Raw genomic sequence first — 56,447 nt, 5'->3', positions numbered from 1 at the left:
TCGGGTTCTGCCGTAGGACACCTAGGTTATCGAAAATACCGCGCCCATGCATGGTCTTGCCACCCAACAGACGTGGACGTAGGGCCGCCCGGTAGCGGCCGTACCCAGCCAGCATCTCGTCACCGCCCTCACCTGTCAGTACCACTTTTACATCGTGCGCCGCCGTTTCCGCCAAGAGGTAGCTCGGCACGATGGCATAGTCGGCGCAGGCATCGTCCACGGCTGCGGCAATGCGCGGCAGGGTCCGCCAGAAATCCGCCGCGGTGACTTCTACCGTGCGGTGTTCTGCACCGGCTGCCACAGCAACGTTTGCGGCTCTGACGCGCTCATCCGTAGCACTCGTGTCAGGGAAGCTGGCGGTATAGGCCAGTACCGGCTTCGAATCGAGGCGCGCCATCATGGCCAGCACGGCACTTGAATCTAGTCCTCCCGAAAGGAACATCCCGTAGGGTACGTCGGCTCGGCGGTGGCAGCGGACGGTATCCTCCAACGCCGCGTTGAAGGCGTGCATCGCCTCTTCCTCGCTAGCGAAGTTGTGCCGGCCCCGCGGTAATGGCTGAATGCGTTGGCGCGTGATGATTTTCCCGTTCGAGATTTCCAAAGTCTCGCCTGGCATAACGCGCTCTATGCCGTCGAAAAGAGTCCGTTTGCCGCTGGAAAACTGCAATTGCAGAAAAATATCTCGTGCCTGTTCATCGATGGCTGGTGCCACCAGACCCGCAGCTAGAAGCGCCTGCGGCTCTGACGCAAATGCTACACCGAACGCCCCTTCGGTGACATATAGCGGTTTGATGCCGAAGGGATCCCGCGCCAGTATCAGGCGGGCCGTGTTTCGGTCATGGATTGCCATGGCATACATGCCACGTAAATGGTTTGCAAAGGAATCTGCATGCCGGCGCCAGAGGTGCAAAGGGGGCTCACAGTCCGATTTTGTTGCAAACGCGACATCGTCGAGCCGGCTGCGTAGTTCAGGATCATTGTAGATCTCACCGTTCGCGACCAGCACCGCGCCGCCATCATGCTGCCATTCACCAATGGGCTGGTCGCCGCTTTCCAAATCGACGATGGCAAGGCGCGTATGGACCATGCCGACCGGCCCGGAGACATGTCTCCCACCACCATCTGGCCCACGATGCGCCAGCGCCTTCGCCATGGCATCGAGCACGGCTATATCCGGCGCGCCGTCGGTGGCGTATATGCCCCCGATGCCACACATCAGGCCACTCGCTCCAGAAACTCCAGGTAACGTGCGACCACTGCATCTTCGGTGAAAGTCGCCTCATAGCTGGCCAGCCCCGCGACCGTCAAAGCTTTGGCGAGATTGGGCGCGCTCGCCCGCCGAATAGCCGCCGCCAACGCTGAGCTGTCTTCCTTGGGCACTAACAAGCCGTTGTGGTCGTGGTCGATCAGTTGCGATGGGCCTTCCGCAGCAGAAGAGACCACTGGTACCCCATGCGCCCAAGCCTCTATGATGACATTGCCAAGCGGCTCTATGCGCGACGCACAGACAAAGACGTCTGCCGCCGCCAGCAACGCAGCAATATCATCGCGCCAACCAAGAAAACGCACCCGGCGCGCGATGCCATTTGCGTCTACCTGGTTCTCCAGCGCCCCACGCAAAGGCCCCTCGCCCGCCAACCAAAGTATATGTCCCGGGAGATCTGCCAGTGCTTGAAGCAGAACATCGAAACCCTTATTCTCGTGCAATCGACCCATAGCAACAATAAGAGTAGTATCGTCCGGTGTGTCGAAGGTGTCGCGTGGAATGGCGGGTAAGGCAGTCGCATCAATAAAATTCGGTAGGTAATGGACGCGCGTCTCTGGCCAACCTTCGCGCACGAGATAGTCAACTATATCGGGTGTATTGCCTATCAGGTGGTCACAGTCGGCATAGTAGGCGATATCGTAATAGCCGCCGAGCCTGGCCACGTGGATAAAGGGCGCGGAACATCCACGTCGCGCTCGGCGCGTCGCTCGCGTCGCCCGATTCATCCAACTGAGCACGATGTCAGGCTGTCTTGTCTCGATCAGACGCCGCAGGCCGCGGGCGGTGGCGAAATCGAAATAGCCGCCGAAGGGTAGCGTCTCGATTGTCGCGCCTTCGCCTGCCAGGACGGTCTCGCGCGTGGGCTCGGGCCTAATCACCACGGTCTGCTCGACACCGCGCCGCGCGAAGGCGCCAGCAAGGCGGGTGAAGAACACTTCGGCGCCGCCATGGCGCGCGCCGGCCATGGTCTGCATCAGCTTCACAACAGAGTATTCTCGTCGCCTTCCAACGACGCCTTGAAGTGCGACAGCAGGGGATAAAGCGCCGCCATCACCGCAATCAGCAGGCCGTAGCCACCTTCGCGATAGCCCTTGCGCAGGACATAGCACTTGAAAAGGCGCCCGATGCTGCGCCTTACGATCCACCACGTCGCTGGCGAGGGCTTCCCACTCGCCCTGAGATCTGCTGCGCTGGCATCCGTATAGCGCTTGAGGCGGTCCATCATGTCGTTCAGATCGCGGTCGACATAGTGGGCGATTGGCGTGGTCAACCAGCGCTTCGGTCCCTTGAGCGCGAGACTAGGGTGTATCCGTTGCTGCCCCCAGCGCTTCGCACCCGGGCTCGACAGGCGCGGCGCCGCGCCGACGCCCCACGAGCCGCCCCAACCGTGTTTGACCAGGCGATCGCCGATATAGTTATCTAATGGAACGAGAAAGTAGCCTGGCGCCGCCGATGCCACAGTCTTGCGTATCTCGCGGAACAAGGCTTCGGGCACGCGCTCGTCGGCATCGACTTCTAGGATCCAATCGCCTTTCGCGGCCTCGAGTCCAACATTGCGCCGCGCGCCCTCGATCGGCCACGCCCCCTCGATAACTGTCTGCGCAAACCGCTCGGCAATGGTTCTTGAGTCATCGCTGCAACGGTCGAGTACCACGACAATGTCATCCGCTAGGCAAAGGCATTCTAGGCATTGCGAAAGTTGGTGTGCTTCGTTGTGAGCCACCACCACAGCCGATAGAGATAGCGCCTCGCTGCTCACGGCTCCGAGACCTGGCAGCGTTCACATAGGGACAGGGCCGCCGCCTCTACGGCATCGACGCTGAGAGAGCCCATCAGGCTGTCCGTGGTGCAGTGGTCGTAATCCGGTGCCTCGATTAGCGATTGGAAGCTTTCGGGTGTCCTCACATTTGCGCTACGCACGCCCCAGGGCGCGTAATTCTCCTCACGGCTGGGGCCGAAAAGGCCGAGGGTCGGAATGCCAGTGGCCGCGGCGATATGCATCAGCCCGGAATCGTTTCCGACGTAGAGATTACAGCGGGCGATGACTGCCGCTGCTGTTAACAAATCTAGCTGGCCAACCAGGTTTATGGCACCATTCGTCGTTACCTTGGCCGCGACGGCTTCCTCGCCCGGACCGCCCAGAAGGACGACCCTTGCGCCAGAAAGCGGTCCCATCGACCCAGTCAAGCGGCTGGCTAGTTCACGGTAGCGCTCGGCTGACCATTCCTTGCCTCGCCAGTTCGCCGTGGGCCCCAGCGCCAGCAAGGGCTGATCTTCACCCAGGCACTGCAGCGCCGCCTTGCGATGGTGCTCGCCGATCCACATGCGTGGCGCGGGCGGTGGCTCAAGACCCAACACTTCCGCAAGACGTTCAACCTGATGGCGGCCGTCAGGCCGGCTGCGCAGGACGCGCCTGCGCCTTGCCCACAACAGAAACGGCATGACAGAATTGCGCAAATCTACGAGCAGGTCCCAGCGTCGGCCGACGCTGGCACGCCACAGGGAGCGCCAATGGCCAGCCCAGCGTCGCTTGCCGAACGCCCAAACTTGTTCGACTTGCGGCACAGCCTCGAACAGCCCTGCTGCGGCGGGCCCACAGGCAACGGTTATGCGCGCATCCGCGTGATCGTCTATCAAGGCGCCCAGCAACCCGCACGACAGCACGGCGTCGCCGATGCGGGTCGAGGTGATGAAGAGAATTTTCACACCATGACCTGCGTCAGTTGGCGAACAGCATGGTCCCAATTTCCATTCGCCTGGCTCGCCCGGGCCTGCTCGCTGAAGCTATTGAAGATGTCCGTGTCCAGCAGAAGCGCCTTTGCCGCAGCGGCAAAGGCATCGCCATCTTCAGCCAGATAACCGCTCTCGCCATCTCGCATTCTCTCTTTCGTGGCGCCGAGTGGGCGTACCACGCAAGGCAGACCGACCGACTGGGTTTCGGCCAGTGTGCTGCACAGCATGTCGCGTTCGCTGCCCGGATACAGATGTACGCGCGCCTGACGATAGGCGTCGATCATCTCGGCATCGCCAAGCGGGCGCTTGAGTCTCACCCCTTGTGCCTCCGCAGCACGCGCCTTGTTGAAAACCGGTACCAGACGCTCCGGAATGGTTGCGCCTAGGGCACCACGTTCAAGCACCGTGGAATAGATGTGGAGCTCGGCCCAGGGGATCTCGGGAAAGATCTTCTCGCACCAGACATCAAGCAACCAATCAAGGCCGCGCCCGGGATGGGTAGTGACAAGGGCCCGCGGTGGATTGACCGGGGCCATCGGCGCGGCCTTGCGATAAAACTCAGAGACACCCAGTTCCAAGCTCACCGAAGCCATCGATTGTAGGGCGGCCGGCAAGGAGCAGCTGTGTGCCTTGCCGAAAAAGATCAGTGTGGGCTCAAAATCTTTGACCAATGCCTCGAGGCGTACATCGCCCAAGGCTTCCGCTGAGCCGGACAGTAGCAGCGCCCGCCGCTCAGCATCGGCAATGCGGCCCAGCATGCGCGGATCTTTGTGCACGATCAACCAGTCGGATTGGGCCGCACGACAGTCATCAAGGGGCTGCCAACTGACACCGTCGATAACGATGGGAAAGGCACAGCGGTTGAATACACGTACGGTATGACCCGCCCGCGCCAATGCCGCAGCCAGGCCCGCCAAAGCTTTTTCGCCGCCGCCAAGCGGCTGACTGTTTGGGCTGTGGCCGTCATAGGGAATCGACTCGTCGATGAAGGAGACAAGCATGGTGTGGTTATACGACCGCGCACCATCCCTTGCCAAGCAGCCCGCGGGCTTGCGCTGCCCGTGCGTGCGCCTTAAGTAACATCTAGAAAATGTGTGAATCGATGTGTGACGAGGCCTATGTCGTCCTTGGGGACCGCGGCGTGGTTCTGCTGGAAGGTGTTGGGGCCCATGGTTTTCTGCAAGACTTGGTGTCGAACGACGTCACCAAGGTCTCAGTGAATACTGCTGTCTATGCGGCTCTGCTGAACCCGCAAGGCAAGTACCTGCACGATTTTTTCGTCTTCCTCTTCGGCGATGGACTGGCGCTCGATTGCGAACGCGACCGTCTGCCTGATCTTGTTCGGCGCCTGAGTATCTATCGCCTGCGGGCCGAAGTGACGATCAGCGATGTCACGGATCGCTTCGAGGTCGTCGCTTTGCCTGGCGTTCGCTCGGCGCCTATTTTCGACCATGGCGGTGGCGCATTGTTCGCGGACCCGCGGCTGAGGGATCTTGGCTGGCGGGTCGTTCTACCCAGGTCTGAGGTGGAGAACACGCTCTCCTCGGCGGGCTATGTCCGTTGCGAGGTGGACGCCTTCGACGACTTGCGGCTGTCGCTCGGTATCCCAGACGGCAGCCGTGATATGCTCGTGGATAAGGCATTCCTACTGGAAAGCAATTTCGAGGAGCTCAATGGCGTTGACTTTGATAAAGGCTGTTACGTAGGCCAGGAGAACACGGCCCGGCAGAAGCACCGCGGCACCATCCGCCGCCGCCTCATGCCAGTCGATATAGAAGGGCCCGTGCCGGCACCGGACACGCCTATTCGATTTGGCTCGATCGACGTCGGCAGCATGTGCTCCGGCCATGCTGGCAAGGGCATGGCGATGCTGCGCCTCGAATATGCAAAAAAGGCCTCCGAAACTGGCCAGCCCCTAACCGCCGGCGACGCTCTGTTGACCCCAATCAAGCCGGACTGGGCGCAGTATTAAGCGAACAAGCGCGCTGCGGCTGGGCAGCCAGCGACCTTACTTACAAGTCTATCACTCGTTGCGTGGGGGTCCTATCGCAGCTTGGGCGGCTGCCAAGCGTGCCACGGGCACACGATAGGGGGAGCACGAGACATAGTCGAGACCGACCTCGTGACAAAAGGCAACGGACGCCGGGTCGCCTCCATGCTCTCCGCAAATGCCGAGCTTGATGGACTCGCGTGTGGCCCGGCCGCGCTCCGCCGCCATGCGCACTAGCTCACCGACCCCATCCTGATCGAGAGTAACGAACGGATCGTGCGTCAGAATGCCAAGTTCCTGATAGGTGGCAAGGAACTGTACCGAATCGTCGCGGCTAATACCGAAAGTGGTCTGCGTCAGATCGTTGGTCCCAAAACTGAAGAATTCGGCGGTCTCAGCGATTTCTCCCGCGCACAAGCAGGCGCGCGGCAATTCGATCATCGTGCCGACGAGATAGTTCAGTTCCTTTCCGCTGTCCTTCGCAACCTCGTCGGCGACGGTGACGATACGGGCCTTGAGGAGATCGAATTCGCGACGGGTCGCGGCCAGCGGGATCATCACCTCCGGCACGACCGCTTCGCCCTTCTCAGAACCGGCTTCAAGTGCAGCCTCGAAGATTGCTTGCGCCTGCATCTCGTACACTTCCGGATAGCTCAGTCCTAGCCGGCAGCCGCGATGACCGAGCATGGGATTTAGCTCGTGAAGTTGACTGGCGCGCGTGCGCACCTCGGCCTCGCTGCGTCCCGTCGCCCGTGCTAAATCGGCCACTTCGTCGTCGGTGCGCGGCAGGAACTCGTGCAGCGGTGGATCGAGCAGCCTGATGGTTACTGGCAGGCCGGCCATGATACGGAAGAGCACAACGAAATCTGCCTTCTGCATGGGTAGGATTTCCGCTAGCGCTGCCCGCCGCTCTTTTTCACTCTCCGCCATGATCATGCGGCGGATGGCGATTATTCTGGCCTCGTCGAAGAACATATGCTCCGTGCGGCAGAGCCCGATGCCCTCAGCCCCAAAGGCGAGCGCGGTGCGTGCATCTTCTGGTGTCTCGGCATTAGCCCGCACCGTGAGCGCTCGCGCCTCATCGACCCACGACATCAAGGTGGTAAATTCGCTACCGAGTTTGGGCTCGATGGTTGGCACACGTCCGAGCATCACGTCGCCCGTCGAGCCGTCGATCGTAATTACTTTACCTGCCTTGACGGTCGTGACGCCGGCCGAAAACGTTTGTGCATCGTGGTCGATTGTCAGCTCGCCGGCACCTGACACGCAAGGTCGCCCCATGCCGCGGGCAACCACAGCGGCGTGGCTTGTCATGCCGCCGCGTGCGGTGAGAATGCCGCGCGCCGCATGCATGCCGTGGATATCTTCAGGACTGGTCTCAAGGCGGACCAAGATCACGTCCTCGCCGGCACGGGAACGGTGCTCGGCCTCGTCGGCGTTGAGAACCACCACGCCGCAGGCGGCGCCCGGCGAAGCGGCGAGACCTCGTGTCAGCACGTTGCGTGGCGCATCAGGGTCGAGAGTCGGATGCAGCAGTCGCTCAAGGGCGTCGGAATCAACCCGCCTGATAGCCTGGACCTTGTCGATCAGGCCCTCTTCCGCCATCTCCACGGCGATCTTAAGTGCCGCCGCGGCAGTGCGCTTTCCCGCCCGCGTCTGCAATATATAGAGGCGCCCCTTTTGCACGGTAAACTCGATGTCCTGCATATCGGAAAAATGGCCTTCCAGGAGTTCGAAGACAGCGTTGAGTTCGGAATAGACCTCGGGCATGGTCGCCTCCATGGCGACGCTCTTGCCGCCGTCTCCTGCGGCCATTGTCAGTGGCTGCGGCGTGCGGATACCAGCGACCACGTCTTCACCCTGGGCGTTGACGAGATACTCGCCGAACACCGTTTTCTCACCAGTGGCAGGATTGCGGGTGAAGGCAACTCCTGTGGCGCAGTCGTTGCCCATATTGCCGAACACCATGCCCTGGATGTTGACGGCAGTGCCCCAATGCCCAGGGATATCGTGCAGGCGCCGATAGGTGATGGCACGCTGGTTCATCCAGCTGCCGAAGACTGCGACGATGGCGCCCCAGAGCTGATCCTCTGGCCCCTGCGGGAAAGGCTCACCGAGCTCTGACGCGATCTTGTCTTTGAAGGCCTTCGTCACGGCCTGCCAGTCCTCGGCAACGAGATCGATATCGAGTGTATAGCCATGGTCTTCCTTATAGACCTCCAGAATGTCCTCGAAATTGTGGTGTGCCACGCCGAGCACCACGTCGCTATACATCTGAATGAAGCGGCGATAACTGTCATAGGCAAAACGGGCGTCTCCACTGATCTGCGCGAGCCCGGCAACGGTCTCGTCGTTGAGACCGAGATTGAGCACCGTGTCCATCATGCCCGGCATAGAAGCGCGACTACCCGACCGAACCGACAGCAGTAGGGGCTTAGCGGGGGCACCGAAGCACATACCCGTCTCGGCCTCTATTTTTTTCAAAGCCCCCGCTACGGCATCTTTCATGCCGTCCGGATAACGTTTGTCGTTGTCGTAATAGCTATTGCATGCCTCAGTGGTAATGGTGAAACCTGGCGGTACTGGCAGACCGAGATTGCTCATCTCGGCAAGGTTTGCCCCCTTGCCACCGAGAAGCTTTCGCATCTCTGCGTTGCCTTCGGCAGAGCCGCTGCCGAATCCATAGACCCACTTATTCATCGTGCTTCTCAGCCCTCGATCTGCGTAAAATCGGCAACAGTGGCTAGCGCTGCGCCGATGCCCGACAACAGGCGAAGACGATTCTGCCTCAGTTCCGCATCATCAGCATTGACCGTGACCGCATCGAAGAAGTTGTCGACCGGTGTACGCAGAGCTGCTAACGCGCGCATCGCTACGGCGAAATTCTCTTCCGACAGGGCAGTCGCGATCGTTGCGCCCGCCTCGTTTAACTTGGAGTGCAGGACACGCTCCTCGTTCTCTGCCAGAGTCGCCTCATCTACGTCGCCATCATGACTGATACCGTCTCGCTTCTCCTCGATGCGGACAATGTTCGCGGCGCGGCGGTAAGCGGTGAGTAGATTCGCGCCGTCGTCGCTTTCGAGAAAACCACGCAGCGCGTCCGCCCTCGCTATGAGCAGCGTCAAGTCGTCGTCTTCGGTGACCGCTAAGACGGCACTTACGACATCGTGGCGCAGCCCTTGCTCGCGCATGTGCACGCGCAAGCGATCGGCAAAAAAACTGAGAATAGAGTTTGCGACGCTGGCCGTATCGCTCTCCTGACTGTACGCTTCGACGGCACCTTCGAACAAGGATCGCAACGGCACGTGCAGGCCGTTATCGAGAATCAGGCGAATGACGCCGAGGGCGGCGCGCCTCAGCGCGAAAGGATCTTTGGAACCCGTCGGCCGTTCGTCGATGAGGAAGAAGCCAGCAAGCGTGTCGACCCGGTCGGCCAGCGCCAGCGCCACCGAGAGCGGTGCGTTGGGGCAGCGGTCGGACGGGCCGGCCGGTAAGTATTGTTCGGCGATCGCCTCTGCCACCGCGGCATTTTCGCCATCGTTCTGAGCGTAGTAACGGCCCATGACGCCTTGCAGTGATGCGAATTCGCCGACCATGCCGCTGAGCAAATCGTTTTTGCACAATTTTGCAGCCCGCACCGCCAGAGCGACGTGGGCACCCGGTATGACCTCTGCCAGGCTCGGCATCAACCCTTCGAGCCGCGTCACCTTCGTGCCAAGGCTACCTAGTTTGGCATGGAAGACTATGCCTTCAAGATCGTTTGTGCGGCTCTCCAGACTGCGTTGTCGATCCTGCTCCCAGAAAAAGCGGGCATCGTGCAGGCGTGCCCGCAACACCCGTTCGTTGCCAGCGCAAATCGCTGTGCCGCCGTCATCTGTCTCCATATTAGAAACCACGACGAAGCGGTTCGTGAGTGCGCCGTTGGCATCGCGTAGAGGGAAATATTTCTGATGGCTCTTCATTGAGGTGATTAGCACCTCCGGCGGCATGGTGAGGAATGCCTTGTCGAACATCCCCAGCAGGCAGACCGGCCATTCGACGAGTCCAGCTACCTCGGTCAGCAACGCGTCGTCCCGCTCCAGGCTGAGGTTGACATCCGCCGCGAGCGCATCGGCCTGATGGAGTATGCTTTTCCGCCGTTCCTCGGTATCGAGAATGACCTTGGCCGCAGTGAGTTTCGTGCAATAGTCGTCAAACGATCGCACCACTATGGGCTCCGGCGCCAGCCAGCGATGGCCGCGGGTCTGGTCGGAGAAAGCGATGTTGTTAGCTGAACCGCCTAGCGCCAGGCTGCCTGACACCACGGTTCCATCAAAAAGACACAACACGCTGTGCAGAGGACGCACCCAGCGCTGGCTGCCTCCACCCCAGCGCATGGATTTCGGCCAGGATAAGTTCGCGATTAGGCCCGGGATCTCCTCGGCTAGAATCTCCGCCGTTGGCCGGCCTTGGCGGCGCGTAACCGCGTAATAGAACGTGCCTTTCTTGTCCTCGCGCCGCTCGCACTGATCCAGGGAATCGAGGCCAACCGAGCGCAGAAAGCCTCGCGTCGCCTTCTCAGGCGCGCCAACACGCGGGCCGCGGCGCTCCTCTGTCACGTCAGGCTGTACCGTTGGCAGGCCGTCGCCGACCGCCACCAGCCGCCGCGGCGTGACGTAGGTCCACACATCCTCGACGCCAGTCAGCTCTACCACCGCCTTGTGCAGCTGCTCAGCCGCCGGCTCCTGCATACGCGCCGGTATCTCTTCTGAAAAAATTTCTAGCAGCAGCTCAGCCATCGTCACTGTCCTGGACGGTGAGCCATTTCTCACAGCAACGCTTGGCCAGCACCCGCACGCGCCCGATATAAGCAGCGCGCTCGGTCACACTAATAACGCCGCGTGCATCGAGCATATTGAACAGGTGGCTCGCAGCGATGCATTGGTCATAAGCCGGCAGCGGTAGGTCTTGGGCCAACAGCGCCTCGCACTCGGTCTCGGCATCGCCGAAGTGGCGGAACAGGATATCGACATCGGCGGCACTGAAGTTCTGTTTTGAGTACTGCTTCTCGTTCTCCAGGAACACATCGCCATAGCTCACACCGGCGCCGTTCCAATCGAGCTCGTAGACGTTCTCGATGCCCTGAACATACATGGCCAGCCGCTCAAGCCCATAGGTGAGCTCACCTGAGACCGGCGAGCAATCAATGCCGCCGACCTGTTGAAAATAAGTGAACTGAGAGACCTCCATGCCATCGCACCAGACCTCCCAGCCTAGACCCCAGGCGCCCAGCGTCGGGCTCTCCCAATCGTCCTCAACGAAGCGAATGTCGTGGCGCGCGCCATCGATGCCAAGCGCCTCGAGGCTTTCGAGATAGCGCGCCTGGATGTCGTCAGGAGACGGCTTGAGGATGACTTGAAACTGGTAGTAGTGCTGCAGTCGGTTGGGGTTTTCGCCATAGCGTCCATCGGTGGGCCGGCGCGATGGCTGCACGTAGGCGGCGTTCCAAGGCTCGGGTCCCAAGCTGCGCAGCAGGGTTGCCGGATGGAAGGTGCCCGCACCAACCATCATGTCATAGGGCTGAAGCAGCACGCAGCCATGCTCGGCCCAATAGGACTGAAGTGTCAGTATCAGGCTCTGAAAGCTCGTTGGATGCCTGTGGGAAGCGGCCATCACGGTGAGGTCAGAGGGCTGTGAGAAAGCGGCGCGGGCAGACCATAGGACCGCCAGTGAGGCCGGTCAAGCGCCTCACGATCAGGCCGGATAGGGGCAGTCGCCACGACCGCAGGAGCGGGCGCTGCGGGCCGGAACAAAGGTGCCGCAGGTGGTGCAGGCTACCATGTCCTCGACACCGGCCGAGCGCTTTGTCGTCGCGTCGGTACCTCGTGCACTAGCACGGTTCGCAACTCGCTTTTCGCGGCGTTCCTGCAACTGGGAAATCGCCTTGAAGCCATAGAACACGACCACGACGACGAGAACCGTGAAGACAAGCTTAGGCAGGCTGAATCCGAACATCGGGAGCGACTCGCTATTGGCATCGTCCGCGCAGTCTTAGCTCAAAGTGCGGCGGACTACTAGCGCTGCGCATCAGAGTCCGAATCGTGCCCAGAGCGCGCGCTCCTCCACGGCGGCAAACACTCCACTGATCACCGAGTACGGGTCGAGGTCGAAAGTCGGTGGCCGGCTCATGCCGAGACGGCGGCGAAACCAATTTCTTTGCGGGCCCATCAGGCGCAGCTTAACCTTCTTGCCGAATCGATCACGCATGACGGTGCGCATGTCGCCGATACCATCGATCAGTCCCAGGGCCAGCGCGCCCTCACCGGTCCAAACATCGCCCTCGAAAATTCCATCGTCTTTACTTTTCAGGCGTTTGCCGCGGCGATCGCGCACATGATCTTTGAAGGCCTGATGAATCTCCTTTTGCAGGCTTTCCAGTCGCGCTACGTCATCGGCGTTTTCGGGGAGAAACGGGTCGAGCATCGCCTTGTGCCGGCCCTGGGCGTACACGCGCCGCTCGATGCCGTATCGCTCGATTGCCTCGGTAAAGCCGAAGCCCGACGAAACTACGCCGATAGAGCCGATCAACGACGAGCGCTCGGCGTATATCTCATCAGCGGCACAGGCGAGCCAATAGCCACCAGAAGCGGCAATGTCCTCGACGAAAGCAAATAGCGGTAGATCGGATTCGCGCGCAACCGTGCGCAGGCGCTTGGCAATCAACTCGGACTGTACCGGCGAGCCGCCTGGCGAGTTTACCTGCAGGGCAATGGCGCGTACGCCCCGTGTGTGACCGGCGCGCTCGATTTGTTGCACCAATCCGGCAAGATTGAGGTTGCTGCGAAAAGCCTGCGGCGTTGGCGATATCATGCCGGTCAGGCGAATCACCGCCACGATCGGTGGTTTCGGTATGAAGGGCAAAAAGCCAAGGCCCATCATTCATCTCCGTCATTTAGCGGGGCATCCAACGACAGCGCCTTGCCACGGCGTAACACTGCCTCTGCCGCATCCGTATAGGAGCCATCAGCCCGGTGCAAGACAAGCCCAGGTAAGAGCCTAAGCGGGTTTCGCACACTGCGCCGAGCGGACACGATAACACGTCGCGCCGGCGCTCCGGCCTTTGGCCACAGGGGCAGCACCGCAATGTCGCCGGCACGGCCATGCAAAGCCGCCAAAATTTCATTGAGGCGGTCGGCGCGATGGATCACGGTCACGCAGCCCTTTTCGCGTACGGCATCCAATGCTGCTCCGAGCCATATGGCGAGCGGCACCGTCTCGACAAACGCCACATCGCCCTTCTTGTCGGGTGCCGCCAGCACCTGTGGCAAATAGGGCGGATTGCTGATCACGTGGTCGACGTGGCCCAAAGTCGCGCGATCCAGCACCGCCACATCGCCATGGATTGCTGAAAATCGGTTCTCCAGCCCGTTCACGGACGCATTCTTCTTTGCTAGTGCCACAAGGTCAGCCTGCAGTTCGACACCGATCACTTGGCAGTCTGCAACCCGCCACAGCAGGCAAAGGGCCGCCGCCCCCGGCCCGCAACCTAGGTCCACCACCGACTGACCGGGCCGCACGGGTGCTGCCGCCGCCAGCAACACCGGATCGATAGCGGCGCGGTAGCCGTGTGCCGGTTGGTGCAGCCTTACGCAGCCCCCGAGAAGCGTGTCATTAGACCTCGTCGGCATCTTCCAGCACTTGGCGCGCCTCTTGCCAATGGTCGTCAAACACCATTATGCGGCGTTGGATGGCATTGACGGAGCCTTCGACAACGCTGGTGTGGCCATCCAGAACAATCGCATCTATTCCGGCGTCTTTGAGAAGTGCTGACAGCCAAGACAGCCGTATCATGTCATTCGTTCGCAAGAGTTCCTTCACCGCTCCCGTCCTGCTGCATTGGCGGTGCTTGACCGCTAAGGCCCGCCGCTTCTATGCTCCAGAGCGCCACGGCGGACGTCAAGTGGCAACTGTGGCCGGTGGCCGCAAAGGGGATATCAGCCGTGGCGCTAGCCGTCAGTATCGAGCACCAGGGCGACACTTGCGCACCTCAGGCGGTGGACCGGCTTGCTGCCATGCAGGCCCTTGTCCATGACGACCTGGCGGCGGTTAACTGTCTCATAATCGAGCGTATGCAAAGCCCGGTCTCCCTGATTCCGCACCTCGCGGGGCATATTACGGCCTCCGGTGGCAAGCGCCTGCGTCCCATAGTCACTCTACTGGCGTCGCGCCTTTGCGGCTATGAAGGCGAGCGACACCAGACACTGGCCGCCTGTGTCGAGTTCATTCACACCGCCACCCTGTTGCATGACGACGTGGTGGATGCGAGCGATTTGCGCCGCGGCACCGCCACCGCTAACGCGATCTGGGGCAACGAGGCCAGCGTGCTGGTTGGCGACTTTCTGTTTAGCCGCGCTTTTCAACTCATGGTCGAGGATGGCTCGCTCGAAGTGCTGGCAATCCTCTCTGGCGCCAGCGCCGTGATCGCCGAGGGCGAAGTGATGCAATTGCTGACCAGTAACGATACTAGCACTAGCGAGACCGACTACCTGGCTGTCATCACCGCCAAGACGGCGCGGCTGTTCGCTGCTGCCGCCGAGATCGGTGCCGTGGTATGCGAAAGCACGGCCGAGCAGCGGCAGGCTTTGTACGACTACGGTGAGGCGCTCGGCATGAGCTTCCAGTTGGTCGACGATGCGCTCGACTACACCGCGGCCCAGGCGACGCTCGGTAAGACCATCGGCGACGACTTCCGCCAAGGCAAGATCACCCTGCCTGTTGTGCTCGCCTTTGCCCGCGGCAATGAGCGCGAGCGCAGCTTCTGGCGCCGCACGCTCGAAGATGGTGGGTATCGTAACAGCGATCTATCACAGGCTATCGACTTGCTCGATAAGTACAATGCTGTGGCCGACACTCTGACCCGCGCCAAGAAATATGCCGAACGCGCTCGCGCGGCGCTGGATGGCTTTCCGGATAATGCTTATCGCAGTGCCCTGGGGGATGCGGCGGATTTCGCCGTTGAGCGCGCCTACTGACCCTTGCTGCGCCGTGGCGCAAGCGTTATATAACCGCCCGACCCACTATAAGCGGGCCCGGTCGGAGTGTAGCTCAGCCTGGTAGAGCACTGCCTTCGGGAGGCAGGGGCCGGAGGTTCAAATCCTCTCACTCCGACCATTGATTTCCAGCACTTGGCAAATAAAGCGGCAAAATGGTGACGATCGTCACTGATTGCCGGGCGGATATATCGTCCTCTTGCGGCATTGGGGAATGTCAACGTAGCGAGGAGCACGATCATGACACGCTATCTGAGCACCGTTCTGATCTCCGCCGTCCTGTTAGTGTCTTTCATTGGGGCAGTGCAAGCTGATCAGCCGAACCTTTGCCTGCCGCATGATGCAGCCATCGCCGAGCTCGCGAAGGGCTATCAGGAACAGTCGGTCGGTCTTGGGCTCGGCAATGCCAAGGAAGCCGTGTACGAGTTGTTCGTCTCTGAGGGTGGAACCTGGACCATCCTCATTACCCAGCCAGACGGTATTAGCTGCATCGCGGCTCATGGCGACAGCTGGACCTCGCAGCCGCTGCTGGTCGGAAATCCCACCTAAATTTGCATTGGCTTCGTTCCGTGGCAGACTGCGGCCACACAATGGGATGAAGGACATGACCAGCTTTTGGTCGGAAAGTGACGCATAATTGCGTTGGGAATCACGATGCTGGCGCCAATTTCGGCTATCCGTACTGGCGCCCGAGAAAAGCTGATATCCCTTCTGAGTTTTGCCGAGGAGCCGCAGGATGGAGGACCAGAAGTTCGAGATCAGACAGATTTACGTCCCTGTCGCCAAGCGTAAGACTCTTGACGCGGCCAAAGTTGCGAAAATCGCCGAGAGCATGCTCGATGATGGTCAAAAGACGCCCATCCTGGTCCGCGAAGGCGACGGGCGGCTGGTACTCGTCGAGGGCCTGCACCGCCTCGAAGCCAGCAAGTCGCTCGGCGAGGACACCATCGTCGGTCTGCTGGTACGACCACCGCGGCGCTGAGGCAGAGCCATGTCCCGGCATCTGGTCTGCCTGACATTCGATTTCGACGCTCTATCGGGCTGGATCGCGCGCGGCCTGACCACGCCGACGCCGATCTCGCGCGGCGAGTTCGGGGTTGTGGGCACACGCCGTATCCTGGGTCTCTTGCAGCAGTACGACATAAAGGCCACTTGGTTTATTCCCGGCATTACCATCGAAACTTATCGCCAAGCCTGTGAAGCGATCGTCGCCGCCGGCCATGAGATTGGCAATCACGGCTGGACACATGTGCCACCAGCACAGCTCGGCTGCGATGCAGAAAAAGCTAGTTTGCAACGCGCTAACGCAGCCATCGAGGCGCTGTGCGGCAAAACCCCGCGCGGCTATCGCTCGCCGTCCTGGGATTTGTCGCCAGACACCGTATCGCTTCTGCTCGCCAACGGCTTCGCCTACGAAAGCAGCATGATGGGCCATGACTGCCTGCCCTATTACGCGCGCCAAGGTGACGTCATCGAGCAGGAAGATGCCAGCCGCTTCGGGCGCGAGACAACGCTGGTCGAGATGCCGGTTAGCTGGACCCTAGATGACTATCCTCACTTCGAGTTTGTGCGCACCGAAAGCTCCATTCTGCCCGGCCTGATGAACGCCAGCGCCGTGCTGGAAAACTGGATCGAGGACTTCCTCTACATGTGCGACCATACTGACTGGGGTGTGCTGACCTATACCTGCCACCCCATGGTAATCGGTCGCGGCCACCGCATGCGCATGCTGGAACACCTCATCGCCCGCCTCGCTCAAGCCGGTGCGGTTTTCCTCACCATGGAGCAGGCGCTGGAGGAATGGCGGGCTGCCGGCTGCCCGAACGACGCGGAGGTGCTGCGCTGAGGCACGTCTGCTCAGTCGTCAACTAATGAATACCAGGACGTTATTCCCTCACATTTTAACGCCCGCCTGACAGCGGGCCTCTGCGCCACAGTCTCGAAGAATTTTGCCAAATTCGACCGTTCTCGGATCATGCTTTTTTTCAGTCTGGTCTGCCAGCATGTGAGAAAAAAGAGATAGGCGTCGCAGGCGCTGTAGCTCTCTCCCAGAAGGTAAGGTGATCCCGATAAGGTGTCGTCAAGATTGGTCCACAACGTTTCGAGCCGTTTCTCGGCATTTCTCTTGAACGCTTTCTCTACACAAGCGCCACTGACAAAGTGGTCCGGGTGGAACCACTGGTTTAATGCTTCCTGCACCGAATTGGTCAGATGTGTCATCCACTGATAGTACCTCCCCCGGCTTTTGGTTTCCGGTGCAGGCGCCAATCTGGCTTTGCCATATTTGTCGGCGAGGTACATGGTAATGGCGGCGGCTTCGTAAATGACAAAGTCATCATCAACCAGAGTAGGCACGCGTCCGTTCGGGTTTAGGGTCAGATATTCTGAGCCACGCTGGGCCTCCGTTTCGAAATCGACCAGCGCAAGACGGTAAGGGACACCCGTCTCCTGGAGAAGTATATGCGGCGCAAGGTTCGCCCGGCCGGGCATGTAATAGAGCGTGTGCAGGAGGTCTCTCCCTATGCCTCGGTGCCGCCGCGCGATCTCAACTAACGACCACGAGTCAGGCGGTATTCCCAGCAAGTGTTGGATTCTGAATGTCGGGCTCTAGATGTGCAAGGGATTTGGGGTCAAGAAACCCCGACTAACGCAATAGATCAAAATGCCGCTCTATCTCGTAACCACCCGCCTTCAAAAGACTTGGCGACACCTGCGGGCTTGATGACGTTGGCTTTGGCCGGCGTGATCCTATGCATCAGTCCGCCGAAGGTCTTGTTGGCGAGGTCGAACCGTAAACAAACTCGCAATCGCAAAATTTATGCTCGGCGCCGACTTATCCGTTTATTCGCTCAAAGCGCTCGCTCGACAGCTTCCACGATCTTCGTGTCCAGCGGCGCCACCTGTGACGGCCAGGCGCCGATTGCGGCCCCGTTGCGATCGAGCAGGTATTTGTGGAAGTTCCAGCGCGGCGCCGCGCTGGCCCCGAGTCGCTCGGCGATCCAACGATAGAGCGGATGTGCACCCTCACCCTTCACCACTTGCTTAGTTGTCATGGGAAAGTCGACCTGATAGTTGGCGTCGCAGAAGTCTTTGATCGCAGCTTCGCCGTGAGGTTCCTGGTCGCCGAAATCGTTCGACGGCACGCCGAGCACGATCAAACCACGATCGCGATAGGTTTCCCACAGGGCCTGCAAAGCCTCGTATTGATGTGTGAAGCCGCAAAACGACGCCGTATTGACGAGCAACACCGGTCGCCCACGATATTGCGACATCGGCATGGGTTCGCCTTCGATCGAGGTAAAATTGAAGTCAAACCCGGACCCCTCTGCATTCGCCGAGCCCAACGTCAGCAGGCCCAGGCAGATCGCCATGATCCACCTCGTCATGATTACCCTCTCTCACGCATCAGGCGCCCTTTTTCGCGCTGCCAGCTCCGCTCTTTTTCACGCTCGCGCTTGTCATGTTGCTTGCGACCGCGCGCAATACCAATCTCTACCTTGGCACGACCGCGGTCGTTGAAATAGAGCTTGAGCGGCACCAGCGTATAGCCCTGACGCTGCACGAGGCCTGATAACCGCGCGATCTCGCGCCGGTGCAGGAGCAGTTTGCGAGGCCGCATCGGCTCGTGATTTTGGCGATTGGCCGCCGGATAGCGGGAGATGTTAGCGTTGAGTAGAAACATCTCACCGTCGCGTGCCTCGGCATAGGAATCACCAAGACTGGCACGCCCAGCACGCATCGACTTGACCTCGGTGCCGACCAGCACCAGGCCCGCTTCGAGGCTGTCCTCGATGAAATAGTCGTGCCGCGCCTTGCGATTCTGGGCGACCGCCCTGTGAGTTACGTCGCTACCCGCCACCGGGTAACACCCTCGCCAAGCAGACCCGCTGACTTCAACGCCGCCGCCACGCCGTCAGCGGTGGCCTCGCCGATATTGACCATCGGCAGTCTGAGCTCGGGCGAGCAAAGGCCAAGTAAACCTGCAGCATGCTTCACCGGTGCCGGGCTGGTTTCCACGAACAAGGCATCATGCAGGGGCATGAGCGTATCATGGAGGGACAGCGCCTTTGCGGGATCGCCCGCCTGCCAAGCCTCGTGCACCGCTGCGCACAAGGCCGGTGCGATGTTAGCCGTCACTGAGATACAGCCATGGCCGCCATGAGAGAGATAAGCGAGCGCCGTGCCATCCTCACCAGAAAGCAGGCAGAAGGCGTCACCGATCGCCAGGCGCTCCAGCATCGGTCGTGTGAGATCTGCGGTGGCGTCCTTGACGCCTATGATGTTGGGAATCTCGGCCAACCTAGCCATAGTCTCGATGCTCATGTTGACCACAGAGCGGCCGGGAATGTTGTAAATGATGATTGGGATGTCGGCACTCGCGGCTACGTTCTCGAAATGCGCGTACAGTCCAGCTTGTGTGGGCTTGTTGTAATAGGGCGTGACTACCAGCGCCGCGTCAGCCCCCATCTGATGGGCGTGCTTCGTCAGGCTGGCTGATTCCTCGGTTGAGTTTGAGCCGGTGCCGGCAATCACCGGCACACGCCCAGCTACTGTCTCGATGCAAAGCTCGGTAACGCGCCGGTGCTCGGTATGGCTCAAGGTCGGCGATTCGCCCGTCGTCCCGCACGGCACGACGCCATGAGCACCCTGCTGGATCTGCCAGTCGACGAATTTCTGAAACGCTTTCTCCGCTACCTTCCCGTTTGCGAACGGGGTAATGAGCGCAGTAATCGATCCTTTGAACATGGCCGTCTCCTGTCCCGCAGAGGCGGAGTAGCGGTAAAAATCTTGCAAGAAGAGCGAATCATACGCCCCCTCAAGCGCATTTGAAACCCTGCCGTGCTGGGGGTTCCGCTATACTGCGAAGACAACAGGCGAGGTGAAGCATGGCGAGATTACGGGGTGGGTGGCTAGGCATGCTTGCCGTGATGGCTGTGATAGTGGTGCCAGATGTGGTCGCCCATCCACCGGACCCCGTCGATGGCGCAGACTTGACTATTGCCCACCGGGCCATGCAGGCCATTAACAGGGGCAACTGGGAAACCGCCCGTGCTGAGGCGGCGACGGCATCCGATCCGCTTGTTGCTAAGCTTGTGGTCTGGCGCACGCTGCGCCTGAGGGAGAAGCCCTCGACTTTTGCGGAAGTGACCGGTTTTCTGGCTGCCAATTCGGATTGGCCCGGACTGGCGCCCATTCGCCGGCGCGGCGAGGACGCCATGCCTGCCGACCTCGCGCCGTCCGTAGTGGTCGCCTGGTTCTCACAACTGCCGCCGCTCACCGGCCATGGCAAATACCGCCTCGGCAGCGCGCTCATTGCCAGCGGTGATGGCGTAGGTGGCGCGGCGCTGCTGCGCGAGGCTTGGGCCAGACACAATTTCGATAGCGCTATCGAAAGCAAACTCATCCGCGAGCATGCCGCTCTATTACGCCCCGCCGATCATTGGGCGCGTATCGATCGGCTGCTTTGGCGCCAGCAGGTCACAGTGGCGCGACGGGTCTTGCCCTATCTTGACGAGGACCATCGCCTGCTGGCCAAGGCCCGTATCGCCTTGATCAGGGGCGTCTTCGGGGTTGACGCTGCCGTGAGACAGGTGCCGCCGACTCTCCTCACGGATCCAGGCCTGCTCTACGAGCGCATACGTTGGCGCCAGAACCACGGCAATGACAGTGGTGCGATGGCACTGCTGTCCAGCCCCCCTGCTGAACTTGGTGATGAGCGCCAATGGCTCAAGCAACGCATGACTCTGACGCGCAAGGCGATGACCGGTGGGCGCTATGCGGAGGCCTACCGCATCATCGCAGCCCATAGGCAGACGCGAGCCGCCGGCGTGGCGGAGGCGGAGTGGCTAGCTGGTTGGTTGGCACTGCGCCACCTGAGTCAACCAAAAACTGCGTTCGGGCACTTCGTTGCCATGCACAATGTGGTTAAACTTCCGATCAGTGTCGGCCGTGCCGCATATTGGGCGGCCCGCGCTGCCTCTGCGGACGGAAACAGCTCTGATGCGGCCATCTGGTATCAAAGGGCTGCCTCGCGTCCGACGAGCTATTACGGCCAACTCGCCACCATCGCCCTTAGCCGTAGCGTGCTTCGCTTGCCGGCGACCATACGCCCGCAAACTGCGGCCGACTTCGAGGCCCGCGAGCAGATTCGCCTGGCGCGCCTACTAGGCGAGCTCGGTGAGGATAAGCTTGTAAGCCTTGTGCTGGCGCATACACTCGATCAGGCGTCGACGCCGCTGGAGCGCATACGAATTGCCAGAATCCCACTCGATTACGACCAGTCACATATCGCGATTCGCGCTGCTAAGCGGGCCCAACGCGACGGCGTCATGGTGCTGGATGCTGCCTATCCCGTGCCCAAGGTCTTCACCCAATGGGCGTCCGAGGCGGGGGCGCCCAAACTCGCGGTGATGTTGGCGCTGGCGCGCCAGGAAAGCGAGATGAATCCTGGGGCCGTCAGCCGCGTCGGCGCACGCGGCCTTTTTCAGCTCATGCCCGCCACTGCCAAGCTGGTGGCGGGAAAATTGGGCATCGCATACGAGCCGCACCGCCTGCTCGACGATCCAGCGTACAGTCTGAAGCTTGGCAGCACGTATCTGGCAGAGCAACTAACGAGATTCAGCGGGTCTTACGTGCTTGCCTTTGCCGCCTACAATGCCGGTCCCAGCCGTGTCCGTCAGTGGCTTCGTCGCAATGGTGATCCCCGCTCGCCCAGTATCGATGTCATCGATTGGATAGAGGAAATTCCCTTTAGAGAAACCCACAACTATGTTCAGCGCGTCCTTGAGAGTACACAAGTATACAGTGTCTTGCTTGCCGGACGCGGGGACAGGCCGAAGCTTACTCTGATGGCAGAGATGCTCGGCCATACCACCCAGTGACCATGTTGAATGGTCTGCCTCAGATCGATGATATAGTCGATGCTGCGCGGCGTTTGCGCGGCCACGCCGTGGCCACGCCGCTACTCAATGCACCAGCCATCGATGCGATGGTCGGCGGTTGCCTGCTTTTGAAGGCTGAGCCGTTGCAGCGCACTGGCTCGTTCAAGTTCCGTGGCGCCTACAACTGCATCAGCCGCATTCCCGAGGCCGAGCGCGGCAATGGCGTGGTGGCCTGGTCGTCGGGTAATCACGCACAGGGCGTGGCTGCTGCAGCGACCTTGCTAGGTGTCCCCGCGACGATCGTCATGCCTTCGGACGCACCACCGCCGAAAGTTGAGAATACGCGTGCGCTTGGCGCGGAGGTTGTCTCGTACGACCGCTACAACGAAAGCCGCGAGGATATCGGTGCGGCGCTGGCCAAGGACCGCGGCGCTACCATTGTTCGCCCCTATGACGATCCCTGGATCATAGCCGGCCAGGGGACCGTAGGCCTGGAAGTCGCGGCGCAAGCTACCGCGCTCGGGCTTAGGCCGGACGCCGCATTGGTCAGTTGCGGGGGCGGTGGGCTGATCGCCGGCACGTCGCTTGCGCTCATTGACCATCTGCCGGGCATTGCCGTCCATCCGGTTGAGCCGCAAGGGTTCGACGATACGGCTCGCTCGCTGGTGGTGGGCGAGCGTAAGGCTAATGATCTGGAAGCCCGCTCCATCTGCGATGCGCTGCTGGCGCCGGAGCCAGGTGAGCTTACCTTCGCCATCAATCGGAATACGCTATCGGAGGGTATTATGGTCAATGACGAGGAAGCACTTGCCGCTATCGCCGTGGCGTTCCGCCATCTCAAGATCGTTCTCGAGCCGGGTGGTGCGGTGGCGCTGGCGGCTGCGCTCAGCGGTAAGCTGGATTGCCGGGACAGGACCGTGGTCGTGGTGCTGTCAGGCGGCAATGTGGCGCCCGAGGTCTTCTTCCGGGCGCTCGTCTGATGCGCTATTCGTTGTCACAACGCCTGATCGCCGAGTTTGTCGGCACGGCGTTTCTGCTCGCAACCGTGGTCGGCTCTGGCATCATGGGGGAAAGCCTGGCAGGCGGTAATGTGGCTATAGCCCTGCTCGGCAATACGATCGCGACAGGCGCCATCCTGGCGGTGCTAATTCTGGTCTTCGGGCCCATATCGGGCGCTCATTTCAATCCAGCCGTCACCCTCTCCTTCGCCGTGCAAAAGGCGATCCCACCAGGCGATGCGGCCGCCTATGTGCTGTGCCAGGCTGTTGCCGCTGTGCTCGGTGTCGCGCTGGCCCATTTCATGTTCTCCGAGCCGATTCTCAGCCTTGGCATCAAAGAGCGTGCGGGCTCGGGCCAGGTGGTGGCCGAGATGGTGGCTGCCTTCGGACTCGTGGCAACGATTCTCGGTTGTCTGCGGGCGCGACCCGAGGCCGTACCCTATGCCGTCGGCCTGTTCATCACGGCCGGCTATTGGTTCACCTCCTCGACCTCGTTTGCCAATCCGGCCGTGACCTTCGCACGTTCCTTCACAACTACTTTTACAGGGATCCGCCCGACCGATACCCCGGCCTTTATCGTGGCGCAGATCGTGGGCGCCTTGTTGGCAACTGCACTGTTCGTTTGGGTGCTTAAGCCCACTGCGGAGAACAGCTAGAAGTAGCCATGACCGATCATCCCGCCGGCTTTTGCCGACTATGGGAATGCGCCCACCTTCTCCGACACGTTGGTCGAGGTGGCTATCACCGGCCAGGCAGCGGAGTAATCTCTTCGCCGCCTATGTAGAGCAAGTTCCGTTGGAGGCCAGCTGGAACGCTGGCCTCTAATTCTTTTGAGTCAACGATTCCCCACCTGTCCCAGTCGACTGCGTCAACGACGGGAAAAAGGTCCGAGGTGGGCCAATACTCGGCTCCAGTGCCTTTTCGCCAAGTCTTCATTTTAATTGGTGAGCCCGGTTGGTTTCGAACCAACGACAACCTGATTAAAAGTCAGGTGCTCTACCAACTGAGCTACGGGCTCAAGCGAGCGGACAATAGGGAGTGGCTGGAGGGCGGTCAACCGCTGTCGGCGGGGAGGCGCTCTTGGGCGCGGCAGACCCAGAGATAGATCCCCTCGGGGTCAGGCCGGCAACGATCAGCTTGCGGGACCAGCAGGGTGGCAGCAGTGCCGCCTTGCAAGCTGGTGTCTTGGGGCCAGTGTGTAGATCTGATGGTCGATCGGGGTGCAGACCGCGACGCCTAAAAAACTGCACGCATGTTGCGCGAGACGGGTGCCGGTGTCCTTCAGGTCCGTGATGGTCTTGCTGACAAACATTTTAAACTTCCATGCGATCCGGTTTTGCTTCTTCCGTTGGAAAGAATGCAGGGGGTACGAGCGCCGACGACAGTGGTGCGGGTCACATAGTGGTCCGGATTCGCTTCGAATTCCTGACCGGTGTCACGAGAAACCCATCAATTCTTGGTTTCCGGCTGTGTTCGGACCCAAGAATCACGCTACGATATGCTAACTGTCGCGAAGGCGCGGGGAGCCTGAAAATGAGTTTTGTGTGCCTGAGAATCACTCTTCTGTCTGCCATTTGCGCCAATGTCGAGGATGAGCGTCTGACCCGCTTACAGAAGCACTGCGCCGAATACGGTTTCGGGTCGAGAACGACCGAGATGGCGGGCTGTGTACAGAACGAAAAGGAGAACTATCGCAGTGTAACGCCGGAAGAGCGTGCAAGCCGGCTCGAGGACTGAGGGGTGCGCATCGCCACCTGGAACGTCAATTCGGTCAGGGCGCGCTTACCAAACCTGCTTGCCTGGCTCGATGAAGCGGTTCCCGACGTGCTGCTGTTGCAGGAAATCAAAACGGTGGCGGAGAGCTTTCCGGCGCTGGAGATCGAGGAGCGCGGCTACGTCTGCGCCGTGGTCGGGCAGAAATCATACAACGGAGTCGCCATCCTCTCGCGCTTTCCCCTGCAAGATATTGTCGAGCGCCTGCCCGGCGACGAGACGGACAAGCAGGCACGCTATGTCGAGGCCTGGGTCGATGCTGGCGCTGACGGGGTCCGAGTCGCCTCTATCTACCTGCCAAACGGCAATCCGGTCGACAGCGAGAAATATCCTTACAAGCTGGCTTGGATGGTACGGCTTCGCGAGTATGCGGCGAGCCTGCTGACATCGGAAGAGCCGGTGGTGCTGGCCGGTGATTACAACGTTATCCCTGCGCCGGGCGATGTCTATGATCCCGCTGGCTGGGCCGAGGATGCCTTGTTCCGCCTCGATACGCGCCGGGCCTTCCGGAAAATTCTCAACCTCGGTTATACGGAGGCCTTCCGTGCCCTGCATGCCGAGACCGGGCGCTACAGCTTCTGGGACTACCAGCGTCGTGCCTTCGAGAGCGACCGGGGTTTGCGCATTGACCATCTGCTGCTATCGCCTCAAGCGGCTGATCGCCTGAACGCTTGCGATATAGACATGGTACCACGCGGCAAGAGCAAGGCTTCTGACCATACCCCGGTGTGGTGTGAGCTAGAGAGCGCGACATGAGCGACATCGCTAGGATCGGCGCCGACCGCAGCGCCATGTTCCCACATCTGATGCCGCTCTTCACGACGGTTCTTGGCATGGTTTTTTTGGCGAGGCGCCACGGCCCTATCACGCCCTCGGCATGGTTTAATCTTCGCCGGGCTGTTGCTCGTTAACCGTTGTATGCCGGCCCAAGTGGCACTAGACGCAGGCCTGGCCGCAGACGCCGATAGTCAAGTGCCAGATGATCGACCGGGTTAGGCCCGGGACTGGCCACGACGATGATCTCGCCTGCGATCGGCGTGAAGTCGGCGCGAAAATGCACCGAGCTCTTGAGCACCAGCGCGGTATGATCGGCGGGCTCGATGCCGAGATGACGGAACATGGCCTGATCCGCCGCTTGCATGCGCTGCGAGGAGACCACGACCGTCAAACCACCAATTTGCAGCGCCGCCATCGGCCCGAGCCGCATCCGCGAGCCGACGAACATCGGCCCCGTGGCTTTGAAGTCGCCGTCGCCGAGGGCGACCACCTCGGCCTTGCCGACAAAAGGTACCTCGCCTTCCCAGGCGCTTCCGGCACCGAGCTTGACCCGGATGATGCCGCTGAGGCCTGCAGCGTGGGCCTGGGCCGCCGTTTGAGGGTCGTAGAGCAGTCCTAACACCACATCGGTGACCTCGGCGGTAAGCAGCGCTCGCACCATGCCGACGGTGTCGGATGCTGCACCGGCACCCGGATTGTCCTGGGTATCCGCCATGATCAGCGGGCGCCTGGTAGGGGCGCGGGCGAGCGCTGCGGCCTCGACCGGCGCGTAGATATGTCCAGCAAAGCCGGGTTCCGCCACAGTAATAGCTTCAGCCAGCGCATCGGCGACGGCGTCGGCCGTTGTCTGGTCATCGGCATAGGCCAGCACGGCCGGACCACAATCGTGTATGTCGGCAGGCGGAAAGCCGTAAGCCAGGGACATCGACCGGACGCCCTCGCCCACCGCTAGCTCGCGACATCGCGCCGCCAGCCCGCGCGCAGGCTCCATGTCAGTGCACTGCCAGACGAGTGGCATCAGGTAGTCCGCCTGGCGCATGGTCTTGGCCGGCCGATTGCCTTCACCCAAGCGCGTGAGCAGCGTGTGCGTGCGGGCACCGGTCTCTGCCATATCAACATGGGGATAGGTTTGATAACTGACCAACGCGTCGCTTTCGGTCAGCATGCGCGGGCTAACATTGGCATGCAAGTCAAGGCTCGCCACCAGGGGGGTGTTAGCCCCGACGGCCTGTCGCAAGCGGGCCAAAAGCTCGCCCTCGCCATCTTCCAGGTGCTCGGTGACCATAGCACCGTGCAAGTCGAGATAGACTGCATCCACGGGCCCCGCCGCCTCCAGCGCTGCCAGGAGCATGGCGGTGATGCGCTCGAAGGCGTCTTTCTTGACCTGGGCGGAGGGCACAGCGGCGCACCAAAGCAACGGCGCCAAGCTGTCTCCGGCGGCATAGGCAGTTTCGAGGAATCCGGCTACCGCCAGGTTCATCCCGGCAACGGCTTTCGGCAACGCCTCACCTTGCGTCAGGGCGGGCCAGCCATCGGCCGCTTCGAAATCGGCGAAGCTCGCTTTGTTAGGAGCGAAAGTGTTGGTTTCGTGCAGAAATCCGCCAACCGCGATGCGCATGGGACGGCGCTATTCGACCACGGTCTTGAGCATCCAGCCCTGGCCCAGTGCTTGGTTCGGGTAAAGTCCATTGAGCACCAGGAAGCGAGCCAGCGCATAACGGTCGCTGGGCATGCGCGACGCGATCTGCGCCGAGGTCTCTCCGCCTCGCACCCAGTGCAACACCAAGCGGTGTGGTCGGATGGCGTCGGCTTCTGACGCGCTCAAGCCGCGGAAACTGTAGACGGTCTCGCGGAATAAAGGATAGAAGTGCGCGGTCACGGTGGTTGGCGTCAGGAAGACGAAGCGGTAGATCACCGTCGAGTCGAAGCCAATAGCGATCAAGCGCGCATCGGCAGGCTGGCCATTGAGATCGAGCCGTACCATCGCGGTCGCTGCCTCGCGGTTGTCCACATAGAAGCGCTGCAGCTCGCGCACCGGCGTTCCCTCTGCCCAGATATCCTGTAGGTAACCAGTCATCGGGCGCCCGTCAGGGCGTGAATCGGCATCAAAGACGAGTATCGCACCGTCGGGCCCGCGCCCTAATACTTGGGTTTGACCATTGAGGAGAGAAAAATCCGGTGGCGCCTCGAAGCGGAAACCGAGATCTGGGTGCAAAAACTGGCGACCACGCACCACGCCCTGGCCCGGGTCGTCGCCGAACAACATGCCATTGATCTTGTTGAGATAGATCTCGCGCCCGACGATCGGTTGTGCCACACGGCTGACGTTGGCTGCCTGAACGGCGCGGCGGACCCGCTCCGCCGTACGCGGGTGGGTGGCAAATATGTCGAACTGATCGCCACTGCCGCTGTGCCCGGCAATACGCCCTTCGACTTCGCTGTGGGCGCGCATCTTGGCTAAGAACGAGGCCATGGCTTCGGTATCGAATCCAGCGCGCTCGAGATAGTGCACGCCCAGCATATCGGCCTCGAACTCCTGGTCGCGTGAGTAGCCCTGAATCGCCGCCATGGCGCCAAGCTGCGCGATACCGGAAAGCTCCGGGCTGTCGGTCAGTATGCTTAGCAGGCCCAAACCGAGCTGGGCCATGATCCCACTAGACATGCGTTGCGCCCCGTGGCGCGCTGCTACATGGCCGATCTCGTGCGCGATCACTCCAGCCAATTCAGCCTCGTCGCCCGCCAGGGCCAGCAAGCCGCGACTGACATAGATATAGCCGCCAGGCAAAGCGAAAGCGTTGACGATCGGGCTGTTGAGGACTGTGAAGGTGAACTTAACGTTGGGTCGCTCTGAGGTCAGGGCGAGAAATTGACCGATACTGTCGACATAGGCAGCAATCTTGGGATCGTCATAGGCGCCACCGAACTCGGCCAGGATCTGGTCGTGCTGCTCCGCACCGATGCGTGCTTCGTCGACCTCGGATATCAAATCGGGAAGATAGTCGTTGGCGACCAGCTGCCCGTCACCTGTGGCGCATATGGACAAAGCGACAAGCGCCACCGCCATGTATCTTCGACCCGTCACCTCGCAAGCCCCATTCCGAGTAGCCAATCCTGTGCGCCGATACCGTCTATGACGACCTACACTACATGGTACCGTGTGTCGCCCGGTTCCTGTTGACACCAACTCAGACCCGACCGGACAAACTTAAGACCCTACTAAATAGTTACCAATTGGTCACACTGTGACATGAATTAGGTAAATCTTTGATCTTGAGCGGATTTGCTCAATCTGGGAGCCTCTACGCTTGTTCAGATCGAAAGCTTTAGATTATGTTTGTAACGTATGTACCAGAGAAATCGGCGGCGTGAGCAGCGCGATCGCTAGGTGGTGGTTACCGTCGTGGAATAGGCGACAACAGCGCGATCGGTCCTTATGGGGTCGAAAGGCGCGAGGACCATGCTTTTCTGGGCCCTTTCTGTTTCGGACGATGCGTAAACAGGCGCCAAATCCTAGCCCTGGCACGTGGACGGAACGCAAATCTCGGCTATTCTGTCACCCTTGCTGTACGCTGGCGGAGTTGACGTGTCTGCTGAAACACAATTGAGCGAGGCAATGGAGGGGAGCAAATGAGAGCCCGACGGGCACTCGACGGCGTGTTCGTCCTTGCCCTTCTCAGCATTACCACTCCTGCCCAGACGAGTGATCAGCCGATCCTGCCTTTCGAGGAGTTCGTTGAAATTTCGATCGACCACTCGAAATTGTTGCGGTTCGACGATTCCGTTGGGCGGATTCTAGAACCTCGCATCGAGCGCCTGTTGCGATCGGGAGACATCCTGGGCGATCGCGTGCTGCTGAAGAACCAAGTAGCAGTCTACTTTCCCAATGGCTCCATCGTTTCGTCAAAAGCGGAGTTCCATACATACCGACCGATCGACGGATTGATGCCTTGGAACGTCTACTACCGTAATCAAATCGAACCTAATCCCCAGTACGAGCGTATCAAGGAATTCGATCGCTTACTTGGCACGGCCTGCGCGGAAATTCCGTATCTCATGGCGCGTGGCCGCCAGCGGGGGAATAGTTTTGCTCGCCTCCGAGTCAACCGCCACGGCGTGCTGTCGTTGGTTTTGGATTCGCCTGGCCGTTACGACTATCTAACCCATGAGACTAGTAATTCGTACGCCGTGACCAGCGCAGTCGATAGCTACTATCTGGGTGATCCGCGCATTGTCGCGAATTTGATCAAGGACTGCCAGCGTGCCGGCACGTCAATTCATGTCGGCCAGAGATAAAGAAAAAAATGGGAAAAGTCTTAATTTTGCCCCGTTCTGCACAAATTCTCGTCGTACTCGGTCGCTTCAGTGGCAACCGTGATCCGAAGCTCCATAATACAGAGTGCTAAGGGCGCGGAACATGATGCAACAGCGCCGGAGGTAAGCATGCCATGGTCGCTGTGAAGCACCCAATGCTCTCTTCGAAAGATGGTTTGGCCCGCTATCTCGAGGAAAGATGATGCCCCTGGCAGTCGCACTACGTTGGAACACGACCCGGACCTTATGTGTGCCATGCTTTGCTGCCGGCATGCAGCCTCAACCTCGGCAAGGGGGAATATCATGCTTCGGCTAGCACTTGTGGCTTTGGTGGCAACGACACTGATCGGTTGCGTGCCGATTCGACAGGGCAACGACCTGGAATACGATTTCGCCGTCTTCGTGGATCGGGCCGAAGCCCCCGACCAGTCTTGTGCAGTCTATATTGGGCTGCACAACAACTTGGATAGCGACGCCACCAACTTCGAATACGGCCTCAGCTTTTTTGACGACCAAGGGCGTTTGACCGCAAGTCCTCTCGCCCAAGGGGATTACCTGCCCTCAGGCGGCGTGGCGAAACGCTACTACATCTTTCCGGTGGACTGCGAGCGTCTGACCAATGCCCAGGTGACGCACAAACTGTCCCTCGATATCGAGGGTTGGTGGGGAAGGCGCGATTGCTACCACATCAGCAAGATCGTGATCAGCAATACAGTGCCACTGCCTGAGCCTGCCGCACAGGCACCTGCCGTGGAACCGCCTGCCGCGCAGGCACCTGCCGTGGAGCCACCTGCCGTACAGGCACCTGTGGTGGAGGCGCCGCCGCCGACCATGCCACGCTTCTACACCTTGTTTTTTGATTGGGATAAGTCGAACATCACGCCGATAGCACAGTTGGTGATCGACAATATCGTTGCCGATTGGCTGGGCGCAGTGGATGAGTTGATCCTGGTTGGGCATGCTGATCGCTCTGGCTCGGAGCGCTACAACCAACGCCTCTCGGAACGCCGTACGGCGGCCGTGACCGAAGCCCTGGTTAGTCAGGGCCTAGCCGCCAATCGCATTCGGGGTAGCGCCGTCGGAGAATCTGACCCGTTGGTGGCGACCGCGGACGGCGTTCGAGAAGCGCGCAACCGTCGCGTGGTGGTGACAATCAACGGGCGTTAGCCAGATCTTTTCCGACCGCGGGGAGATCCTGGTGGCGTCTATGGTGCCTTTCTGGAGCAGGCAGCGCGCTGGCGGCACATGGGGAATGCCCTGCCCGCCACGACTCTAAACCCCTGCCAGGCGCGCCATTGCGCGGTCGAGTTTGAGACGCGACTGTTCGGCCTCGTTGCGGCGCTCGCGTTGCTCGAAGACGATAGCCTCGGGCGCCCGCGCGAGAAAGTTTTCGTTTCCTAACTTCTTGTCCAGTTTAGCGATTTCGTCCTCGATTTTCGTTATTTCGCGCGCCAGGCGGTCATGCTGCTCGGCAAGGTCGACGACATCGGCCACGTGCAGAAACAGACTAGCATCCTCGAATACTGCTTGCACCGTGCCTGACGGAGCCATTTCGTCACCCTCCGCGATTGCCAACTCAACCTTCGCCAAGGATTCTATCACATCCCGCTGCCTGGCTAGAAGACCGCGTGCCTCTGCGCTTGTTTCGATAACGGTTAGCGCTACCGTAGCCGACGGCGGCACCGTCATCTCGGCGCGTACCGAGCGGACCTCACCGACCAGACGCACGACCCAGGCTATCTCGTCGCGCGCGGTCTGATCGACCGGCACATCTGATAGTACTGGCCAGGGCGACGTTGTCAGCAGCGCTGAGCCGCCGAGGTTAGCATGCAGTTCCTCGCTGACAAACGGCATCAACGGGTGCAAAGCTTCGAGTATGCGGCCGAGAACCCAGCCGGCAGTGGCACGGGTCTCGTCCTTCGCCGGGCAGTTGTCGCCGTAGAGAACGGGCTTGGCGATTTCCAGGTACCAGTCGCAGAAGCCGTGCCAGACGAAAGCATAAAGGCCTTGTGCCGCCTCGTTAAAGCGGTAGGCTTCGATGGCCTCGGCTGCGGCGCCGACGGCCGCTACCGTCTCGCCTACAATCCAGCGGTTGGTCCGCGCTTCGCAAGTGCCGGGGTCAAAGCTGCCGTCCACGCGACAGCCATTCATTTCGCAGAAGCGTGCCGCGTTCCACAGTTTGGTGACGAAGTTGCGATAGCCGGCAACGCGGTCCTCAGCAAGCTTTATATCGCGTCCCTGGGCCGCCATGGCGACCAGGGTGAAGCGCACTGCGTCGGTGCCATAGTTGTCCATCAACGACAACGGATCGATGACGTTGCCTTTGGTTTTCGACATCTTCTGACCCTTGGCGTCACGCACCAGGGCATGGATGTAGACCTCGCGGAAGGGCACCTCGCCCATCATATGCAAGCCCATCATGATCATGCGGGCGACCCAGAAGAAGATGATGTCGAAGCCAGTGATCAGGACGTCTCCGGGGTACCAGGTCTTCAGGTCTGGAGTCTTCCCGGGCCAGCCGAGTGTCGAGAAGGGCCAGAGACCGGATGAGAACCAGGTGTCGAGGACATCGGACTCTCGCCTCATCTCGACTGCTTGGCCGTAATGCGCCTCGGCTGCAGCAAGAGCCTCGGCCTCGTCCATGGCAACGAAAATCTCGTCGTCAGGACCGTACCAGGCCGGTATGCGATGGCCCCACCAGAGCTGGCGCGATATGCACCAGGGCTGGATGTTGCGCATCCACTCGAAATAGGTCTTCTCCCAGGTTTTGGGTACGAAGCGGACTCTGCCGTCCTCGACCGCCGCGATGGCAGGCTTGGCCAGGGTCTCCGCATCGACGTACCACTGGTCCGTTAGCCAGGGCTCAATGATCGTACCGGAACGGTCGCCATAAGGTACCACATGCTGGTGGTCCTCGATCTTGTCGAGCAGACCGGCGGACTCGAAGGCCGAAACGATGCGGTGGCGCGCTTCAGCGCGGTCGAGGCCGCGGTATTTCTCGGGCACGGCGTCGTTCAGAATGCCATGTTCGTCGAAGACATTGATCGCCTCAAGCCCATGTCGACGGCCGACCTCAAAATCGTTGAAATCGTGGGCCGGTGTGATCTTGACCGCACCGGTGCCTTTCTCTGGATCGGAATAGGTATCGCCTATGATCGGAATCAGGCGCCCGACCAGCGGTAGAAGGACATTTTTGCCGATCATATCCTGATAACGTGGATCCTCAGGATGCACCGCCACGGCGGTATCGCCTAGCATTGTTTCTGGACGAGTTGTAGCAACAATAATATACGTATTATCAGTAGATTCTACCGGATATTTAAGGTGCCATAGATGGCCGTCTGTCGACCGCTGTTCCACTTCGAGGTCGCTAATAGCGGTCAGCAACTTGCAGTCCCAGTTGACCAACCGCTTATCCCGATAGATCAGCCCTTCGCGATACAGCCGCACGAAGACCGTGCGCACGGCTTTGCTCAGCCCTTCGTCGAGCGTGAAGCGCTCGCGGTGCCAGTCTGGCGAGGCGCCAAGGCGTTCGAGTTGCTTGAAGATGGCGCCACCGGACTCAGCCTTCCAGGCCCAGACCTTCTCCAGGAAAGCCTCGCGGCCCATCTCGCGACGATCTAACCCTTCTTGCTGCAACTGCCGCTCGACGACCATCTGCGTGGCGATGCCGGCATGGTCCATGCCCGGTTGCCACAGGGCGTTGCGGCCCTTCATGCGCCAGTAGCGCGTCAGGACGTCCTGCAAGGTCATGTTGAGGGCATGGCCGATATGCAGGCTGCCGGTCACGTTCGGCGGTGGCATCATGACGGAGAACGGGGTTGCGGGCGCGGCCGGATCGGCATCAAAGGCGCCGGTCTCACGCCAACGCGCGGCGATACGGCCTTCCACCTTTTCCGGGTGATAGGTTTTGTCGAGCATCGTCGGTCGGGACCCCCGAACAGTAAGACCGTGCCCGTGCCCGTGGCACGGCCTGGCGTGATAGTGTGGCGGTGGGACCCAGGCGGTCCCTGCCAAAATCGACCTTAGCGCTTGACCTTATCGCTAATACAACGGATCTCAGCACGCACTAGGTTTTGAACCATGTCCGGCAGGTTACGGTCAAGCCAGTCACGCAACATGGGCCGCATGATCTTGGTCGCTAAGCGCTCGACCGTGATGTCGCTGATATCTCGTAGATGCGGTTCCAGGCCTTCGCCGAGTAAACTCATGGATTCCTCTTCCGTATCGGATGAGCGCTCTTCCAATATCAGATCCGGATTTGGCTCTTCTTCGACGATTTCGGTCAACTCCAGGACGTCGTCGTCTTCTGGTTCCTGCTTCAATCTTGGTCCCGATTCGGCTGCTATCTCGGCAGGCGCATCTTCCCCTTCCCTCTCGCCATCATCGGATATAACTCGACGGATCGTAGACAGGATTTCCTCCATCGAGGGTTCCTGTTGCCCTTTGTCCTCAGTCATAGCTATAGGACATTCCTTCGCATCGCTTACGGTAGCCTATACTAGAGAACCACAATATCGAAGTCGCCGATGCCTGCGAGCTTCTGGCATCATCGCCTGCTCTCAACAGCACCATCGAAGGCCCGGGTTAATAGCGCCTTAATGACGACGGCTCAAAGGGAGTTAGATAATAGCCTCTTACAGGGTCATATTCAGGTGCCAAAATCAATTTCCAGTTAATCCCACCCGAAATCGAAGATATCGACGCCGTCGAAATCACCGTCAAAGCCGATCCATTTGTCCACGACATCGTCGTAGTGCACTAACGGATCGTACAGCGTCACAGGCAACCTCAACGCAGCCGCCGTCATGCCGCCAATGACCTCGGTCAGGAGAAAAGCGGATACAGTTGCCTCTGTTTTTGCCCGTACCAGGGCCACACGAGCTTCGAACAGCTCTTGCTCGGCATCAAGCACATCGAGCACAGTGCGGGCGCCAACATCGGCCTCCTGGCGCACGCCTTCGAGAGCGATCTCATTGGCATTGACGGAGGATTCTAGGGCGCGGATGCCAGCTTTAGCCGCATTAAGCTCTTCCCAGGCCTGCCCAACCCTCTTGCGCACCGTGCGCCGGGCATCGTCCAGCTGCCGGCGGCGTTGAACCGCCGTCTGCTGCAGCTCGCGAACCCGCGCATATTCTGCACCCGATTGATATAGGGGCACCGTCACATTGGCCATGATCTCCGCCGTATCGGTCTCCGAGAAAAACGAGTTGGGATCCCAGTTCCGCCGCAGGGCGCTATCCAGACTCAGCTGCGGCATCAGGGCCGCCGCCGCCGCACTTATATCGAATAGCGCCGCGCGGTAATTAAAGCCGGCGCTGATGATGGCCGGATTGCGTTGCGTTGCGTAGGCTAACGCTTCGTCTTCTGTGCCGGGCAGAGGCAAGAACGCCTCGACGTTCGGAAAGGTCAACTCGCCCGGCAAAGAGCCGACGCTGCGCCGATAGTCGGCGCGCGAGACCTCTAGATTTCCTTCTGCACGAATGCGCTCGGCCACGGTGTTGGCGAGGCGCGCCTCTGCCTGTGCCACATCGGTGCGCGTCACTTCGCCAACCTCGAAGCGATCGCGGGTGGCCTGCAGTTGGCGCTCGAAAACCTGCTCGTTGTTGATACTGAGGCCGACTACGGATTGATCCCGTACAACGGTGATATAGGCGGTAGCAGACTCCAACAGCACCTCCTGCTCCACGGCCACCAGATTAGCGCGTGCAGCGAAAACCCGGTTCTCCGCTACCTCAACCTCAGCCGCTGTGGCGCCGCCGCGCCAAAGCGGCTGTGACAGGGTCAGGTCGGCAGAGGCAGGCGAAGTCCAGTCGTTGGTAGAAACGCCTGTACCCAAGGTGTTGTTCTGATAGCGCCTACCGACGCTGCCATTGATGCTGACGGTCGGCCGCCAGCCAGATTGGGCGCTAGGTACGCCCTCGTCGACAGCGCGCAGCGCTGCCCGTTCGGCCAGCAGCCGAGGATCACCGGCATACGCGCTGGCCAGAGACTCCTGCAAGCTTTGTGCGCATGCGGCACCCGATACCACCGTCAACGCTAATACCGATACGACCGCCCTGGCCAATCCATGCCTACTCACGACTGCATCCTCCCAGATCGGTAATGCCGTCTCATAATACAAATTCATGGGACGCCCTAAATCCCGGTAACATTGGTAATGCCGCATCGAACAGCGCCCGCGACGAGACCACTCCGCCGATGCGCGTGTACAATGTGACCTGCCCCAAATGTCCGTGTCCCCCAGTAAGTGGCTGCGAGATCACAGTGGCCAGTCGGCCGCCTTCGGCCAGCTGCTCAAGGATCACCTCCGGTACCTTTTCGACACCGCCGCCAATCAGAATGACATCGTAAGGTGCTTGGTCGGCATAGCCTTGGGTTAAGTCGCCCTCTATAAAGAGCACGTTATCGATATCCAATGTTGGCAACACGTTTGCGCCGATGGTGCTCAGCTCAACATCGCTTTCGAGTGCTATCACGGTTCCCGCCAGCCGACCCAGAATGGCACTCGAATAGCCACTCGCGCAGCCAATATCGAGAGCCGTGTTGTCATGGCCCGGGTCGAGCATCTGGATCATGCGCGCAAGCACCGCTGGCTCTGTAAGGTAACGGCCGTTGCCGATCGCCAAGTCCTCGTCGACGTAGGGCACCGCCTGGAGCGGGCCTGTCACGAAGCACTCCCGCGGCACTATCGCCATGGCCTCGACGATTCGTGGATCGGTAACCTTGTTCGGAAGTATTTGGCCCTCGACCATGTGGGCGCGCATGGTGGCGAAGTCGGGCATCCATAATCCTGTATTTAAAGGTGCGGCAATCGAAGCAACCGCTCACGCCGCTTCCATCCGCGCCAAGACGGGTGGAGATTATAGCGCCGCGCTTCAGGAAACAATGCCCGGCTGCGCTCCTTGACCGCACCAATGCTCGCCCCTATACCAAGCGCGCGCTTGGCCGGGTGGCAGAGTGGCTATGCAGCGGACTGCAAATCCGCCTACATCGGTTCGATTCCGGTCCCGGCCTCCAGACGCAACTTATTGACATTGCGCCTAATTTTATATTTCTGCGACGATGAATTCGCAGTGCCTCTTCGATGCCTATGCAATCGTGGTGTATCGGTAATAGCGTTTTGTTTCTCGATCAATTCTGCAATTTGGTGCCCGATCACTTTGATCGTCCAGCAGATCTGCTTTCCGTACACGTGCGCGCATCTCAAAATTATGGCAAGTGTTTTGTCGTCACTGATGCGTTGTATCATAGGGTGATTAACGCCACCCTGGATTAGCCTCGTAATCGCCGTGTGGCGCGCGACATACGGCGTGACTATTATCGGTTCCAATCCCATCCGAGTGACCGCTCTGCGACATAGCTCTGCCGACACCGTCGTGATCGATTGCTCTCGCTGCCGGGCCTCAGCCTATGGCACTAATAGGCGGGGGTGTTGGGGTCGAGACGATCGAAGCGGTTGGTCAAGATATCCAAACGCCGTGTGGCGACACAGATACCAAAGGCCGCTCACAAACCAACAATCAACATGGATTAGTATATGGGAGCGGATCAGACCCACCTCGTAAATGAGTAAGCTGACGGGCGCAGATCACCGCTCTACTTGTGGTTGGCATAGCCAGCGCCCGCACGTTCGCCGCTAGCTGCTGTCCTTATTCTTTCTAGAAGAAGACGAAAGAGCGGACCACAACGTTCTTGCGGGAGGGCGCATCCAGGGGCACGGTTGGGTCGATGCAGGCGGTGTGGAACGACCAACGCGAGACCGAACCGTCGGTGACGGAGTCGTAGCATTTAAGCATCGAGACTTCGGTCTCTGTCTGCCGGGGAAACCAGTACCATTCGTGGTCTGGGCGGTAGGTGAAGCGCGTGGTCTCGCCGACGCGGTCATCGTAGATGCGATAGTTGGTGATGTAGGGCTGGTTTGCAAACGAGGGCCAGGCGCAAAGCACGAAGGGAAATTGTTCTACGGTTTCCATCGGCTTGGCGAGATTGATCGACATGAAGCGCCGCGACATTTTCGCGTCCGCCTCGGTCTCGGTGTAGTGCTGCTCGCGCCCGAAGTTGCGCAGGTTTTTCGTGAGCAGTTCCCGACAACGCACGCGACCGCTGTTATCGTTCAAATCGTTATGGACGATGGTAGCGTACCTCGCGTTCACGCCCGGATTCTTATTGTCTTGATCTTCCGTGCGGTCGCCCTGGTAGTCCTTGTCGAATACATCGTGGTTATAGACGAGTGCATCCGTCGCATCGGGGAAGAATTTCAGAAGTAGCTTCTCGATCTCTAAGTAGAACACACGCTCCACTTCGGCCGCGTCGTAGAAGTTCTCGCACTTGGAGTCGAGGTGCGCCAGCGAGACACCGATCTTGTCCATGCATTTGGGGGTGTCGGGCGCGAGGCCGGGGTAATATTCTCCGATGCGCCGTGCATCGCGCATCACCTGCGGGAAGAAGAGGGTCCGCCGTCTCATGTTCTCCTCCTCCTTGCGCAACAGATCAGCCTCGGTCGTGCGCGCCGGGTCCCGCCAGACGGCATTGGACGGTACGATGGAGTAGGTCGGCTGCTCATAGACGGTGTAGGGCAACGGCAGTGCCAACCCGCCGGAGAGCGCTTCTACGCCCTTTTCGTGAATGTAGGCCACGCATTCCGAGAACTTGCGAAAGCCGATACCCCACTTGGTTTCGATGGGCCCCGGGGGCGCGTTGTCTATCATATCAACAACCCGTTGCCCCTCGCCCCCGGCGATCATTGCCAAAGCCGCTTCGAACGCCGCGGCGGTTCCCGCATCTCCGTTGCGGTCGAACGACATGTAGGAAAGTCCGCCATTGGCGGCGACGGGTGCGGCTTGGCCGTCTGTGATCTGGAGGGACGGTACGTAGACAGGGGAACCTGTCATCGAGTTTGCCGCAACGTGATTATCCGTGACTTTGAGCCGATCCATAGGGCACTCCAAGTGAAATACGCCCCATCGTGGCACACGTGGTTTGTGCATTCTAGCCGTTTAGGTTCTGGATCAACGGTTGTTATTGCGACGCTTAGGCAGTCGCCTCGTCAATCTCGGCGATGGCTTCGGCATCAAGCACGAGCTCGGCAGCCAATGCCGAGTCCTCAATGCTCGCGGAGCGGGCGGCGCCGACGATGACGATCACCTGTGGTCCCTTGCTCAGCAACCAGGCTACGGCTAATCGCTGCGGGCTTACACCCAGCTTTTGGGCCAGACTAGCAACGGCGGGGTGGCGGCGGGCGAGATCGCGTGCTCCGTGCGGCGGGGCAGCAATGCCGCCCAGCGGGCTCCAGGGGATGAAGGCCAGCCCTCGCGATCGGGTTGCTGTAAGAGTTCCGTCGTACTCGGGTTGCCTATGCCCCAGAGAATATTGATTTTGCGTGCTCGCGATCGCGGTAACGGCCTGGGCCTCGTCTAGCTGCGCCAGCGAGTACTCGCTGACACCGATGAAGCGTACCTTCCCTTCGTCGCGCAGACGGGCAAAGGTGCCGATACTCTCGGCCACCGGCACGTCCGGGTCCGGCCGGTGGTGCTGCAGTAGGTCGATGTGCTCGACGTTGAGATTACGGAGCGAGGCCTCGCATTGATGCCGCAAATAGTCCGGGCGACCATTGGGAACCCAGGCCCCGCCCGGGCGCATGAAGCCCGCTTTGGTCGCCACCACTACCCGCGCTCGTACGCCTGCAGGCAGCGCTGTCAATGCACGACGAAAGAGGCGCTCGTTATGCCCCATGTCGGATTCGCCCAGACTGTAGCTGTCCGCCGTATCGATAAAACTGATGCCCTGATCGATGGCATGATGAATGACCTTGATGGCGGTTACTTCGTCGGGCCGTGTCTCAGGTAAAGACAGCGGCACGCCGCCGAGACCGACGGCGCTCACGGGCAGGCCTGTATTCCCCAGTTCACGAGTCTTCATGGTGGAAGTGTGGCATGACCCCCGCCGCATGTATAGGCGGCAACGCTGGGACCTCAACCGGCGATTTGGTTTCAAAAACGTATGCGTCCGCTCAATCGCGATAGGGATGATCGCGCAACAACTCGGGCTTGAAGTTGAGGCCGTGGCCGGGCCTCTTAGGCGGTGTTATGAAGCCGTTCTCGACAGGCACTGGCTCGACCCAGAGGTGGTCGTGCCAGCCCATATATTCGAGCCAGGAGGGGTTGGGGATGGCGGCATTGAGTTGCACGCTCAGCTCGGGGAAGACGTGTGGTGCAATAGTCAGGCCGGCGCGCTGGGCGTGCTCAGCAATCACCCGTAGCTCGGTGTAACCCCCGCGCATAACATCGGGCTGCAGGATGGAGATCTTGCCGCTGGTGAAGAACGGCTTGAGGTCGTGGTGGGTGAAATGATTTTCGCCACCAACAACGGGCGTGGCGATGGCGTTTGCAACGCGGTGGTAGCCCTCGAAGTCATCGGCCATGACGGGTTCTTCAAGCCAGGCGAGGCGGTAGTCGTCGAGGCGGCGGCCAACGCTGATGGCCTCGTCCACGGTCCAGCCTTGGTTGACGTCGACCATGATCTCGATGTCGTCGCCTAGCGCCGCGCGCATATCGCGCACATTGGCAACGTCCTCGTCGTGGTTGAAAGTGTGCGCGACCTGCATCTTGATCGCCGTGAAGCCCTGGGCCACGTAGCGCTGCGCCTTCTTAATCATGCCGTCATGGCCAAGGCCGCGAAAGCAGCCCGAGCCATAGATCGGCAGGGGGTCTCCCTTGCCACCCCAAAGCTGCCATAGTGGTCTGCCGGCGGCACGGCCCTTGAGGTCCCAGAGCGCTATGTCGAGCGCAGATTGTGCCATCACCGTGATACCCATGCGGCCCTGAATAAAGGTTGCTTGCCACATCTTTTGCCAAAGCTCTTCGACATTATCTGCATCGGCACCGATGAGTAGAGGCTTGAACATTTCGTGGATGCACATATCAAGTGTGCGCATGCCGCCGGCGAGCGGATGTAGATAGCCTGTGCCGATGACACCGTCGTGGCGCTCGACCTCGACCACAAGCAAGTCGATATCGCCGAGAGTGAGAAAACCGGTCTGGGGTGGCTCGACGAAGGGGACGGAAAGCAGCTGTGTGCGAATATCAGCGATGGTCATGCAAGCCCTCCGTGGCAAGACGTTTGGCGAGTGAGAAGAAACCACGCTTGCGCTCCGAGTTGATCGACCAGTCAACGGGCACACTTTGATAGCCGCATTCCGGCTCCTCGCCATCGAAACGGTAGTCAAAAACGCCCCAGGAGGCGTGTTCCCCAACCGCGGCTAGAAAGTTGTTGTCGAGCCCGTCGAAGTCGTAATGGTCATCCTCATTGAACAGGATAGGCATGGGCTGGTAACCGCCGATCCGACGGGTCCGGCGCACCATCTCGCGGATGCGATCGGGTTGCTCCACCTTGTTGCCGTGCAGCAGCAAGAAATCGCTAGCTACGACCACCGCGCTGTCGGGGATTGTACCGCCACCGTAGCTGGTGCCGACCAATAGTTTGCGCCCAGCCTTGGCGCGCCTGATCAATTCGTGTACGCGCTTGGGCTGGAGAATCGGCTGTTCGTAGCGAATATTGCACTCGTTATTAATCTCCAACAAGACATTGGTGTGGCCCTCCGCCGTAAGCCAATCTGCCGCTGCGTCGACGGCGCGCGTGATTGCGGTCTCGTCGCGCAGAACCTTTTCCTGACCGAAATAGAACAGGCCCAGAATCACCACCATGCCAAGCCCGTCAGCCGCCTCTAGAATGCGTCGCGCGCGCGTCAGGTAATCTTCGCGCAAGGCTCCGTCCGCCGCGAAAGCAGAGTTAATCCAAGGCTGAGCTTGAGAATAACCGTAAGGGCTACCACCCTGCAGGTTAAGCGTGAAGGCTAACACGCCGTGAGCCTGCCAGCTCGCCATGGCAGCAATGAATTCTCTGGTATTGCGCTCGGCATCCCATTCGCCGGTGTCGGGATAGGCCCAGAGATGCCGCGTCTCGGGGTTCAAGTCGTCGAAGATGCCCTGTACCATGCGGGTGTTGAATAGCAATCCCTCGATGCCCGGCACGCCTTCGTAGGTCACTCGGGCATTGAGGAAGAACTGTGCGCCGCGGATTGCTACCTGGGTCTTGCCGGCCATGCCCCCCCCTCCTGGTAGGTGCTGCCGCCGGTTGGCACCTTATCGTCGAGGCGAGCCTCCAAGACATTGTCGTGGGTGTTGCGGCCGAGCGATAGCGTGGTGAGCGCGCCAAGTGCTCCCAGGTCCTCACCTACACTGATCACTCCCTTTAAAAATCTAAAAACCGGGCAAAGTCCTTCACTGGTTCACGCTCGGTGCGAAAATTGTTTTCCGGCGCGGCGTGATCGAGGTAGCCCATAGACATGCCGCAGATGACGATCTCGTCGTGGGGAATGATGAGATGCTTGCGGATGATGTCGGGGAAGCGTGCAAAGGCCGCTTGAGCGCAGGTGTGCAGCCCCTTGGCGCGGGCTGCCAGCATAATGCTTTGAAGAAACATACCGTAGTCGAGCCAGCTGCCGATCTCGAGGATGCGCTCAATGGTGAAGATCATTGCTACCGGGGCATCAAAGAAGCGGTAGTTGCGGGCGTGCTGGGCGTGGGTCTTCTCGCGCTCGCCCTTGCCGATGTCGAGTGCACCGTAGAGTGCCCAGCCGACCGTGCGCCGACGCGTCTTGTAGGGTTCCGGGAACGGCTCGGCGGGATAATACGGCACTTCCTGGTGCGCCATGCCGCCGTCGTCATGGGCCGCGAGCAAGTCGCGCTCGAGCGCGGCGCGAGTCTCGCCGCTGATCACGGTCATTTTCCAGGGCTGCATGTTGACCCCGGATGGCGCGCGCGAGGCTAGGGCCAGAATCTCCTCGACCGTTTCGCGCGGCACCGGTGTGGATAGAAAGGCGCGGGCCGAGAAGCGGCTGTCCAGCGCCGCCTCTACGGTTGCAGCGATGTCGCGGCGCTCGATGGTATCCATGCAAAGCCTCCGGGTGTCAGGTAAGGCTCTGTATAGCACCTATCCGCTTAGATGCCGACGGCGTGCGTAGCCTTCAGGATTTGCTCGTTACAGGCCAACTTATCGAAAATCTTCCGCCTGATCTCAGGCTCGAGGAAGACCTGGCGCACGACACCGTTCTTGTCGGTCATGAAGGGCTTTCGAGGAAAATTTCTAAACCTTTCGTGTCGTTATCATTGCATAGATCTGGTCATGGACAAGTTGGGCTTACCGGAGCACTGAGGGGTGGTCAGGCTTACCTGACTCGAAGAGCAAGACGATGGCGCTAGGGTCTTCAGAGAGATTAATGGGCCAGGGCCGCGCCGGCCGAGCCGGCGCCGACAATGATGCAGTCCGCCTGCGCCGGGCCGGCCCTACTCCGCTACTTGCCCCAGGCCAGCGTCCCGCATCACGTCGGCGTAGCCACGACGCACGTCGTCGTCGCTGGCATTCGCCGCAAGATCCAGCACCTTGGAGATGGTGGGGGCTGCCTCGCCGCCCGTGACGCGTTTAACTGGCTGGTCGAGCAGGTCGAAGAAGCGGCGCTGCAGTTCGTCGGCTATACCCCCCCCGTACGAGGTGCCTTGGGCGCCCTGCTCGACGATGATCACGGCGCCGGTCTTGGCGAGGCTGGCGCCGATGGTCTCCCAGTCGATGCCGGCGCGGTCCAGGCTGCGCAGGTCGATGATCTCGGCTGAGACCCCCATCTCGACCGCAATGTCGATACAGGGCTGTACCATGGCGAGCGCAGCGAGCACGGTGAAGTCATTGCCGTCGCGCATCACCTTGGCTTTGCCGAGCGGGATGTAATAGTCGAGGTCATCTTTCGGAGCCAGACCCTTGGCGGTGTAGAGGTCGAGATGCTCGATCACTAGCACTGGGTCCTCGCAGGTCAGCGCACTGTTCATCAACCCGACATAATCGAAGGGCGTCGATGGCGCGACGATGCGCCAGCCGGGGAACTGGGCGTAGAGCCCAGCCGGGTCCATGGAGTGCTGCGAGCCGTAGCCCGATTTCGCTGCGACCTTGCCGCGAGCAACTACCGGTACCGGCATATCGCCGCCGAACATGTGGCGCATCTTGCCGATCTGGTTGAAGAGTTGGTCAGCGGCGACGTAACAGAAATCGGCGTACATCAGCTCAATGACGGGACGGAACTTGCCATCGGCGGCGACACCGCCGGCAACACCGCAAAAGCCGTTCTCCGTAATCGGCGTACTGACGACGCGATCAGGGAATCGCTCCGGTAGGCCACGGGTGGCACCGTTAGTGCCGCCGCGCAGGCGGCTGACGTCCTCACCAAGCACGAAGATGCGCTCGTCCTCTTCCATGCGCCGACCCATGACGCCGGCCACGAGATCGATGAACTTCCGTTCTTCGAGCTCGCCCGCAAAGGTTTCGATCTCTTCGTAGCGCTTGCCATCCAACTCGGAAAGGTTGCCGCGCACACCGTGATCGACGAACTTGGGGTTGGGCCAGAGCGCAGGGCGAACGCTCCGCTGGTTCCCGTCTGGCTCGGTTAATGCTGCGGCAGCGCGCTCCATGGACTCCTGGGCCTTGGCACGCACCGCCGCGACTTGCTTTTTGTCAAGATGGCCGAGGGCGATCATCTCTTTAGCTATGCGATTGAGCGGGTCGCGGGCGCGCCAGGCGGCCTCGTCTTCCTTGCTCCGATACCCGAAGGCGCTGCCAGGGAGCGGCCCGTTCTGGTGGAAATAGCGGTAGGAGTGAGCTTCGAGGATAATCGGCCCCCTGCCCGCCCGCAACTCTTTCAGGGCCTTGTCGGTGGCGAGACGCACTGCCAGCGGGTTCATGCCGTCGCAAGTGTAAGAGGGAATGCCGTAGGCGAGTCCGCGCGAGGACAGCCGCGTCTCCCGTGTAGCCTGCTCGGGATTGGTGGAGACGGCGATCTGATTGTTATCGATGAAGAACAGGATCGGCAAATCCCAGAGCGCTGCGAGATTGAAGGATTCGGCGACGGCCCCCTGGTGCAGTGCTCCGTCGCCGAAGAAGCTGACGACAACATCGCCCTCGCCCGCCATCTTGCGCGAATAGGCGACGCCAGTGGCGATGGGTACGCCGCCACCGACGATGGCGTTGGTGCCGACCACGCCCGCTTCCTTCCAGCGTAGATGCATCGAGCCGCCGCGGCCGTGGCAATAGCCCTGCTCCAGCCCCATGATCTCGGCCAGCGTACGCTGTATGACGTCCTGCATGGGCGTTGGCATATTGTCGCGTAGGGGATCGAAGCTATCGGGCAGCACATGTGGCAGCGCCTTGGCGAGAAAGTGGTGGTGTGCGCGGTGAGTGCCATTGATCTGATCGGACGAGCGTAGCGCCGAGAGACAGCCCACGGCCGACCCCTCCTGCCCGATCGACGAATGCGCCGGTCCGTGCACCAGGTTCTCGCCGACTAGTTCCAGCACCGTCTCCTCAAAGGCGCGCACCAGGTGCAGGTGGTGCAACATGTGCCCGAGCATCTTTGCATCGGCCTTGTGCCAGTCCGCCTTCGTCGTGCGGATCTCCTGCCATGGCGTATCGGTGGTCAAATTGCGAACGGATGGCATGACGCTTCCTCCCTGGGCCTGAGCCGGGATTGCTTACAGGAAATTGCCGGACTGAGAAAGGGTCCTAGCCGAGCGAGTGGGACAGTGTCTCGGTTCTTTACGGTCGACGCTGTTGAAGCCTTCTGTGAACCAGTCGTAGACCCAGGAAAAGAGACCGCGGGTCGTCTACGGTCTACTCTTCGATTAAGGCCCATGCTCGCTCGGCGTAGAGTTCTGTAAGCGCGCCGTATTGAACCGCATCGGCGCTGCTGGCATTGCCGGCCAGGCCGCGGGTATAAACGCCGTCCACAATCGCGGCGCTACGGAATAGCGAGAACGCCACATAAAAAGTGGGATCGAAGACTTCGCATCCGGTGTGGTGGCAATAGGCTTCGACATAAGCATCGCGATCGGGAATGCCGAGTTTCGCCAAGTCAGCGCCCTCCAACCCCTGATGTCCTTCATGGGGACTGTAATAGGGTTGGAGGTTGTAACCAAAATCCGCTAGCGGGTGGCCAAGGGTCGAAAGCTCCCAATCGAATACGGCGATGACTTCCGCCCTTTCGGCGTGGATCATCAGGTTGCCAAAACGATAGTCCCCGTGCACGACACCGCTTTCGTCATCCTCGGGGAGGTGCTCCGGCAGCCAATTAATGAGTCTATCCATAGCGGGGATATCGCGCTGCGACGAAGCCCGGTATTGCTTAGTCCAGCGGCTAAACTGGCGCACAAAATAGCTACCGGGCTTGCCAAAATCCGACAGCCCTACCGTATTCGGATCGACCGAATGCAAAATGGCAAGGCAGCGGCTCATGTCATTGTATACGGCACGACGCTCTGCTGGCGTCATATCTTCGGGCATGACCGTGTGATAGACGCGCCCGCGTTTGCGCTCCATGATATAGAACGGCGTGCCGATTACGGCGTCTTCCTCGCACAACAGATACATCTCGGGAAGTGGCAGGCCGGTATCGGCGAGTGCCTTCTGCACTCGGTATTCACGCTCCACGGCATGGGCAGATGGCAGCAGTTTGCCCGGCGGCTTTTTACGCAATACATAGTCGTCGTTTCCGAAGCTTAACACGAAAGTCGGATTGGACTGGCCACCGTGAAACTGGCTCACGGTAAGCGGTTTGGTAGCGCCGTCTAGCGCGCCACGCAGATAGGAGGCTAACGCGTCCTCGTTGAATCTATGCGCATTGCGCACCGGTATTAGCCCTGCATCCTGATCCGCTTTACTCATCCCGCCGCCCTTCTCGCCGCTTCGCACCTTCGGGATACCAGATTGATATCAGCAGTGGTAGGTAGCGAGTGAAACTAGATCCGAAGGAGCAAACATGACCATCGTCCGCCATGCCATCGACTTCCCACCTCTGTCCCCAACCGCCCGTGCCGCGCTGGCAGGCTTGGATACCACCCTCCTATCCGACGCGCTCGGCGGCAAGGCGACGGCAGCCGCCGCGTTCACGCCGTTGTCCTCAAGGGAGCGTCTGGTGGGGCAGGCCCGCACCGCATTTTGTCCAGGATCGGTTTTGCCTGCGATCGGCACCATAACTTTAGCCAGACCCGGCGAGGTGCTGGTCATCGGTGGGGGTGGCGATAGCTTCGCCAGCCTCGGGGGTATCATGGCCCGCGACGCCGTGCGTCAGCGACTGGCCGGCCTGGTCATTGACGGTCTGGTGCGCGATATCGGCGAATTGCGCGCCATGCCCTTTCCTATCTTTTGCCGCGGCGCCACGCCACATGGCGCCGGTGCCGATCCGCGGGGCGCCATCGATGGTCCGGTCAATCTCGGCGGCCCGTTAGTCTATCCTGGCGACGTCATCGTAGGCGACGACGATGGCATCGTCGTGATCCCCTTGGCTCAAGTCGACGAGGTCGTCACCAAGGCCATCGCTAAACGCGACGCTGAAGCAAGCTGGATTGCAGACATTGAGGCTGGCAAAAGCTTAGCCGAGGTGCACGGTTTTGACGTGCCGAAGTCGAACTAAAGTTCCACGCCGAAGCTGTCGATCGCGGTCTGCCACATGCTGTCGCGCTCACCATGGAAAACAAAATCCGATTCCGCTGGCAGCACTAGCCAGTCATCGCGGGCCAGTTCGCTGAAAAGCTGGCGCGGGCTCCAACCAGCATACCCGAGAACGAGTATCGCGCTCTCCGGACCCTGATCCGTGACCAGCGCCCTGAGTAACTCGAGATCAACGCTGTAGGCGAAACCCGGCTTCACCCTGCCTGTGTCGTCGTTAACATAGTCGTCCGAATGAAGAACGAAGCCGCGCCTGGGCTCGATTGGGCCGCCCCAATGCAAGGCAATCGGCGTATCGCTACCTTCGACACCCAAAGCGAACTGATCTGCCACCTTGCGCCCCGGTAATTCGCCTAGGGGCCTGTTCAGGATCAGACCGAAAGCCCCATGCTGGTCATGCTCGCAGACAAAGATAACGGTCTGCCGAAAGCGAGGATCGGGCATGGATGGCGCCGCTACTAGAAGCTTTCCGGCAATCCATTGCCCTTCGGGTTGGGCCCGACTGTCACCGTCAACTGGGAGCAAAAAGGCCAGAGCCAGGATCATCGCTAACCGGCGCATCCAGCATCCCCCATGCAGTGATAAGAGCCTCGCAGGTAACCCTGCGAGCCCCTATGATCGCGCGCCTCCCTCCCCGAAAGCAACCGCGTATATGCGAAGGAAGGAAACTCGATATGGCCAATCAAGGCGGCATCGCCGGCGAACAGCTGCGCTCACTTATCGAACGTGTCGAACACCTGGAGGAAGAACGCAAGGCGACCGCAGACGACATTCGCGAGGTATACGCGGAGGCCAAGGCTGCAGGCTTTGACATCAAGGTCATGCGCCAGGTCGTGCGTCTCCGCAAGCTCGACACTGCTGATCGGCAAGAGCAGGAAGCACTACTTGACCTTTACCGCCACGCTATCGGTATGGAGGCTGGGTAGGCATCAAAAATTCAGACATAAGGCTCGCTTTTCGTCCGACACGGGCACCGCCATGCCACTGCTTGCGCTTCTCGGTCTGTTGCTGATTCTTGCCATCGTGCTGGGTCCAAGCCTTTGGGTCAGGGCTACGCTGGCGCTGTACGCGGCGCAGCGCAGTGATATTCTACGCACTGGGGCTGAGCTGACGCGGCATTTGCTAGACCGTTTCGGTCTCGAAACGGTAGCGGTTGAGGCGGTGGCAGAGGGTCACCACTATGACCCGGACGCGCGCGCCGTGCGCCTTGCACCCAACGCCCATGAGGGCTGCTCGGTGGTAGCGGTGGCGGCGCACGAGGTCGGCCACGCGATCCAGCAACGCGACATCAATTGGGATGTTAGAAAAGAAGGTGGGAGTATGGCAACAGCGATCAGCTTGGCCGCACCTAAATAGAGGATGCCGATTCCGGGGTGCTTATGGGTATCATCGCTACCAATAAGTCACCTATAACCAAGACTGTCCTTGTCCAAGAACAACAGACACTTCTTAACATACATTGTAAACTGATTGGTCGGAGCGAGTGGATTTGAACCACCGACCCCTTGTCCCCCAGACAAGTGCGCTAACCAGGCTGCGCCACGCTCCGACCGGTCAGCTGAACAAACATACTGATACCGGATGACGCGCGCAAGCTGCGTGCCAAGTTTGCATCATAGAGCCTTACGCAGGCGACGGCAGATGTCCTCGAGTTCGCCAAGCACGGCTTCTAGGCTGTCGTCCTCAACGGCCGGCGCTGGTGTCGGCGCATCGTCCTGGAATTCAAACTGCGCGAACTGCTCCGCCGTGCCGTCGGCGCGTTCCTGTAATATCTTGACGCCGCCTTCGCGCAATAGCTTCTGGACTCCCTTGATGGTGTAGCCGTCGTCGTAAAGCAATTCGTGCACGCCCCGCAGCAGGATGATGTCCTCGGGCCGGTAATAGCGTCGCCCGCCTCCCCGTTTCATCGGCCGGATTTGCGAGAATTTGGTTTCCCAGAAGCGCAGCACATGCTGCGGCACGTCGAGAATGTCGCTGACCTCGCTAATGGTGCGAAAGGCCTTGGCCGACTTCCGGGTGCGGCCTGCGCGCGCGTTTTCGGTGGCCACGCCGGCACTGTCAGCGCTCATGTATTGTCCCGCCATGTTGGTCATCGTTGATATGGTGTTTGAGTAGGTGCGACGGGCGAAAAATGATCACACGGCGTGGCGAGATAGGCACTTCCTGACCTGTTTTCGGATTGCGACCCACCCGTTGCGCCTTCTCGCGCACCATGAAACTGCCGAACGTTGAGATCTTCACCGGATCCCCTCCCGCTAGGCACTCAGCCATTTTATCTAGCACGGTGGCGACAAGTTTAGCCGACTCGTCGCGTGACAAGCCGACTTCCTCATAAACCGCCTCGCTAAGATGGGCCCGTGTTATGGTCGCCATCTCAATTTCCCTCCCAGTTGAAGTATAAGTTTAACGCAAGCTGGAAAAACCGTCAATATCAATGGGATGCGAAAGATCACTCAAGTAAAAATAGCGGCTAAAAGTGGCAGAAGCCCGGGCTTTTCGGTAATCCGCCGTCAGGATGCAGCAGCAGCCTTATCGACCTGTTGCTTGCCGTGCAGGCGGCCCAGCTGCTCCATCATACGAACGTTGACGTCACCGGCGACCATATCGATGGCAACCTCAATGGCGGTGGCGAATCCAAGAGAATCGGTGCCGCCATGGCTCTTCACCACGGTGCCATTGACGCCGAGGAACATGGCGCCATTGTGGCGTCGCGGGTCTACCTTCTCGCGCAGGGTATGAAAGGCACTGCGCGCCAGCAGGTAACCCAGCCGGCCGCGCCAGGAATTGCGCAGAGCCCGCTTGAGGAAGTCGCCATAAAGCTGGCTCACGCCCTCGGCGGTCTTGAGTGCAACATTTCCGGTGAAACCGTCTGTGACGATGACATCTGTCGTGCCCTTGGCAAGATCGTCGCCCTCAACGAAGCCGTGGTAGACGTAGGGAGGTTTCTCCGCCTCGCGTAGTCGGGCCGCAGCCTCACGCAGTTCATCATGGCCCTTGAGTTCTTCGTAGCCGACGTTGAGCAAACCGATAGTAGGATCGACCCGGCCAAGCACGGTATGCGCGAAGACAGCCCCCATCACGGCGAAATCGACCAGGTTATCAGCATCGCATTCGATATTTGCGCCGAGATCGAGGAACACGCTCTCGCCACGTCGGGTAGGAAAGACTCCGGCAATGGCTGGCCGGTCAATCTCGGGCAGCATACGCAGTGATAGCCGCGCCATGGCCATTAGGGCGCCGGTATTGCCAGCCGATATCAAGGCATCGGCTTCTCCCGCACCGACGGCATCGATAGCCAGGCGCATGCTCGACCTGCGTCCGCGCCGCAAGGCAACGGACGGTTTGTCCTCGGCGCCAACGACATCGTCGGTATGCACAATGCGGATACGCTCTCCGAGCACGCGGCGGTACCGCTTGGCAAGTGGCCGCAGGGCCGGCTCGTCGCCAAATAGGATGAAGTCGACGTTCGGCCGCCGCGTGGCCGCCAAGCGCACGCCACGAACCACCATGCGGGGCGCCTCGTCGCCCCCCATCGCGTCGACTGCTATCGTGATCCTTGCCGCCGCCATGGCACCGGCTCCGATCGCTGTTGGGTTAAGCCAATCCGGTAATCAGAGCCAAAGCCTACACCGGATCGGTGGGCTCTACCAATTCGCGCTCCCCGTAATGCCCGCACGCCTTGCAAACATGGTGCGGCAGCTTGAGTTCGCCGCAATTAGGGCACTCGCCAGACTGGGTCCTGGTGAGGGAATCATGGGCTCGGCGCATGTCGCGCTTGGAGCGGGTAACCTTTTTTCTCGGTACGGCCATCGGCTATAGCTTCTAACAATCCTGCAAAGCGCAGCTTACTAAAGCATGTCTTGGTGAATTGGAACCTGTTTGATGGGGCCAGCAGGTTTTTGGGATAGGAGCGGCGGGCCGAGCGATGTGGCCATCGGCCCAGCATGTGCAACGCATTCGAAAAGGCTCCTTGGCCTATCGCAGGCCGACCTTAGCGGTGATGTGGCGTGGTTGAGGCCGGTCAAACCGACTCCACGTTCCCAAGACTTGCTAAAAGATGAATGCGGAGCGGGAGTACCCTCAATCCTTAGCATCGCGTAATTGGGCTAGGGCGGAAAACGGTGATTCCGACGTCACAGTTTCTTCATCTTGCTGCAAATCGAGAGTGGCGCCTGGGCTGCGCGGATAGGGATTGATAGCAAGCGCCAAGTGTTGGGCGAGCAGTTCGCCGATATCGATGCTGTCACCGGTCAAAAGCTCAGGCGGATCGGTATCATCAGGCGTAAATGCGATCTCACGCGCTATTTCTCCGCTATCCGCATTGAGCGCGAACTCGACCTCCATCCCTGTTTCGCTCAGCGTCGTTGCAACTGGCTCTAGCGTCGCGATACAGCGCTGAACTACGGCGGCGTCGAGGTCGATGCAAACCCGGACTACGTCGCCCGAACCATCGCGTGCCGTAGTCCGCCTCACGGCGAGGCGGCCTGTCAATGACTCCAAAGTGCACAAATCGAAACGCCTAGCCAAAGTTGTCAGCTCATCGGCATCGGCGACGACCTCAAACAGCATCGGCTCGTTGCCGATATCGGTAACGGCGAGTGGTCTGGAAAGCTCGGTCACGACGTCAGTGCCTTCGGAAAACAGATCTTACTGCTGGCCAGCGCCGCCACGGTCTGCCCTGCCAGCGATGCCTCGGCCCGCACCACGTAGTCGGCAATGTGCCTGGCGGCGGCTAAACCGTCCGCAGGTTTCACGTTGCGTGCCAACGCCTCTGCCAAAGCCTCGCCATCGCCCATCTCAAGGGCGGTGTCATAGGCCCTGAACCGCCCGAAATACGCGCGTGCCATGATCTTTATCCGGCGTCCGACCCCGAGGTCTCCGGCCCCCATCTCGCGTAAATTACGATCCATGTCATCAAACGTGATATCCAACAGCGCCTGCGCAAGGGCCTCGTCCTCGCCATGCAGACGCCGCAGCAGCAGGCTCAAATGCAGCATAATCATATCGAATCGGCCATCGACGCTATCCGGCACCCCAAGTTTGGCATAGAATTCCGGCCGGCGCGACTGGGCCACGAGCGCGCCGTAAAGTGCGTCCACCTTGCGCGATAGCGCTCGATCGTGCCGCCAACGCGCGGCCAGCCTGCCCAGCAGTCCCGTCATTGTCGTGCTGTCCACCCGGAAATGTTGACTTTGTCGGCGGCGCGGTGAGACAGTCGCGCCGCTCGATGAGGCCATAGCATGAACGCCACGATGCACAAACTCCGCACCCCTCTCCGCCTGTTACCGTTGCTTGCCCTGGCGCTAATTGCTTGCGAACCGCGCCTAGACACGCACGGCTTCATGCCGAACTCGGAGTTGGTGTCGCAGATACAAACCGGCGAGCAAGACAAGTTTGAGGTGGCGGAGGTACTGGGCTCACCCTCGAGCATGGCGACCTTTGACGATGACATCTGGTACTACATCACCCAGCGAAGTCGCACATTTGCCTTCTTCAAGCCCGAAATCATAGATCAGCAAGTGCTGGTGGTGCGTTTCGACGAAGCGGATGTGGTGAGCGAGATCAACCGCTATACCATCGAAGATGGCCTGATCGTCGATCCCGTGACGCGCGAGACGCCCACGGCGGGCAAAGAGCTATCGGTCCTGCAACAGCTCTTTGGCAATATCGGCCGTTTTGCGAAGTAACGGCACCTCATGCCATGACTCTCAGCCTTCGTCGGGCGGTCTTTTTTAAAATCGTCCTGGATGTTGCGCAGTTTCTCGATTGAAGCCTGCAAGTTGGAGCTATCGATTATATTTATATTGATAGGAACACTATTCAAAACTTGGTGGCGGGCTCTTTCAACACGCTTGCACGAGGGGTCGGCAGGCACGACAGAAGGCACTGACTTTCTAGGCGATTTCGATGATTCCCCAGCAATCCACACAGCGCAACTGCGAGGTATATAGCAAGGGAACAAGGCGCAACTTCTATCGCGATACCGACCAATAGGCCGTGTATAACCGGGTAACCCAGCGTCCGAGCGGTTGTCACTGAAATAGCCGATATTCGCGAACAAGGCCGCTAAAAGCAGTTACGGTGGTGGATGGAAGCGGCTGCGCTTCCGTCTCCGGAGTGCAGAAAGAGAGGACTGACGTTCAGGGTTTTGCCACGTTTATTCGCTATAGCCGACGAGAAATGCTCTAGAAAGAGAATCCCCACGCTGACGAGCGCCCACTATGACTGATATACCAAGCGCCTTGACCGAGTATATGGAAGGCTTGCGCACGCATAATATCGCGCGGATAGGGGCGAGCCTGTCCAGTGATGTCAAGTTCGTGACCCCAGTACGCAGTATGGACAAAGCGGAGACCCTCGGCTTTCTCACCGCGCTCTATGCCGGTTTTCCTGATTGGCATTACGACAACGACCCGCCCGAAACGCTGGAGCTTAGCGTCTGGCGGGTGAAATGGCGCCAGGGGGGCACACACACCGCCGCGCTCGTACTACCGGGTTTTCCCACGGTGCCCGCGACCGGGCGCGAGGTGACCATTCCCGAGCACTACTTTTACTACGGGGTCAAGGACAACATGATGGTTGAGATTCGCCCGGATCCTGTGCCGGGCGGGGCACCGCGCGGTATTTTCGAGCAAATTGGCGTCACTCTGCCGCCACTGTAATATTTATTGCGAGGCTTGGAGAGCCGACCCGCCATGCCCCATGCCACTACAGCGTTCGAAAAGGTCTTTGTCATTCTCGACAGTGACTGCCAACTCTAATCGGCGGTGGCCGCGCATCATGACTGATACGATCGGCAAAGGCGTGGGCCAAGCGTATGTTGTCACTACACTCGATACTAAGAAGCCGGAAGCGGTTTACGTTCGCGACCTGATCGAAGCTGCAGGAATTGCCACGACGCTCGTCGATGTCGGGACCCGCAGCGACGATGCCAGCGCAGATATTAGCGCGGTCGAGGTCGCCCACCATCACCCTGAGGGATCGCTAGCCGTATTTTCCGACGACCGCGGCGATGCCATCACAGCCATGGCGATGGCACTGCGGCACTTGATAGGCTTGCGTGATAATGTTGGCGGCATCATCGGCCTCGGTGGCTCGGGTGGCACCAGTATCATCGCGCCGGCCATGCGGGCTTTGCCGGTCGGGATACCGAAAGTCATGGTCTCAACCCTGGCCTCCAGCGATGTTTCGGCCTATGTCGGGCCATCGGATCTTTTCATGCATCATCCGGTGACTGATCTCGCCGGGCTGAACCGGGTCTCACGACGGGTTCTGGCAAATGCTGCTCATGCCATAGCCGGCATGATGACGCACACGGCGCCCACTATCGAGGACAGCAAGCCGGCGCTCGGCCTGACCATGTTCGGAGTCACAACCATCTGCGTGAATGCGCTCACCGCGGCTCTGGAACACGATTACGACTGCTTGGTATTTCATGCCACTGGCACTGGCGGTCGCTGCCTGGAGCAATTAGTCGATGGCGGTGATTTGGTGGGCGTCGTCGATATCACGACGACCGAAGTTTGTGACTTTCTACTCGGCGGCGTACTCAGCGCCGGCGAGGATAGGCTCGGCGCTATTGCACGCAGCGGCGTGCCCTATGTCGGCTCCTGTGGCGCCCTAGACATGGTGAACTTCTTCGGCATGGATAGTGTTCCGGAACGCTATCGCGGGCGACGACTTCATCGCCACAACGCGCAAGTGACGCTGATGCGAACCAATGCTGAGGAATGCGAGCGTATCGGGCGTTGGATTGGTGAAAAACTGAACACCTGCAACGGACCTGTGGAGTTTTTGCTACCGCTCAGGGGTCTCTCGGCGATCGATGTCGAGGGCGCTCCATTCTACGACCCCGATGCCGATGCGGCGCTTTTTCAAGCCTTGTACGATACTGTTATACAAACCGATAGTCGACAACTCCACACCGTCGATGCTGCAATAAATGACCCACTCTTTGTCGCTGCCACTCTTGAGGCTCTGCACCGCGCCACGGTGTCCTGAGTCAATTGAAAAATTCGGTGACAGTTTATATTTTGTGATGCGGGGCCAATTTACCCGGAGGTTACGATGACACAGAGGCTACTCAGTGAGCTGGAGATTGCCGCCTATCATGATCAAGGTTTTCTGGTAGTCGAATCCCTGGTGCCCGAGGCTGTGTTGGCTGATATTGAGTGCGAGATCTCAGGGTTGCTCCAGGGCGCGCGTGAACTCGCCGCCAGCAACACGGTCTTCGACCTAGAGGACAGCCATACGCCGGCTACGCCCCGGGTGCGCCGCATCAAGCAGCCGCATCACCATTGTGCTGCGGTGGATGCCCTAGCGCGGAACCCACTGATTGTTGATATTGTAACCCAGCTGCTCGGTCCGAACGTGCGTTTGCAGGGCGGCAAGCTTAATTTCAAGAGCGCGGTCTACGGCGCCCCTGTCGACTGGCACCAGGACTGGGCCTTCTACCCGCACACCAATGTGGATATTCTCGCCCTTGGCGTCATGCTCGACGCTATGACGGAGGACAATGGCCCGCTCATGGCGTTGGCCGGGAGCCACAAAGGTTCGGCCTTCGACCACCACAACGGCGACGTTTTCTGCGGCGCTATTGATATGGCGGCCTCCGACCTCGACGTCGGGCAGGCGGTGGCGATGTTGGGCCCGCGTGGCTCGATAAGCCTGCACCACGTCAAGACCGTGCACGGCTCGGCGCTCAACCGCTCAGGGGCCGATCGCCGTCTTCTGCTCTTTGAGATGACGGCGGCGGACGCTTGGCCGCTGTTCGGCTCGCCGCTGCGCTACGAGGATATAGAGGACTTTCGCTCGCGCATCGTCGCCGGCGAACAGTCCCTAGAGGCACGCCTCGAGCCCGTTCCCGCGCGCATTCCCCTGCCGCGCCCGACCGATGCTGGATCGATCTACGATGTGCAGAAAAGTATGGCTAGGCGACAGTTCATCACCTACGAGAAAAGCATGGAGATAATGGAGTAGCGTGGTGCCGGACAAGTAACGAAAAACGTGCGATTGGGGCTCTCATGACAGGCGAGTGTAAACTCGCCTCGATCTTGGGAATGATATTTGAGGTGGTCCCAGAAAATCGGACAGGTTGCTAAGGTGTATTCCGCCGGATAACGGAGGAATACGAGATGACAAAAC

At 60.1% G+C, this 56,447-nt stretch carries 56 protein-coding genes and 4 tRNA genes (1 of these 60 running past the window's edge); 21 read left to right on the top strand and 39 right to left on the bottom strand.

What is annotated here, in order from left to right:
* The 5 genes in view from asnB to QF629_04235 are tightly spaced (at most 5 nt apart) and all read right to left on the bottom strand, a layout consistent with a single transcriptional unit that may run on beyond the window.
* Window positions 1–1,216, bottom strand: partial view of an asparagine synthase (glutamine-hydrolyzing) gene (asnB, locus tag QF629_04255; GenBank protein ID MDP6012745.1) — the 5' portion only. 560 nt of this gene lie to the left of the window's left edge; only the first 1,216 of its 1,776 coding nucleotides appear in the window; it begins with the start codon at window positions 1,214–1,216; its stop codon lies beyond the left edge, outside the window.
* A complete protein-coding gene (locus QF629_04250) occupies window positions 1,216–2,241 on the bottom strand; it encodes a glycosyltransferase (GenBank protein MDP6012744.1) in 1,026 nt (341 codons plus the stop codon). Before QF629_04250 ends, asnB begins: the two co-directional genes overlap by 1 nt.
* Before the next feature lie 5 nt (window positions 2,242–2,246).
* Window positions 2,247–3,026, bottom strand: a complete 780-nt coding sequence (locus QF629_04245) for a glycosyltransferase family 2 protein (protein ID MDP6012743.1) — start codon at window positions 3,024–3,026, stop codon at window positions 2,247–2,249.
* Window positions 3,023–3,973, bottom strand: coding sequence for a glycosyltransferase family 9 protein (locus QF629_04240; protein ID MDP6012742.1), 951 nt, complete (start codon window positions 3,971–3,973; stop codon window positions 3,023–3,025). Before QF629_04240 ends, QF629_04245 begins: the two co-directional genes overlap by 4 nt.
* Window positions 3,970–5,001 (bottom strand): glycosyltransferase, encoded by a 1,032-nt coding sequence (locus QF629_04235; protein ID MDP6012741.1) that lies wholly within the window; start codon window positions 4,999–5,001, stop codon window positions 3,970–3,972. Before QF629_04235 ends, QF629_04240 begins: the two co-directional genes overlap by 4 nt.
* A 101-nt stretch (window positions 5,002–5,102) precedes the next feature.
* Between QF629_04235 and QF629_04230 the strand changes: the two genes are divergently transcribed.
* Window positions 5,103–5,972 (top strand): folate-binding protein, encoded by an 870-nt coding sequence (locus tag QF629_04230; protein MDP6012740.1) that lies wholly within the window; start codon window positions 5,103–5,105, stop codon window positions 5,970–5,972.
* Window positions 5,973–6,023: 51 nt separating this feature from the next.
* Here QF629_04230 and ppdK read toward each other — a convergent pair whose 3' ends face one another.
* The 7 genes from ppdK to QF629_04195 form a co-directional block, all read right to left on the bottom strand.
* Window positions 6,024–8,690, bottom strand: a complete 2,667-nt coding sequence (gene ppdK / locus QF629_04225) for a pyruvate, phosphate dikinase (protein ID MDP6012739.1) — start codon at window positions 8,688–8,690, stop codon at window positions 6,024–6,026.
* An 8-nt stretch (window positions 8,691–8,698) separates the two neighbouring features.
* Window positions 8,699–10,768, bottom strand: a complete 2,070-nt coding sequence (gene glyS, locus QF629_04220; GenBank protein MDP6012738.1) for a glycine--tRNA ligase subunit beta — start codon at window positions 10,766–10,768, stop codon at window positions 8,699–8,701.
* Entirely contained in the window at window positions 10,761–11,642 is an 882-nt protein-coding gene (locus QF629_04215) for a glycine--tRNA ligase subunit alpha (GenBank protein MDP6012737.1), read from the bottom strand. The genes glyS and QF629_04215 overlap by 8 nt, the downstream gene beginning before the upstream one ends.
* Before the next feature lie 81 nt (window positions 11,643–11,723).
* Complete coding sequence (locus QF629_04210; protein ID MDP6012736.1) at window positions 11,724–11,984, bottom strand: hypothetical protein; 261 nt, start codon at window positions 11,982–11,984, stop codon at window positions 11,724–11,726.
* Window positions 11,985–12,056: 72 nt separating this feature from the next.
* On the bottom strand, window positions 12,057–12,908 hold the full coding sequence (locus QF629_04205; protein MDP6012735.1) for a S49 family peptidase: 852 nt from the start codon (window positions 12,906–12,908) through the stop codon (window positions 12,057–12,059).
* On the bottom strand, window positions 12,905–13,657 hold the full coding sequence (locus tag QF629_04200) for a methyltransferase (GenBank protein ID MDP6012734.1): 753 nt from the start codon (window positions 13,655–13,657) through the stop codon (window positions 12,905–12,907). The genes QF629_04205 and QF629_04200 overlap by 4 nt, the downstream gene beginning before the upstream one ends.
* The gene (locus QF629_04195; GenBank protein ID MDP6012733.1) at window positions 13,641–13,847 is read right to left on the bottom strand and encodes a DUF2007 domain-containing protein; all 207 of its coding nucleotides are present in this window, start codon (window positions 13,845–13,847) and stop codon (window positions 13,641–13,643) included. The genes QF629_04200 and QF629_04195 overlap by 17 nt, the downstream gene beginning before the upstream one ends.
* 194 nt (window positions 13,848–14,041) lie before the next feature.
* Between QF629_04195 and QF629_04190 the strand changes: the two genes are divergently transcribed.
* The 5 genes from QF629_04190 (at window position 14,042) to QF629_04170 (ending at window position 16,865) form a co-directional block, all read left to right on the top strand.
* Complete coding sequence (locus tag QF629_04190; GenBank protein MDP6012732.1) at window positions 14,042–15,001, top strand: polyprenyl synthetase family protein; 960 nt, start codon at window positions 14,042–14,044, stop codon at window positions 14,999–15,001.
* Window positions 15,002–15,063: 62 nt separating this feature from the next.
* Window positions 15,064–15,140 (top strand) — tRNA-Pro (locus QF629_04185).
* Window positions 15,141–15,259: 119 nt separating this feature from the next.
* Window positions 15,260–15,568 (top strand): hypothetical protein, encoded by a 309-nt coding sequence (locus tag QF629_04180; protein ID MDP6012731.1) that lies wholly within the window; start codon window positions 15,260–15,262, stop codon window positions 15,566–15,568.
* Window positions 15,569–15,755: 187 nt separating this feature from the next.
* Window positions 15,756–16,001 carry a ParB N-terminal domain-containing protein gene (locus QF629_04175; GenBank protein MDP6012730.1) on the top strand — a complete coding sequence of 82 codons (246 nt, stop codon included), beginning with the start codon at window positions 15,756–15,758 and terminating at the stop codon, window positions 15,999–16,001.
* A gap of 9 nt (window positions 16,002–16,010) precedes the next feature.
* Window positions 16,011–16,865, top strand: a complete 855-nt coding sequence (locus tag QF629_04170; protein MDP6012729.1) for a polysaccharide deacetylase — start codon at window positions 16,011–16,013, stop codon at window positions 16,863–16,865.
* An 11-nt stretch (window positions 16,866–16,876) separates the two neighbouring features.
* On the opposite strand, the gene QF629_04165 is transcribed toward QF629_04170, so the two are convergent.
* The 4 genes from QF629_04165 to dapA all read right to left on the bottom strand — a co-directional run bounded on the left by QF629_04165 (window position 16,877) and on the right by dapA (window position 19,765).
* Window positions 16,877–17,509 (bottom strand): glutathione S-transferase N-terminal domain-containing protein, encoded by a 633-nt coding sequence (locus tag QF629_04165; protein ID MDP6012728.1) that lies wholly within the window; start codon window positions 17,507–17,509, stop codon window positions 16,877–16,879.
* Between the two features lie 359 nt (window positions 17,510–17,868).
* Window positions 17,869–18,405 (bottom strand): glutathione peroxidase, encoded by a 537-nt coding sequence (locus QF629_04160; GenBank protein ID MDP6012727.1) that lies wholly within the window; start codon window positions 18,403–18,405, stop codon window positions 17,869–17,871.
* Between the two features lie 2 nt (window positions 18,406–18,407).
* Entirely contained in the window at window positions 18,408–18,878 is a 471-nt protein-coding gene (smpB, locus tag QF629_04155; GenBank protein ID MDP6012726.1) for an SsrA-binding protein SmpB, read from the bottom strand.
* Window positions 18,860–19,765, bottom strand: coding sequence for a 4-hydroxy-tetrahydrodipicolinate synthase (dapA, locus tag QF629_04150; GenBank protein ID MDP6012725.1), 906 nt, complete (start codon window positions 19,763–19,765; stop codon window positions 18,860–18,862). The genes smpB and dapA overlap by 19 nt, the downstream gene beginning before the upstream one ends.
* 140 nt (window positions 19,766–19,905) lie before the next feature.
* Between dapA and QF629_04145 the strand changes: the two genes are divergently transcribed.
* From QF629_04145 to QF629_04135, 3 genes are read left to right on the top strand one after another with little or no spacing between them, the layout of a single operon-like run.
* Entirely contained in the window at window positions 19,906–21,900 is a 1,995-nt protein-coding gene (locus QF629_04145; GenBank protein ID MDP6012724.1) for a lytic transglycosylase domain-containing protein, read from the top strand.
* A 2-nt stretch (window positions 21,901–21,902) separates the two neighbouring features.
* On the top strand, window positions 21,903–22,880 hold the full coding sequence (locus tag QF629_04140; GenBank protein ID MDP6012723.1) for a threonine/serine dehydratase: 978 nt from the start codon (window positions 21,903–21,905) through the stop codon (window positions 22,878–22,880).
* The gene (locus tag QF629_04135) at window positions 22,880–23,554 is read left to right on the top strand and encodes an MIP/aquaporin family protein (GenBank protein MDP6012722.1); all 675 of its coding nucleotides are present in this window, start codon (window positions 22,880–22,882) and stop codon (window positions 23,552–23,554) included. Before QF629_04140 ends, QF629_04135 begins: the two co-directional genes overlap by 1 nt.
* Window positions 23,555–23,840: 286 nt before the next feature.
* On the opposite strand, the gene QF629_04130 is transcribed toward QF629_04135, so the two are convergent.
* Window positions 23,841–23,916: transfer RNA gene (locus QF629_04130), tRNA-Lys, on the bottom strand.
* Window positions 23,917–24,431: 515 nt separating this feature from the next.
* On the opposite strand from QF629_04130, the gene QF629_04125 reads away from it, so the two are divergent.
* Complete coding sequence (locus tag QF629_04125; protein ID MDP6012721.1) at window positions 24,432–24,635, top strand: hypothetical protein; 204 nt, start codon at window positions 24,432–24,434, stop codon at window positions 24,633–24,635.
* Between the two features lie 3 nt (window positions 24,636–24,638).
* A complete protein-coding gene (gene xth / locus QF629_04120; protein ID MDP6012720.1) occupies window positions 24,639–25,427 on the top strand; it encodes an exodeoxyribonuclease III in 789 nt (262 codons plus the stop codon).
* A gap of 151 nt (window positions 25,428–25,578) precedes the next feature.
* Here the strand turns inward: xth and QF629_04115 are convergent, their stop codons facing one another.
* Both QF629_04115 and QF629_04110 read right to left on the bottom strand, forming a co-directional pair.
* Window positions 25,579–27,066, bottom strand: coding sequence for a M81 family metallopeptidase (locus QF629_04115; protein ID MDP6012719.1), 1,488 nt, complete (start codon window positions 27,064–27,066; stop codon window positions 25,579–25,581).
* 9 nt (window positions 27,067–27,075) lie between these two features.
* Window positions 27,076–28,530 (bottom strand): M48 family metalloprotease, encoded by a 1,455-nt coding sequence (locus QF629_04110; protein ID MDP6012718.1) that lies wholly within the window; start codon window positions 28,528–28,530, stop codon window positions 27,076–27,078.
* A 545-nt stretch (window positions 28,531–29,075) separates the two neighbouring features.
* Here QF629_04110 and QF629_04105 point away from each other — a divergent pair.
* On the top strand, window positions 29,076–29,741 hold the full coding sequence (locus tag QF629_04105) for a hypothetical protein (protein ID MDP6012717.1): 666 nt from the start codon (window positions 29,076–29,078) through the stop codon (window positions 29,739–29,741).
* 321 nt (window positions 29,742–30,062) lie between these two features.
* On the top strand, window positions 30,063–30,926 hold the full coding sequence (locus tag QF629_04100; protein MDP6012716.1) for an OmpA family protein: 864 nt from the start codon (window positions 30,063–30,065) through the stop codon (window positions 30,924–30,926).
* A gap of 105 nt (window positions 30,927–31,031) precedes the next feature.
* On the opposite strand, the gene QF629_04095 is transcribed toward QF629_04100, so the two are convergent.
* The 4 genes from QF629_04095 to QF629_04080 all read right to left on the bottom strand — a co-directional run bounded on the left by QF629_04095 (window position 31,032) and on the right by QF629_04080 (window position 36,544).
* Window positions 31,032–33,680, bottom strand: a complete 2,649-nt coding sequence (locus tag QF629_04095; protein MDP6012715.1) for a valine--tRNA ligase — start codon at window positions 33,678–33,680, stop codon at window positions 31,032–31,034.
* Window positions 33,681–33,784: 104 nt separating this feature from the next.
* Entirely contained in the window at window positions 33,785–34,219 is a 435-nt protein-coding gene (locus QF629_04090) for a DUF2497 domain-containing protein (protein ID MDP6012714.1), read from the bottom strand.
* Between the two features lie 215 nt (window positions 34,220–34,434).
* Window positions 34,435–35,841: a TolC family outer membrane protein gene (locus QF629_04085; protein ID MDP6012713.1), complete on the bottom strand. Its 1,407-nt coding sequence runs from the start codon at window positions 35,839–35,841 to the stop codon at window positions 34,435–34,437.
* Between the two features lie 31 nt (window positions 35,842–35,872).
* A complete protein-coding gene (locus QF629_04080; GenBank protein MDP6012712.1) occupies window positions 35,873–36,544 on the bottom strand; it encodes a protein-L-isoaspartate O-methyltransferase in 672 nt (223 codons plus the stop codon).
* A gap of 161 nt (window positions 36,545–36,705) precedes the next feature.
* Between QF629_04080 and QF629_04075 the strand changes: the two genes are divergently transcribed.
* Window positions 36,706–36,779: transfer RNA gene (locus QF629_04075), tRNA-Cys, on the top strand.
* A 641-nt stretch (window positions 36,780–37,420) separates the two neighbouring features.
* Here the strand turns inward: QF629_04075 and QF629_04070 are convergent.
* The 8 genes from QF629_04070 to QF629_04035 form a co-directional block, all read right to left on the bottom strand.
* Entirely contained in the window at window positions 37,421–38,698 is a 1,278-nt protein-coding gene (locus QF629_04070; protein ID MDP6012711.1) for a CmcJ/NvfI family oxidoreductase, read from the bottom strand.
* A gap of 94 nt (window positions 38,699–38,792) precedes the next feature.
* Window positions 38,793–39,680 carry an aldo/keto reductase gene (locus QF629_04065; protein MDP6012710.1) on the bottom strand — a complete coding sequence of 296 codons (888 nt, stop codon included), beginning with the start codon at window positions 39,678–39,680 and terminating at the stop codon, window positions 38,793–38,795.
* A gap of 91 nt (window positions 39,681–39,771) precedes the next feature.
* A complete protein-coding gene (locus QF629_04060; GenBank protein ID MDP6012709.1) occupies window positions 39,772–40,857 on the bottom strand; it encodes a mandelate racemase/muconate lactonizing enzyme family protein in 1,086 nt (361 codons plus the stop codon).
* The gene (locus QF629_04055; protein ID MDP6012708.1) at window positions 40,844–41,863 is read right to left on the bottom strand and encodes a hypothetical protein; all 1,020 of its coding nucleotides are present in this window, start codon (window positions 41,861–41,863) and stop codon (window positions 40,844–40,846) included. Before QF629_04055 ends, QF629_04060 begins: the two co-directional genes overlap by 14 nt.
* 148 nt (window positions 41,864–42,011) lie before the next feature.
* Window positions 42,012–42,713 carry a nitroreductase gene (locus QF629_04050; protein ID MDP6012707.1) on the bottom strand — a complete coding sequence of 234 codons (702 nt, stop codon included), beginning with the start codon at window positions 42,711–42,713 and terminating at the stop codon, window positions 42,012–42,014.
* Between the two features lie 47 nt (window positions 42,714–42,760).
* Entirely contained in the window at window positions 42,761–42,883 is a 123-nt protein-coding gene (locus QF629_04045; GenBank protein MDP6012706.1) for a hypothetical protein, read from the bottom strand.
* 222 nt (window positions 42,884–43,105) lie between these two features.
* Entirely contained in the window at window positions 43,106–45,298 is a 2,193-nt protein-coding gene (locus tag QF629_04040) for a thiamine pyrophosphate-dependent enzyme (GenBank protein MDP6012705.1), read from the bottom strand.
* A gap of 172 nt (window positions 45,299–45,470) precedes the next feature.
* A complete protein-coding gene (locus tag QF629_04035; GenBank protein ID MDP6012704.1) occupies window positions 45,471–46,520 on the bottom strand; it encodes a phosphotransferase family protein in 1,050 nt (349 codons plus the stop codon).
* Window positions 46,521–46,614: 94 nt separating this feature from the next.
* Here QF629_04035 and QF629_04030 point away from each other — a divergent pair, with 94 nt between their 5' ends.
* Window positions 46,615–47,268: an RraA family protein gene (locus QF629_04030; GenBank protein MDP6012703.1), complete on the top strand. Its 654-nt coding sequence runs from the start codon at window positions 46,615–46,617 to the stop codon at window positions 47,266–47,268.
* On the opposite strand, the gene QF629_04025 is transcribed toward QF629_04030, so the two are convergent.
* Complete coding sequence (locus QF629_04025; GenBank protein MDP6012702.1) at window positions 47,265–47,864, bottom strand: YqgE/AlgH family protein; 600 nt, start codon at window positions 47,862–47,864, stop codon at window positions 47,265–47,267. The genes QF629_04030 and QF629_04025 overlap by 4 nt on opposite strands.
* A 113-nt stretch (window positions 47,865–47,977) precedes the next feature.
* On the opposite strand from QF629_04025, the gene QF629_04020 reads away from it, so the two are divergent.
* Both QF629_04020 and QF629_04015 read left to right on the top strand, forming a co-directional pair.
* Complete coding sequence (locus tag QF629_04020) at window positions 47,978–48,229, top strand: DUF2312 domain-containing protein (GenBank protein ID MDP6012701.1); 252 nt, start codon at window positions 47,978–47,980, stop codon at window positions 48,227–48,229.
* Window positions 48,230–48,281: 52 nt separating this feature from the next.
* Window positions 48,282–48,659: a zinc metallopeptidase gene (locus QF629_04015; protein MDP6012700.1), complete on the top strand. Its 378-nt coding sequence runs from the start codon at window positions 48,282–48,284 to the stop codon at window positions 48,657–48,659.
* Window positions 48,660–48,774: 115 nt separating this feature from the next.
* Here the strand turns inward: QF629_04015 and QF629_04010 are convergent.
* The 7 genes from QF629_04010 to QF629_03980 form a co-directional block, all read right to left on the bottom strand.
* Window positions 48,775–48,852: transfer RNA gene (locus tag QF629_04010), tRNA-Pro, on the bottom strand.
* 64 nt (window positions 48,853–48,916) lie between these two features.
* A complete protein-coding gene (locus tag QF629_04005) occupies window positions 48,917–49,372 on the bottom strand; it encodes a MerR family transcriptional regulator (GenBank protein MDP6012699.1) in 456 nt (151 codons plus the stop codon).
* Window positions 49,362–49,682 carry an integration host factor subunit alpha gene (locus tag QF629_04000; GenBank protein ID MDP6012698.1) on the bottom strand — a complete coding sequence of 107 codons (321 nt, stop codon included), beginning with the start codon at window positions 49,680–49,682 and terminating at the stop codon, window positions 49,362–49,364. The genes QF629_04005 and QF629_04000 overlap by 11 nt, the downstream gene beginning before the upstream one ends.
* A 131-nt stretch (window positions 49,683–49,813) precedes the next feature.
* Window positions 49,814–50,872 carry a phosphate acyltransferase PlsX gene (gene plsX, locus QF629_03995; protein ID MDP6012697.1) on the bottom strand — a complete coding sequence of 353 codons (1,059 nt, stop codon included), beginning with the start codon at window positions 50,870–50,872 and terminating at the stop codon, window positions 49,814–49,816.
* Between the two features lie 55 nt (window positions 50,873–50,927).
* Window positions 50,928–51,113 (bottom strand): 50S ribosomal protein L32, encoded by a 186-nt coding sequence (rpmF, locus tag QF629_03990; GenBank protein MDP6012696.1) that lies wholly within the window; start codon window positions 51,111–51,113, stop codon window positions 50,928–50,930.
* Between the two features lie 270 nt (window positions 51,114–51,383).
* Window positions 51,384–51,923, bottom strand: a complete 540-nt coding sequence (locus QF629_03985; protein MDP6012695.1) for a DUF177 domain-containing protein — start codon at window positions 51,921–51,923, stop codon at window positions 51,384–51,386.
* Complete coding sequence (locus QF629_03980) at window positions 51,920–52,465, bottom strand: ubiquinol-cytochrome C chaperone family protein (GenBank protein ID MDP6012694.1); 546 nt, start codon at window positions 52,463–52,465, stop codon at window positions 51,920–51,922. Before QF629_03980 ends, QF629_03985 begins: the two co-directional genes overlap by 4 nt.
* A gap of 78 nt (window positions 52,466–52,543) precedes the next feature.
* On the opposite strand from QF629_03980, the gene bamE reads away from it, so the two are divergent.
* The 4 genes from bamE to QF629_03960 all read left to right on the top strand — a co-directional run bounded on the left by bamE (window position 52,544) and on the right by QF629_03960 (window position 56,282).
* Window positions 52,544–52,990: an outer membrane protein assembly factor BamE gene (gene bamE / locus QF629_03975; protein MDP6012693.1), complete on the top strand. Its 447-nt coding sequence runs from the start codon at window positions 52,544–52,546 to the stop codon at window positions 52,988–52,990.
* Between the two features lie 534 nt (window positions 52,991–53,524).
* Window positions 53,525–53,965, top strand: a complete 441-nt coding sequence (locus QF629_03970; protein MDP6012692.1) for a nuclear transport factor 2 family protein — start codon at window positions 53,525–53,527, stop codon at window positions 53,963–53,965.
* Between the two features lie 118 nt (window positions 53,966–54,083).
* Window positions 54,084–55,304, top strand: a complete 1,221-nt coding sequence (locus QF629_03965; protein ID MDP6012691.1) for a Tm-1-like ATP-binding domain-containing protein — start codon at window positions 54,084–54,086, stop codon at window positions 55,302–55,304.
* Window positions 55,305–55,370: 66 nt separating this feature from the next.
* Window positions 55,371–56,282, top strand: coding sequence for a phytanoyl-CoA dioxygenase family protein (locus tag QF629_03960; GenBank protein MDP6012690.1), 912 nt, complete (start codon window positions 55,371–55,373; stop codon window positions 56,280–56,282).
* Window positions 56,283–56,447: the final 165 nt, after the last annotated feature.

The sequence above is a fragment of the Alphaproteobacteria bacterium genome (genome assembly GCA_030739735.1).
In the GTDB taxonomy this organism is placed as follows: domain Bacteria; phylum Pseudomonadota; class Alphaproteobacteria; order UBA7887; family UBA7887; genus UBA7887.
Note: the sequence above shows the minus strand (reverse complement) of the source record. Positions and strands in the feature narration are given on the sequence as shown.

What these genes read in the sequence shown, in the direction of transcription:
- QF629_04250 (MDP6012744.1), bottom strand. Translation starts at nt 2,241, where the DNA reads ATGCAGACCATGGCCGGCGCGCGCCATGGCGGCGCCGAAGTGTTCTTC.
- QF629_04235 (MDP6012741.1), bottom strand. Translation starts at nt 5,001, where the DNA reads ATGCTTGTCTCCTTCATCGACGAGTCGATTCCCTATGACGGCCACAGC.
- QF629_04230 (MDP6012740.1), top strand. Translation starts at nt 5,103, where the DNA reads ATGTGTGACGAGGCCTATGTCGTCCTTGGGGACCGCGGCGTGGTTCTG.
- ppdK (MDP6012739.1), bottom strand. Translation starts at nt 8,690, where the DNA reads ATGAATAAGTGGGTCTATGGATTCGGCAGCGGCTCTGCCGAAGGCAAC.
- glyS (MDP6012738.1), bottom strand. Translation starts at nt 10,768, where the DNA reads ATGGCTGAGCTGCTGCTAGAAATTTTTTCAGAAGAGATACCGGCGCGT.
- QF629_04215 (MDP6012737.1), bottom strand. Translation starts at nt 11,642, where the DNA reads ATGGCCGCTTCCCACAGGCATCCAACGAGCTTTCAGAGCCTGATACTG.
- QF629_04210 (MDP6012736.1), bottom strand. Translation starts at nt 11,984, where the DNA reads ATGTTCGGATTCAGCCTGCCTAAGCTTGTCTTCACGGTTCTCGTCGTC.
- QF629_04205 (MDP6012735.1), bottom strand. Translation starts at nt 12,908, where the DNA reads ATGATGGGCCTTGGCTTTTTGCCCTTCATACCGAAACCACCGATCGTG.
- QF629_04200 (MDP6012734.1), bottom strand. Translation starts at nt 13,657, where the DNA reads ATGCCGACGAGGTCTAATGACACGCTTCTCGGGGGCTGCGTAAGGCTG.
- QF629_04190 (MDP6012732.1), top strand. Translation starts at nt 14,042, where the DNA reads ATGCAGGCCCTTGTCCATGACGACCTGGCGGCGGTTAACTGTCTCATA.
- QF629_04180 (MDP6012731.1), top strand. Translation starts at nt 15,260, where the DNA reads ATGACACGCTATCTGAGCACCGTTCTGATCTCCGCCGTCCTGTTAGTG.
- QF629_04175 (MDP6012730.1), top strand. Translation starts at nt 15,756, where the DNA reads ATGGAGGACCAGAAGTTCGAGATCAGACAGATTTACGTCCCTGTCGCC.
- QF629_04170 (MDP6012729.1), top strand. Translation starts at nt 16,011, where the DNA reads ATGTCCCGGCATCTGGTCTGCCTGACATTCGATTTCGACGCTCTATCG.
- QF629_04165 (MDP6012728.1), bottom strand. Translation starts at nt 17,509, where the DNA reads ATGCCCGGCCGGGCGAACCTTGCGCCGCATATACTTCTCCAGGAGACG.
- QF629_04160 (MDP6012727.1), bottom strand. Translation starts at nt 18,405, where the DNA reads ATGACGAGGTGGATCATGGCGATCTGCCTGGGCCTGCTGACGTTGGGC.
- dapA (MDP6012725.1), bottom strand. Translation starts at nt 19,765, where the DNA reads ATGTTCAAAGGATCGATTACTGCGCTCATTACCCCGTTCGCAAACGGG.
- QF629_04145 (MDP6012724.1), top strand. Translation starts at nt 19,906, where the DNA reads ATGGCGAGATTACGGGGTGGGTGGCTAGGCATGCTTGCCGTGATGGCT.
- QF629_04140 (MDP6012723.1), top strand. Translation starts at nt 21,903, where the DNA reads ATGTTGAATGGTCTGCCTCAGATCGATGATATAGTCGATGCTGCGCGG.
- QF629_04135 (MDP6012722.1), top strand. Translation starts at nt 22,880, where the DNA reads ATGCGCTATTCGTTGTCACAACGCCTGATCGCCGAGTTTGTCGGCACG.
- QF629_04125 (MDP6012721.1), top strand. Translation starts at nt 24,432, where the DNA reads ATGAGTTTTGTGTGCCTGAGAATCACTCTTCTGTCTGCCATTTGCGCC.
- QF629_04115 (MDP6012719.1), bottom strand. Translation starts at nt 27,066, where the DNA reads ATGCGCATCGCGGTTGGCGGATTTCTGCACGAAACCAACACTTTCGCT.
- QF629_04105 (MDP6012717.1), top strand. Translation starts at nt 29,076, where the DNA reads ATGAGAGCCCGACGGGCACTCGACGGCGTGTTCGTCCTTGCCCTTCTC.
- QF629_04100 (MDP6012716.1), top strand. Translation starts at nt 30,063, where the DNA reads ATGCTTCGGCTAGCACTTGTGGCTTTGGTGGCAACGACACTGATCGGT.
- QF629_04095 (MDP6012715.1), bottom strand. Translation starts at nt 33,680, where the DNA reads ATGCTCGACAAAACCTATCACCCGGAAAAGGTGGAAGGCCGTATCGCC.
- QF629_04090 (MDP6012714.1), bottom strand. Translation starts at nt 34,219, where the DNA reads ATGACTGAGGACAAAGGGCAACAGGAACCCTCGATGGAGGAAATCCTG.
- QF629_04080 (MDP6012712.1), bottom strand. Translation starts at nt 36,544, where the DNA reads ATGCCCGACTTCGCCACCATGCGCGCCCACATGGTCGAGGGCCAAATA.
- QF629_04070 (MDP6012711.1), bottom strand. Translation starts at nt 38,698, where the DNA reads ATGGATCGGCTCAAAGTCACGGATAATCACGTTGCGGCAAACTCGATG.
- QF629_04065 (MDP6012710.1), bottom strand. Translation starts at nt 39,680, where the DNA reads ATGAAGACTCGTGAACTGGGGAATACAGGCCTGCCCGTGAGCGCCGTC.
- QF629_04060 (MDP6012709.1), bottom strand. Translation starts at nt 40,857, where the DNA reads ATGACCATCGCTGATATTCGCACACAGCTGCTTTCCGTCCCCTTCGTC.
- QF629_04055 (MDP6012708.1), bottom strand. Translation starts at nt 41,863, where the DNA reads ATGGCCGGCAAGACCCAGGTAGCAATCCGCGGCGCACAGTTCTTCCTC.
- QF629_04050 (MDP6012707.1), bottom strand. Translation starts at nt 42,713, where the DNA reads ATGGATACCATCGAGCGCCGCGACATCGCTGCAACCGTAGAGGCGGCG.
- QF629_04045 (MDP6012706.1), bottom strand. Translation starts at nt 42,883, where the DNA reads ATGACCGACAAGAACGGTGTCGTGCGCCAGGTCTTCCTCGAGCCTGAG.
- QF629_04040 (MDP6012705.1), bottom strand. Translation starts at nt 45,298, where the DNA reads ATGCCATCCGTTCGCAATTTGACCACCGATACGCCATGGCAGGAGATC.
- QF629_04035 (MDP6012704.1), bottom strand. Translation starts at nt 46,520, where the DNA reads ATGAGTAAAGCGGATCAGGATGCAGGGCTAATACCGGTGCGCAATGCG.
- QF629_04030 (MDP6012703.1), top strand. Translation starts at nt 46,615, where the DNA reads ATGACCATCGTCCGCCATGCCATCGACTTCCCACCTCTGTCCCCAACC.
- QF629_04025 (MDP6012702.1), bottom strand. Translation starts at nt 47,864, where the DNA reads ATGCGCCGGTTAGCGATGATCCTGGCTCTGGCCTTTTTGCTCCCAGTT.
- QF629_04020 (MDP6012701.1), top strand. Translation starts at nt 47,978, where the DNA reads ATGGCCAATCAAGGCGGCATCGCCGGCGAACAGCTGCGCTCACTTATC.
- QF629_04015 (MDP6012700.1), top strand. Translation starts at nt 48,282, where the DNA reads ATGCCACTGCTTGCGCTTCTCGGTCTGTTGCTGATTCTTGCCATCGTG.
- QF629_04005 (MDP6012699.1), bottom strand. Translation starts at nt 49,372, where the DNA reads ATGAGCGCTGACAGTGCCGGCGTGGCCACCGAAAACGCGCGCGCAGGC.
- plsX (MDP6012697.1), bottom strand. Translation starts at nt 50,872, where the DNA reads ATGGCGGCGGCAAGGATCACGATAGCAGTCGACGCGATGGGGGGCGAC.
- rpmF (MDP6012696.1), bottom strand. Translation starts at nt 51,113, where the DNA reads ATGGCCGTACCGAGAAAAAAGGTTACCCGCTCCAAGCGCGACATGCGC.
- QF629_03980 (MDP6012694.1), bottom strand. Translation starts at nt 52,465, where the DNA reads ATGACGGGACTGCTGGGCAGGCTGGCCGCGCGTTGGCGGCACGATCGA.
- bamE (MDP6012693.1), top strand. Translation starts at nt 52,544, where the DNA reads ATGAACGCCACGATGCACAAACTCCGCACCCCTCTCCGCCTGTTACCG.
- QF629_03970 (MDP6012692.1), top strand. Translation starts at nt 53,525, where the DNA reads ATGACTGATATACCAAGCGCCTTGACCGAGTATATGGAAGGCTTGCGC.
- QF629_03965 (MDP6012691.1), top strand. Translation starts at nt 54,084, where the DNA reads ATGACTGATACGATCGGCAAAGGCGTGGGCCAAGCGTATGTTGTCACT.
- QF629_03960 (MDP6012690.1), top strand. Translation starts at nt 55,371, where the DNA reads ATGACACAGAGGCTACTCAGTGAGCTGGAGATTGCCGCCTATCATGAT.